Annotated in this window: 55 protein-coding genes and 3 pseudogenes (2 of these 58 cut by a window edge); 35 read left to right on the top strand and 23 right to left on the bottom strand. The window is 52.7% G+C overall.

The window, feature by feature from the left end:
* From AC3I0A_RS29675 to AC3I0A_RS29665, 3 genes are all read left to right on the top strand, one after another.
* Positions 1–965: the 3' portion of a heavy metal sensor histidine kinase gene (locus AC3I0A_RS29675; RefSeq protein ID WP_017341674.1), read on the top strand. Its footprint begins 433 nt before the window's first position; 965 of the gene's 1,398 nt are visible here — the last part of the coding sequence; the start codon falls outside the window, past its left edge; it ends in the stop codon at positions 963–965.
* A gap of 513 nt (positions 966–1,478) precedes the next feature.
* Positions 1,479–2,153: a heavy metal response regulator transcription factor gene (locus AC3I0A_RS29670; protein ID WP_017341673.1), complete on the top strand. Its 675-nt coding sequence runs from the start codon at positions 1,479–1,481 to the stop codon at positions 2,151–2,153.
* Positions 2,150–3,562: a heavy metal sensor histidine kinase gene (locus tag AC3I0A_RS29665; RefSeq protein ID WP_489378710.1), complete on the top strand. Its 1,413-nt coding sequence runs from the start codon at positions 2,150–2,152 to the stop codon at positions 3,560–3,562. Before AC3I0A_RS29670 ends, AC3I0A_RS29665 begins: the two co-directional genes overlap by 4 nt.
* A 41-nt stretch (positions 3,563–3,603) precedes the next feature.
* On the opposite strand, the gene AC3I0A_RS29660 is transcribed toward AC3I0A_RS29665, so the two are convergent.
* Complete coding sequence (locus AC3I0A_RS29660; RefSeq protein WP_031319196.1) at positions 3,604–3,903, bottom strand: DUF2790 domain-containing protein; 300 nt, start codon at positions 3,901–3,903, stop codon at positions 3,604–3,606.
* A 313-nt stretch (positions 3,904–4,216) separates the two neighbouring features.
* Positions 4,217–4,894 (bottom strand): heavy metal response regulator transcription factor, encoded by a 678-nt coding sequence (locus AC3I0A_RS29655; RefSeq protein WP_017341670.1) that lies wholly within the window; start codon positions 4,892–4,894, stop codon positions 4,217–4,219.
* Between the two features lie 774 nt (positions 4,895–5,668).
* Between AC3I0A_RS29655 and AC3I0A_RS29650 the strand changes: the two genes are divergently transcribed.
* Together AC3I0A_RS29650 and AC3I0A_RS29645 are read left to right on the top strand one after the other, a co-directional pair.
* Positions 5,669–5,977 (top strand): hypothetical protein, encoded by a 309-nt coding sequence (locus AC3I0A_RS29650; protein WP_130205470.1) that lies wholly within the window; start codon positions 5,669–5,671, stop codon positions 5,975–5,977.
* Positions 5,978–6,171: 194 nt separating this feature from the next.
* Positions 6,172–7,872 (top strand): phosphoethanolamine transferase, encoded by a 1,701-nt coding sequence (locus AC3I0A_RS29645; RefSeq protein WP_017341668.1) that lies wholly within the window; start codon positions 6,172–6,174, stop codon positions 7,870–7,872.
* Positions 7,873–8,119: 247 nt separating this feature from the next.
* On the opposite strand, the gene rloA3 is transcribed toward AC3I0A_RS29645, so the two are convergent.
* From rloA3 to AC3I0A_RS29625, 4 genes and pseudogenes are all read right to left on the bottom strand, one after another.
* Positions 8,120–8,635, bottom strand: a complete 516-nt coding sequence (gene rloA3, locus AC3I0A_RS29640) for a retropepsin-like aspartic peptidase RloA3 (RefSeq protein ID WP_031319194.1) — start codon at positions 8,633–8,635, stop codon at positions 8,120–8,122.
* A gap of 72 nt (positions 8,636–8,707) precedes the next feature.
* Positions 8,708–9,622, bottom strand: a complete 915-nt coding sequence (locus AC3I0A_RS29635) for a cation diffusion facilitator family transporter (protein WP_017341666.1) — start codon at positions 9,620–9,622, stop codon at positions 8,708–8,710.
* 181 nt (positions 9,623–9,803) lie between these two features.
* A complete protein-coding gene (locus AC3I0A_RS29630; protein ID WP_235992763.1) occupies positions 9,804–10,190 on the bottom strand; it encodes a TFIIB-type zinc ribbon-containing protein in 387 nt (128 codons plus the stop codon).
* Between the two features lie 90 nt (positions 10,191–10,280).
* Positions 10,281–12,041, bottom strand: a pseudogene (locus AC3I0A_RS29625) (heavy metal translocating P-type ATPase); the annotation flags it as partial.
* On the opposite strand from AC3I0A_RS29625, the gene AC3I0A_RS29620 reads away from it, so the two are divergent.
* The 5 genes and pseudogenes from AC3I0A_RS29620 to AC3I0A_RS29600 form a co-directional block, all read left to right on the top strand.
* Positions 12,025–12,222, top strand: a complete 198-nt coding sequence (locus AC3I0A_RS29620) for a hypothetical protein (RefSeq protein ID WP_223272654.1) — start codon at positions 12,025–12,027, stop codon at positions 12,220–12,222. The pseudogene AC3I0A_RS29625 and the gene AC3I0A_RS29620 overlap by 17 nt on opposite strands.
* 2 nt (positions 12,223–12,224) lie before the next feature.
* Complete coding sequence (locus AC3I0A_RS29615; protein ID WP_017341663.1) at positions 12,225–13,487, top strand: hypothetical protein; 1,263 nt, start codon at positions 12,225–12,227, stop codon at positions 13,485–13,487.
* Positions 13,488–13,804: 317 nt separating this feature from the next.
* Complete coding sequence (locus tag AC3I0A_RS29610; RefSeq protein ID WP_017341662.1) at positions 13,805–14,137, top strand: DUF2790 domain-containing protein; 333 nt, start codon at positions 13,805–13,807, stop codon at positions 14,135–14,137.
* A 216-nt stretch (positions 14,138–14,353) separates the two neighbouring features.
* Positions 14,354–15,679, top strand: a complete 1,326-nt coding sequence (locus tag AC3I0A_RS29605) for an OprD family porin (RefSeq protein ID WP_017341661.1) — start codon at positions 14,354–14,356, stop codon at positions 15,677–15,679.
* Between the two features lie 145 nt (positions 15,680–15,824).
* Positions 15,825–16,248: pseudogene (locus AC3I0A_RS29600) on the top strand (KUP/HAK/KT family potassium transporter); the annotation flags it as partial.
* A gap of 265 nt (positions 16,249–16,513) precedes the next feature.
* Here AC3I0A_RS29600 and AC3I0A_RS29595 read toward each other — a convergent pair.
* Both AC3I0A_RS29595 and AC3I0A_RS29590 read right to left on the bottom strand, forming a co-directional pair.
* A complete protein-coding gene (locus AC3I0A_RS29595; protein ID WP_031319193.1) occupies positions 16,514–17,155 on the bottom strand; it encodes a hypothetical protein in 642 nt (213 codons plus the stop codon).
* Positions 17,156–17,167: 12 nt separating this feature from the next.
* Positions 17,168–17,905 (bottom strand): HupE/UreJ family protein, encoded by a 738-nt coding sequence (locus AC3I0A_RS29590; protein ID WP_052909679.1) that lies wholly within the window; start codon positions 17,903–17,905, stop codon positions 17,168–17,170.
* Positions 17,906–18,418: 513 nt separating this feature from the next.
* Between AC3I0A_RS29590 and AC3I0A_RS29585 the strand changes: the two genes are divergently transcribed.
* From AC3I0A_RS29585 to AC3I0A_RS29570, 4 genes are read left to right on the top strand one after another with little or no spacing between them, the layout of a single operon-like run.
* On the top strand, positions 18,419–18,718 hold the full coding sequence (locus AC3I0A_RS29585; protein WP_017341657.1) for a metal-sensing transcriptional repressor: 300 nt from the start codon (positions 18,419–18,421) through the stop codon (positions 18,716–18,718).
* Positions 18,719–18,725: 7 nt separating this feature from the next.
* A complete protein-coding gene (locus tag AC3I0A_RS29580; protein ID WP_052909678.1) occupies positions 18,726–19,862 on the top strand; it encodes a nickel/cobalt efflux protein RcnA in 1,137 nt (378 codons plus the stop codon).
* A gap of 12 nt (positions 19,863–19,874) precedes the next feature.
* Positions 19,875–20,312, top strand: a complete 438-nt coding sequence (locus tag AC3I0A_RS29575; protein WP_017341655.1) for a YqaA family protein — start codon at positions 19,875–19,877, stop codon at positions 20,310–20,312.
* Positions 20,309–21,052, top strand: coding sequence for a TraX family protein (locus AC3I0A_RS29570; RefSeq protein ID WP_017341654.1), 744 nt, complete (start codon positions 20,309–20,311; stop codon positions 21,050–21,052). Before AC3I0A_RS29575 ends, AC3I0A_RS29570 begins: the two co-directional genes overlap by 4 nt.
* Before the next feature lie 41 nt (positions 21,053–21,093).
* On the opposite strand, the gene AC3I0A_RS29565 is transcribed toward AC3I0A_RS29570, so the two are convergent.
* Positions 21,094–22,404, bottom strand: coding sequence for an MFS transporter (locus AC3I0A_RS29565; RefSeq protein ID WP_017341653.1), 1,311 nt, complete (start codon positions 22,402–22,404; stop codon positions 21,094–21,096).
* Between the two features lie 359 nt (positions 22,405–22,763).
* On the opposite strand from AC3I0A_RS29565, the gene AC3I0A_RS29560 reads away from it, so the two are divergent.
* Genes AC3I0A_RS29560 through AC3I0A_RS29550 form a run of 3 tightly spaced genes read left to right on the top strand, consistent with a single transcriptional unit; the run spans position 22,764 to position 24,242 of the window.
* Complete coding sequence (locus tag AC3I0A_RS29560) at positions 22,764–23,039, top strand: metal/formaldehyde-sensitive transcriptional repressor (RefSeq protein WP_017341652.1); 276 nt, start codon at positions 22,764–22,766, stop codon at positions 23,037–23,039.
* A gap of 11 nt (positions 23,040–23,050) precedes the next feature.
* Positions 23,051–24,016, top strand: a complete 966-nt coding sequence (gene dmeF / locus AC3I0A_RS29555; protein WP_017341651.1) for a CDF family Co(II)/Ni(II) efflux transporter DmeF — start codon at positions 23,051–23,053, stop codon at positions 24,014–24,016.
* Positions 24,017–24,059: 43 nt separating this feature from the next.
* A complete protein-coding gene (locus AC3I0A_RS29550) occupies positions 24,060–24,242 on the top strand; it encodes a DUF1289 domain-containing protein (RefSeq protein WP_017341650.1) in 183 nt (60 codons plus the stop codon).
* Positions 24,243–24,562: 320 nt separating this feature from the next.
* Here AC3I0A_RS29550 and AC3I0A_RS29545 read toward each other — a convergent pair whose 3' ends face one another.
* From AC3I0A_RS29545 to AC3I0A_RS29525, 5 genes are all read right to left on the bottom strand, one after another.
* Positions 24,563–25,030: a DUF411 domain-containing protein gene (locus AC3I0A_RS29545; protein ID WP_017341649.1), complete on the bottom strand. Its 468-nt coding sequence runs from the start codon at positions 25,028–25,030 to the stop codon at positions 24,563–24,565.
* A gap of 162 nt (positions 25,031–25,192) precedes the next feature.
* Positions 25,193–26,257 carry a copper resistance protein B gene (locus AC3I0A_RS29540; RefSeq protein ID WP_017341648.1) on the bottom strand — a complete coding sequence of 355 codons (1,065 nt, stop codon included), beginning with the start codon at positions 26,255–26,257 and terminating at the stop codon, positions 25,193–25,195.
* The gene (locus AC3I0A_RS29535) at positions 26,229–26,474 is read right to left on the bottom strand and encodes a hypothetical protein (RefSeq protein ID WP_130205476.1); all 246 of its coding nucleotides are present in this window, start codon (positions 26,472–26,474) and stop codon (positions 26,229–26,231) included. Before AC3I0A_RS29535 ends, AC3I0A_RS29540 begins: the two co-directional genes overlap by 29 nt.
* Before the next feature lie 12 nt (positions 26,475–26,486).
* A complete protein-coding gene (locus tag AC3I0A_RS29530; RefSeq protein ID WP_017341646.1) occupies positions 26,487–28,415 on the bottom strand; it encodes a copper resistance system multicopper oxidase in 1,929 nt (642 codons plus the stop codon).
* A 178-nt stretch (positions 28,416–28,593) separates the two neighbouring features.
* Complete coding sequence (locus tag AC3I0A_RS29525; protein ID WP_017341645.1) at positions 28,594–28,800, bottom strand: co-regulatory protein PtrA N-terminal domain-containing protein; 207 nt, start codon at positions 28,798–28,800, stop codon at positions 28,594–28,596.
* 385 nt (positions 28,801–29,185) lie between these two features.
* Here AC3I0A_RS29525 and flgB point away from each other — a divergent pair, with 385 nt between their 5' ends.
* The gene (gene flgB, locus AC3I0A_RS29520) at positions 29,186–29,599 is read left to right on the top strand and encodes a flagellar basal body rod protein FlgB (RefSeq protein WP_017341644.1); all 414 of its coding nucleotides are present in this window, start codon (positions 29,186–29,188) and stop codon (positions 29,597–29,599) included.
* 30 nt (positions 29,600–29,629) lie between these two features.
* Here flgB and AC3I0A_RS29515 read toward each other — a convergent pair whose 3' ends face one another.
* The 5 genes from AC3I0A_RS29515 to AC3I0A_RS29495 form a co-directional block, all read right to left on the bottom strand.
* Positions 29,630–29,830 carry a heavy-metal-associated domain-containing protein gene (locus AC3I0A_RS29515; RefSeq protein WP_017341643.1) on the bottom strand — a complete coding sequence of 67 codons (201 nt, stop codon included), beginning with the start codon at positions 29,828–29,830 and terminating at the stop codon, positions 29,630–29,632.
* 111 nt (positions 29,831–29,941) lie between these two features.
* Positions 29,942–32,299, bottom strand: a complete 2,358-nt coding sequence (locus AC3I0A_RS29510; protein WP_080995098.1) for a heavy metal translocating P-type ATPase — start codon at positions 32,297–32,299, stop codon at positions 29,942–29,944.
* Between the two features lie 2 nt (positions 32,300–32,301).
* The gene (locus AC3I0A_RS29505) at positions 32,302–32,547 is read right to left on the bottom strand and encodes a DUF2933 domain-containing protein (protein WP_017341641.1); all 246 of its coding nucleotides are present in this window, start codon (positions 32,545–32,547) and stop codon (positions 32,302–32,304) included.
* Between the two features lie 95 nt (positions 32,548–32,642).
* Positions 32,643–33,179 (bottom strand): cupredoxin domain-containing protein, encoded by a 537-nt coding sequence (locus tag AC3I0A_RS29500; RefSeq protein WP_017341640.1) that lies wholly within the window; start codon positions 33,177–33,179, stop codon positions 32,643–32,645.
* 163 nt (positions 33,180–33,342) lie between these two features.
* Positions 33,343–33,696: a co-regulatory protein PtrA N-terminal domain-containing protein gene (locus AC3I0A_RS29495; protein ID WP_017341639.1), complete on the bottom strand. Its 354-nt coding sequence runs from the start codon at positions 33,694–33,696 to the stop codon at positions 33,343–33,345.
* Between the two features lie 206 nt (positions 33,697–33,902).
* Here AC3I0A_RS29495 and AC3I0A_RS29490 point away from each other — a divergent pair, with 206 nt between their 5' ends.
* The 12 genes and pseudogenes from AC3I0A_RS29490 to AC3I0A_RS29435 all read left to right on the top strand — a co-directional run bounded on the left by AC3I0A_RS29490 (position 33,903) and on the right by AC3I0A_RS29435 (position 47,245).
* Entirely contained in the window at positions 33,903–34,598 is a 696-nt protein-coding gene (locus AC3I0A_RS29490) for a heavy metal response regulator transcription factor (RefSeq protein WP_017341638.1), read from the top strand.
* Positions 34,595–35,983, top strand: coding sequence for a copper resistance membrane spanning protein CopS (copS, locus tag AC3I0A_RS29485; RefSeq protein WP_031319189.1), 1,389 nt, complete (start codon positions 34,595–34,597; stop codon positions 35,981–35,983). Before AC3I0A_RS29490 ends, copS begins: the two co-directional genes overlap by 4 nt.
* Positions 35,984–36,322: 339 nt before the next feature.
* Positions 36,323–36,706 carry a copper homeostasis periplasmic binding protein CopC gene (gene copC / locus AC3I0A_RS29480; RefSeq protein WP_017341635.1) on the top strand — a complete coding sequence of 128 codons (384 nt, stop codon included), beginning with the start codon at positions 36,323–36,325 and terminating at the stop codon, positions 36,704–36,706.
* A gap of 3 nt (positions 36,707–36,709) precedes the next feature.
* A complete protein-coding gene (copD, locus tag AC3I0A_RS29475; protein ID WP_130205478.1) occupies positions 36,710–37,648 on the top strand; it encodes a copper homeostasis membrane protein CopD in 939 nt (312 codons plus the stop codon).
* A gap of 74 nt (positions 37,649–37,722) precedes the next feature.
* Positions 37,723–38,064 carry a hypothetical protein gene (locus AC3I0A_RS29470; RefSeq protein ID WP_080995097.1) on the top strand — a complete coding sequence of 114 codons (342 nt, stop codon included), beginning with the start codon at positions 37,723–37,725 and terminating at the stop codon, positions 38,062–38,064.
* Positions 38,065–38,163: 99 nt separating this feature from the next.
* Positions 38,164–39,420 carry a TolC family protein gene (locus AC3I0A_RS29465; RefSeq protein WP_017341633.1) on the top strand — a complete coding sequence of 419 codons (1,257 nt, stop codon included), beginning with the start codon at positions 38,164–38,166 and terminating at the stop codon, positions 39,418–39,420.
* Positions 39,417–40,901, top strand: coding sequence for an efflux RND transporter periplasmic adaptor subunit (locus tag AC3I0A_RS29460; protein WP_017341632.1), 1,485 nt, complete (start codon positions 39,417–39,419; stop codon positions 40,899–40,901). The genes AC3I0A_RS29465 and AC3I0A_RS29460 overlap by 4 nt, the downstream gene beginning before the upstream one ends.
* Positions 40,898–44,041: an efflux RND transporter permease subunit gene (locus AC3I0A_RS29455; RefSeq protein WP_031319188.1), complete on the top strand. Its 3,144-nt coding sequence runs from the start codon at positions 40,898–40,900 to the stop codon at positions 44,039–44,041. The genes AC3I0A_RS29460 and AC3I0A_RS29455 overlap by 4 nt, the downstream gene beginning before the upstream one ends.
* A gap of 291 nt (positions 44,042–44,332) precedes the next feature.
* On the top strand, positions 44,333–45,499 hold the full coding sequence (locus AC3I0A_RS29450) for an SAVED domain-containing protein (protein ID WP_130205480.1): 1,167 nt from the start codon (positions 44,333–44,335) through the stop codon (positions 45,497–45,499).
* A pseudogene (locus AC3I0A_RS29445) lies at positions 45,500–46,285 on the top strand (nucleotidyltransferase domain-containing protein); the annotation flags it as partial.
* Between the two features lie 82 nt (positions 46,286–46,367).
* Positions 46,368–46,721, top strand: coding sequence for a hypothetical protein (locus AC3I0A_RS29440; protein ID WP_489378707.1), 354 nt, complete (start codon positions 46,368–46,370; stop codon positions 46,719–46,721).
* A 185-nt stretch (positions 46,722–46,906) separates the two neighbouring features.
* Positions 46,907–47,245: a hypothetical protein gene (locus tag AC3I0A_RS29435; protein ID WP_407005110.1), complete on the top strand. Its 339-nt coding sequence runs from the start codon at positions 46,907–46,909 to the stop codon at positions 47,243–47,245.
* A 166-nt stretch (positions 47,246–47,411) separates the two neighbouring features.
* Here the strand turns inward: AC3I0A_RS29435 and AC3I0A_RS29430 are convergent, their stop codons facing one another.
* Positions 47,412–47,792: a hypothetical protein gene (locus tag AC3I0A_RS29430; protein WP_489378705.1), complete on the bottom strand. Its 381-nt coding sequence runs from the start codon at positions 47,790–47,792 to the stop codon at positions 47,412–47,414.
* A 153-nt stretch (positions 47,793–47,945) separates the two neighbouring features.
* Here AC3I0A_RS29430 and AC3I0A_RS29425 point away from each other — a divergent pair, with 153 nt between their 5' ends.
* Positions 47,946–48,626, top strand: a complete 681-nt coding sequence (locus AC3I0A_RS29425; protein ID WP_407004648.1) for a GNAT family N-acetyltransferase — start codon at positions 47,946–47,948, stop codon at positions 48,624–48,626.
* A gap of 82 nt (positions 48,627–48,708) precedes the next feature.
* Here AC3I0A_RS29425 and dnaB read toward each other — a convergent pair whose 3' ends face one another.
* Complete coding sequence (gene dnaB, locus AC3I0A_RS29420; RefSeq protein WP_082239626.1) at positions 48,709–50,214, bottom strand: replicative DNA helicase; 1,506 nt, start codon at positions 50,212–50,214, stop codon at positions 48,709–48,711.
* A 283-nt stretch (positions 50,215–50,497) separates the two neighbouring features.
* Between dnaB and AC3I0A_RS29415 the strand changes: the two genes are divergently transcribed.
* The 3 genes from AC3I0A_RS29415 to AC3I0A_RS29405 all read left to right on the top strand — a co-directional run bounded on the left by AC3I0A_RS29415 (position 50,498) and on the right by AC3I0A_RS29405 (position 55,371).
* Complete coding sequence (locus tag AC3I0A_RS29415) at positions 50,498–51,598, top strand: IS5 family transposase (RefSeq protein WP_489378704.1); 1,101 nt, start codon at positions 50,498–50,500, stop codon at positions 51,596–51,598.
* A 241-nt stretch (positions 51,599–51,839) separates the two neighbouring features.
* A complete protein-coding gene (locus AC3I0A_RS29410; RefSeq protein ID WP_407004647.1) occupies positions 51,840–52,769 on the top strand; it encodes a S49 family peptidase in 930 nt (309 codons plus the stop codon).
* 898 nt (positions 52,770–53,667) lie between these two features.
* Complete coding sequence (locus AC3I0A_RS29405) at positions 53,668–55,371, top strand: DNA cytosine methyltransferase (RefSeq protein WP_489378702.1); 1,704 nt, start codon at positions 53,668–53,670, stop codon at positions 55,369–55,371.
* A gap of 135 nt (positions 55,372–55,506) precedes the next feature.
* On the opposite strand, the gene AC3I0A_RS29400 is transcribed toward AC3I0A_RS29405, so the two are convergent.
* Together AC3I0A_RS29400 and AC3I0A_RS29395 are read right to left on the bottom strand one after the other, a co-directional pair.
* Positions 55,507–55,743: a hypothetical protein gene (locus tag AC3I0A_RS29400; protein WP_050683325.1), complete on the bottom strand. Its 237-nt coding sequence runs from the start codon at positions 55,741–55,743 to the stop codon at positions 55,507–55,509.
* A 229-nt stretch (positions 55,744–55,972) separates the two neighbouring features.
* Positions 55,973–56,572 (bottom strand): hypothetical protein, encoded by a 600-nt coding sequence (locus AC3I0A_RS29395; RefSeq protein ID WP_050683326.1) that lies wholly within the window; start codon positions 56,570–56,572, stop codon positions 55,973–55,975.
* A 185-nt stretch (positions 56,573–56,757) separates the two neighbouring features.
* Here AC3I0A_RS29395 and AC3I0A_RS29390 point away from each other — a divergent pair, with 185 nt between their 5' ends.
* Positions 56,758–57,009, top strand: partial view of an Arc family DNA-binding protein gene (locus AC3I0A_RS29390; RefSeq protein ID WP_489378701.1) — the beginning only. The gene runs 261 nt beyond the window's last position; only the first 252 of its 513 coding nucleotides appear in the window; the start codon lies at positions 56,758–56,760; its stop codon lies beyond the right edge, outside the window.

Raw genomic sequence — 57,009 nt, 5'->3', positions numbered from 1 at the left:
AGTTCGTATCGGTCCTACTGTCTATTGATCGCTCGAATGATGAAACGCTATTGAGCGCCTACCTGAGTTCGACCATTGTAGCGGTTCCACTGTTGCTGATTCTGATTGGTTTCAGCGCCTGGGCTATTGTGCAACGAGGCTTATCCCCCCTCCGGGAATTCCGGAAAGTTGCAGCAATGGTGTCGGCCCAGGATTTAAGTCATCGACTCTCAGTTGTCAAGATGCCCCAAGAACTCAGTGAGCTTGCTCACGGTATAAACTTCATGCTGCACCGTCTTGACGGCGGAGTTCAACAACTATCGCAATTTTCTGATGACTTGGCGCATGAGCTGCGGTCACCGATTACGAACCTTATGGGGAAAGCTCAGGTAACACTTTCTCGAGAACGCCCGGCAAAAGAGTACAAGGCTGTTTTAGAGTCATGCACCGAGGAACTAGGACGAATCACCAGAATTGTTTCAGACATGCTTTTCTTGGCCCAAGTAAGTCATCCGGCTGCACTCGTGCCGTTTGAAAGCATTTTACTAGAGGATGAAGCGCTAAAAGTCATCGACCTTTTTTCTCTATCGGCTGAGGAAAAGAGCGTTGGTATAACTGTCAGCGGATGGGGCAAAGTTTTAGGTGATCGACTCATGATTCAACGGGCTATTTCCAATCTTTTATCAAATGCCATTCGTCACTGCCCAGCAGGGCAGTCCATTGCTATAGCGATTGAAACGCAAACTGAAAAAGTCTCACTATCAATAAGTAATCCTGGGGTAGGAATTGAGCACCAGCACTTGTTCCATATTTTCGATCGTTTCTATCGTGTAGATAACAGTCGCTCACGAGCTGAAGGTGGTACTGGATTAGGGTTGGCCATTGTCCGATCCATCATGAGTCTTCACCAAGGAACGGCAGAGGTCAAAAGTATGTCGGGTCATCCGACAGTCTTTCGACTTACATTTCCAAAATATAATGCGTAAAGTAAACTAATAGACCACAAATCGGGGAAGTGTTTTTAGTAAGACTTTAACTAAAATCAAAACAAATAGAAAACAACCTAAGAGTGCGACTCCGAAATCCTTAGAGCATAGATAGGGTGGGATATTTGCACATAACAAAGCGAGATCAACTCCCCTTGGTACATCCTGCCACTCCTCCCCAACGCGTGCGGCATTAAATTGACTGCCTGTACCGTAACACTTCGAAACGATTGCCTATAGATATCAGCCAAGCGGAGCTTGGCTTCAGACTGAAATAAATGTAAGAGAACCGCGCTTTAACACACCTGCGACATATGGTCGCAAATACTTTTATTGTAAAAGCTCTTCCTCCTGTTGACCCTGTAGCAGCTTCAGGCTTGATACTGGACACTTGAGCAATGCGCGGTTTTGAGATCTTTATGATCGAATAGTTCTACATCATTTCTTAGTCGGGCATTTAAGTAAACTTCGAAATTTCATTATTCAATTCATATTACATAGGGCGGCACTACCATGCGAATGCTTGTAGTTGAGGATGAGCTTAAAACTGCCGAATACCTGCATCAGGGTTTGACTGAAAGCGGCTATATAGTAGATCGGGCGGTGAATGGCACGGATGGACTTCACCTTGCGCGTCAACAAACCTACGACTTGGTAATACTTGACGTCGATCTACCACAACTTGATGGCTGGGGTGTACTTGAGCAACTGCGCCAAAGCAGTAACACCCGGGTCATGATGCTGACCGCTCGCGGGCGCCTGGCGGACAAGATCCGCGGCCTCGACCTGGGGGCTGATGACTATCTGGTCAAGCCATTCGAGTTTCCAGAACTGCTGGCCCGGGTACGAACCTTGATGCGTCGCAGCGAACACGTTCCCGTCCCGCAGGTCTTGAAGGTCGCTGACCTGGAACTCGACCAGGGCCGCCATCGGGCCTTCCGGGGCGAACAGCGCATCGACCTGACGACCAAGGAGTTTGCCTTGCTGCACCTGTTGATGCGTCAGTCGGGTGAGGTGCTTTCCCGTACCCAGATCATTTCATTGGTCTGGGACATGAACTTCGACTGCGACACCAATGTGGTCGAGGTTTCCATCCGCCGCCTGAGGGCCAAAATTGATGATCCTTTTGACAACAAGCTAATCCATACCCTGCGCGGCGTTGGCTACGTGCTGGAGGCCCGGGAATGAAGTCGGCAAGCCTGTCGACGCGGTTGGGTTTAGCGGTGAGTATCCTGGGCGCATTGTTGGTGTTATTTCTGGCGGTTCTTGCATTCATCGCGCTAACGCATGAGTTAGATAAACTGTCAAAAGACAGCCTGAGCGAGAAAATGCGGCAAATCGAGCACAGTCTTTCGCTGTATGAAAAACCTGTCGACATCAAAATCAAACCGCACGTATTGCTGGATCAGGTGATGGGGCATGACAACCTGAACCTTACCATTTATGACCTGAAGAATATGAGGACGCCGCTCTTAAAGTCCGGCTCTGGCTTGAAGGACCCCAGGGTGGAGTTGAAGGCGGCAGGGTCTGCCACCGTCAATGTGTCGTACTCCCCAAGCATCGATGATCAGGGCCGGCACTTCCTGACTGCGTCCAGACTTATCCGCTTACCGAACGGTACGAATATCGCCGTATTGCTGTCGATTGATTGCGTCAACAATGAAGCGCTGCTCAGCACATATCTAAGCTCGACGATCATAGCGTTGCCACTGCTGCTGCTTCTTATCGGCATCAGTGCCTGGGCAGTGGTAAAACGGGAGCTCGCGCCGCTGCAGGAGTTTCGCAAGGTGGCCGCCATGATCTCTGCTCAGGACCTCAGTCACCGACTCTCGGTGGTCAAGATGCCACAGGAGCTCAGTGAACTGGCCCGTGGCATCAACTTTATGCTGCACCGACTCGACAGCGATGTTCAGCAGTTGTCGCAGTTCTCCGATGACCTGGCCCACGAACTGCGATCGCCCATTGCCAACCTGATGGGCAAGGCCCAGGTGACGCTGTCCCGGGAGCGGCCTATTGAGGAGTACAAAGCAGTCTTGGAGTCCTCCACCGAAGAGCTTGGGCGCGTAACCCGGATTGTCTCGGACATGCTTTTCCTAGCGCAGGTCAGTAATCCCGCTGCGCTGGTCCCGTTTGAGACCATTGCGCTGGAGGATGAAGCCTCGAAGGTCATCGATCTGTTTTCCCTGTCGGCGGAAGAGAAACATGTCAGCTTGAGCGTTACGGGCAGTGGGTCGACCATTGGTGATCGGCTGATGATTCAGCGGGCAATTTCCAACCTGATGTCCAACGCAATACGCCATTGTCCAGCAGGCCAAGCCATCTCAATCACCATCGAAGTCCATGCCACAGAAGTCTCGCTACTTGTAGCCAACCCAGGCGCAGGTATTGAACCTCAACATCTGCCGCACTTATTCGATCGCTTTTATCGAGTCGACACCCATCATTCTCGCACTGAAGGCAGTACCGGGCTTGGTTTGGCCATTGTGAAATCGATCATGAGTCTGCATCAGGGAGTGGCAGAGGCTAAAAGCTCCCCCGGTAATATCACGACCTTCAAGCTCGGTTTTCCAAACATCCATGGACAAGCCAGCTGGTGACACCAACCATTGAAAAAACAGCCCTTATTCACGTCATCCGTTCATTCGTGCGTGTTACGACACACACCCATAATTTGGTATTCAATAGTGTGAAGCTTTCCAGCTGAGTCCTCATAGGTCATTCGAAAAGGTACAATGTTGCAAGAGCGAATTGGTGGGGTCGTACTCACCACTTTTGCGATATCAAGCTTCATTCCATCACGATATTTCTGAACTTCCGGAGCTGTCTTGCCTTTTTGGGCTGCGTAGGCTGCCTTTTTTTTCTGATTTGCTTCCATGGCGTTGTCGTTGCGATCACCACGGCTTTCAGCGAATGTTATCGAAGACAATGATAGCGTCAGCGCAACAGCACTTAATTTTAAGCGCTCATCGCAGAGTCTCTTTGAAGTGGTTACAAAGCTGTTAAACTTACGTAAGTTTAACGAGATAAACCTTTCTGACTCATTTTAGAAAAATTACTTATTTGTAATTTCCACCCGTTAGCCTCAAAAGCTTAGTGAGGTATCAAAATCAGCCAGGCGCAGTACCGTCCCACCCAGGAGCCATTGGGGAATCCTATAAAACTGACTATTAGAGCAAATATTTGTGCATTCTGAATTTAAATTGAATGTCGATTATTTCACACAATTTCAAAATTCGAAGGATTAAGAGGGCTCATTGATCACGCGTTTCGAGAACATATCCAGCACCACGCAAGGTATGGATTAGCTTCTTGTCAAAAGGGTCATCAATCTTAGCCCGAAGCCTTCTCATTGCTACTTCAACAACATTGGTGTCGCAATCAGCATTCAGCCCCCAGACAGAGGACATGATTTGCTTGCGTGACAGCGTCGTACCAGTCTGGCGCATCAAGAGGTGTAGCAAGGCGAACTCCTTGTTGGTCAGTTCAATCCGCTGCTTGGCGCGACAGGTACGGTGTCTGCCCAGATCGAGTTCCAGGTCGCCGACACACAGCACATCGGGCAATGCCGACAATTCAGTGCGACGCATCAGAGTACGTACTCGGGCCAACAGTTCTGGAAACTCAATTGGTTTGACCATGTAATCGTCGGCGCCTAGGTCGAACCCTTTGATTTTGTCCTCCAGACTACCTTTAACGGTAAGTATCATGATAGGCGCAATAATGACCTTGCGAATGCTTACAAGTAGACCCCAATCGTCACGTTGCGGTAGGTTCGCGTCGAGCACTACAAGATCATAAGCCTGTTGGGATACTAAGCGTAAGCCATCGATTCCGCTGGCGACGCAATCAACGACGAATCCGCTTTCAGTCAGCCCCTGATGTAAATAATGGGCGGTTTTCAGCTCGTCTTCTATTATCAAAATACGCATTTTTCATAAAATCTCGATACTAAATCATAAAACTTCCTTATACGCGCACAGATAACTTCACTCACCAACCCATTCCAACATATTTGCATTGATCGATTTTAGTCAGTAAGAATTTATCACGCATTATCGAGGCTCCGCTACGCAATCGACGTAAAACATACAAACCTCCACACTAAATAGATCTTAGACTAATTGTCCGCAGCAGATGGGCTTATAACAAATTTGTAATTCTTCAGTCATCCTTCTGATAACTGCTCAACAGTACATTGAGTGTGCAAAAAATCTACGCGTCATAGGATCCTGCGGACGGGGCGACTTCTGATCGAATCCAGACACCTGAAATCGATGCCCGCAGTTTTTTTAGACCATCAAATATTTATTAGTGAACAAAGAAACAATGCGCTTTGGGGGCGTAAATCTCGTTATGCGATCTCGCATTAGAAAAATGTTGTGGGCGGCAGGTCCACTGTCTCGTGTTTCGTCGTTGATGACGGCGTCGCGACAGGAAGCCCACGTCGAGGCTAGGACAAAACCCCAAACCGCATTACTCAATAACCCAAGCCCCGTAGATGTCCAGTGGGATATCCAAACTGTCCAAACGGGGCACCAACAGACTGATTTGATCCCTAATCCAGTACTAATGGATGCCAAAGCCTTCCGCGAAAATTCGAACACCACCAACGTAAAGCTCCGTCGGACGCCGAAAGTGTGCGTCATGCGTGCACAGCAAGGTCTGATTTCAGTTCAGAGTTCGCAATGTCTGGCGGAACGAGGATGACCAGCATCCGGAAGCGGTTGACCCTGGTGGACGCTTCAACACCGATTTTGTCCTTCGGCCGCAAACTAAAAAGTATTTCGTCGGCGGCCAGCCGCACCTATCAGTCTCGTGATCTGCACAACGTCACCAAGCTACGCCTGCGGTACGAAATCCGCCTCGCTGTAGACAAGCGCTCGACGGCCAACAGAGCAACAAAGTCTACGCGGCCCCGCACCCAGTATTTCGCTTCAGCACAACTACTGGTGTTCAAGGACGAATCGAGCAGATCTACAGCCACGTCGCTTACTTGGGGGGGCACCTCATGAAAAAGATTTTCATCAGTTTGGGGTGTCTGGCGGTTTGGCTAGTCGCAGATCGCCAACTAGCTGACGAGAACGTTCAGGGTCACTGGTGCATCCACGAGTTGCACCGCGCCATTGGCGATTTTTTCTTACCTAAAACGTAGTGACACTCCGGTGGCAGTTCGCGCCTGGATACGTCGAGATATTCCGGAGTACCCATGAATAACAAAGTACCAATTCGCAGTTGGGAAATCACCCTCGGTAGTAATCAGTTAATTCTTGCAGTTTCAACCTGGCTTCTATTGTTTAGTAACTGGCCATTTTGGCGAGCTGTCTGGCAAGGCGTGGGAGGCCTACAGGACGGAAACACCATATTCGTGCTTAGCCTGCCTTGGTTCGTGTTGATTTGGCTATACGTATTGCTCAGCGTGATGGCCTGGGGACGCTTGATAAAACCTGTGTTAGCTATCGTGCTGCTGGTTGCGGCAGCAACGAGTTACTTTATGAATAGCTATGGCATAGTAATTGATTACAGCATGCTAACGAATGTGATGCAGACGGACAGGTCCGAGGCCACGGACCTGCTGAACTGGGAACTACTGCTGTGGATGCTGGGCTTTGGTGTTATACCGGGGTTGATTATTACCCGAGTCCGTTTGATCCAACGATCGTGGTCCCGCGCACTTGCTCATCGATTGATGGGTGTGGCGGTAGCGCTCACCTGCTTGGCGGTCATCGTATTTACGCTTTATCAATCCTATGCATCGCTGATGCGTAACCATCGCGAACTCCGATTGATGTTGGTTCCGTCGAATGTGGTTTCGGCAATCCATGGGTATACGCGTCGCCAGCTAGCAGTTCCCACCGAATTAAAAACCATTGGTGCTGATGCCCGCCGTGAAGAAGCTACTGCTGGTGTACGCAAACCACGGCTAACGGTACTTATGGTGGGTGAAACCGCTAGGTCCGCTAACTTCTCCCTCAATGGCTATACCCGGGATACCAATCCGGAATTGGCCAGGCGTGGCGTCTTAAGTTTTACCAATGTCAGCTCATGTGGAACAGCTACGGCCGTTTCCTTACCCTGCATGTTCCTGGATGTGGGTAAAGAAGGCTACAAAGACGGTATGGCGCTGCGTAGAGAAGGACTATTAGACGTTTTGCAGCGGGCCGGAGTATCGGTCCTTTGGAGAGACAATAACTCGGGTTGCAAAGGCATTTGCGACCGAGTACCAAATGAAAAATTGAACAATCAAAAAACGCTGGGATTATGTAGAGCCGACGAGTGTTACGACGAAGTCTTATTGCAAGATTTACAAGCCTACTTGGATAAACAGCAGCGGGACTCAATCGTGGTGCTACACATGAAAGGCAGTCACGGCCCATCCTACTCGAAACGCTATCCACCAGCGTTCGAACGATTCGGGCCCGTTTGCAATAATAACCAACTCGAACGTTGTACGCGCGAAAGCATTGTCAGTGCCTATGATAACAGTCTCAGTTATACGGACTACGTACTTGGGCAAACGATCGACCTGCTAAAGCGTAACGCTGAACGTTTTGATACGGCGATGCTTTATGTCTCTGATCACGGTGAGTCCCTCGGCGAGAATGGGCTTTACTTGCATGGACTTCCTTATGCCATGGCTCCCAGCGAGCAGACTAGTATCCCCATGGTACTCTGGATCTCCAAAGATATGCAGTCGCGTCAAAACCTAGATCCTCAATGCCTGAAGGAACAACGCGGAGTATCACTGTCCCATGATAACTTATTCCATTCTATATTGGGGTTGATGGGTATTCAAACTACATCATATCGCCCCGAGCTTGATCTGTTCAGTACCTGTCAGTCCAAAGCGTCAACACCGTTAAAGCTCGCGCAGACATTTGAGCGTCAATCAATGAAAACACCGAAATAAGTGGAGCTGCGCGAGAAAGATCTAAAATGACCCTATAGTATGAGCATACTTTGATTAGAAGCCATGCAACTACTAATCGTTGCATGGCGCCACTTCTAACTCTTCCTAAAAATCAGCATCCGGGTGAGCTTTTTTTAAGACTATTTAGTCGGCCACATCAAGCATCAAAAAAGCTGCAAAATTCTGCCGAGCTATTTTCTCAATACATTCACCTTGCACGTATAGATAAAATGTATAACTCAGGTGTTTAATTACAGTTTGGTTCGTTAGTGAATGTGCGTGAAACATCGACCGCCCCCAAGACCCCCAAAGTTTTGCGACCAATCAATACGGGGTAGTTCATGTCGCCTCGATCCCTCAGTGAAAACTCTTCCTTATAAATTTTATCACCTATGCACATCGTCATCATGACTACTGGACGATGTTCAGCGCCACCGGCGCCTCGAACCTTTACATTTCTTTCGACGCGTCGCTCGAAGAGTGCGTTACTCACCTTCTTAGTTTTTGTGTCTTTTACTTTAACGTTGAAACGAACCCATTCCTCTCCATTTTTACGGAATCGTTCTAAGTCTTTCGCATCCATCGAGGATGTAAGAGCACCTGTATCTAACTTTACTTTCACAGCAATATTTTCTGGCAAAAGTATTCCTTCCTCAATCCACCCGTATACCCTTTCTGGATTAGCAGGTGTTGAAAAAGCTGGCTGCGCAACAAAAGCCAAAAACAAAGCCAGCCCAGAATAACTTAAAATATTTCTGACCATTTTAATCGACCCTTTTGATCTGTATCGCGACGTATAAACGTTCATCCAGCTTAAATAAATACCACGACTCAGTTAGTGGACCATACCCTCATGATCGTCAGCCAGTTGATCGTGAAAATCAGATCCTTCCATTTGGACGGTAGTATGGCTGATGTGGAACTTATCACTCATAAGGCTGGTTACTTCAGCCAAGATAGCTTGCTCGCTGCGGGAAGCCGAGTCAGCGACAAGATGGACGCTCATAACACTTTTACCACTGGTCAAAGCCCAGATATGCAAATCGTGGATATTCTTGACCCCCTCAATGCCATAAAGCGTTGCCTCTACCTTTTCAATATCGATGCCCTCTGGAACCCCTTGCAGCAATATGTTCATGCTTTCCTTGAGCAATGACCAAGTCCTGGGCAGCACCCAGAACCCGATGCCAGCCGCGACAAGTGAATCAACCCAAGTCCAGCCGGTGAAACGGATCAAAAGAGCTGCGATGATGACGCCAATAGACCCCACCATATCGCTCCAGACCTCTAAATAAGCGCCCTTCACATTGAGGCTTTCCCCACTGGCAGCACTCAGTAGGCGCATTGAAACAAGGTTGACGATGAGCCCGAACACCGCAATGACCAACATGCCAGTCGACTGGATTTCCGCCGGGACTTTAAGTCGCAGATACGCTTCATAAACGATGTATATAGCGACTAAAAACAGCAAGACCGCATTGAAGGTGGCTGCAAGTATTTCAAATCGTGCGTACCCGAAGGTCCGCTTCCTATCCGCAGAGCGCTTGGCTATATGAATAGCGACCAAGGATATCGCCAAAGCCGCAACGTCCGTCAGCATGTGGGCCGCGTCGGATAATAAGGCCAGGCTGCCGGTGACAAAAGCTCCAATGACCTCCGCGACCATAAAGCTTGTCGTCAGGGTGAGTGCGATCCACAGCAACTTTTCGTGACCGGCGCGTACTTGGCCGTGACTGTGTCCTGAACTCATAACCTTTTCCTCAAACGCCGCTTGCTGAAACTCCAACCACCCAGGTAGCACCCTTGCTACGAGTCGATTGCAGGATATAAAGACCAGCTAATACCCAAAACGGTTCCATCTCATGAAACACCCTATTTCAGAATTGGTGCTGGTTCGAGGTATATCCCGATCAAAGCGCGAAATCGCAGCCTTAATCGAACATCTCCTGCAAAAATGATTTTTTGCGGTACGACTGTTGCCCCTGATGCCCACTCTGGTTTTGATGCCCACTCTGGTTTTGATGTCCACCATGACTTTGATGGCCGCTCTGATGACTGCTCTGATGGCCACCTTCTCTCCAACCGCCACCGTGACTTCCTCGCTGATCTCCATGAGCTTGGCTATCTCCATGCTGGCTGTAACCGGGTTGTACTGCTGGAGGAGCATTCTGTACGGGTGGAATTGGGTTCTGTGGAAGAAACCTAACGGCCTCCTGTTGTTGGCTGCGCTCGATGATCTTGTCGAGTTCACCTCGGTCGAGCCAAACGCCACGGCATTGAGGGCAATAATCAATTTCGATGCTTTGGCGCTCAGTCATTACGAGGGCAGTATCTTTGCAGATCGGACATTGCATGATTTGATTTCCTTGTGTGGGCATGTAATTGAAGACGAAGTCGCAGCTTTCGTATCACCGACGCAGTAGCCGCAGTCCGTTGAATACGACCAGCAGGCTCGCTCCCATATCGGCGAAAACAGCCATCCACAACGTAGCGTGGCCGGACAATGCAAGCGCCAAAAATACAACTTTGATACCCAAGGCCAGTCCGATGTTTTGCTTCAAAACAGAGGCACATCGACGACTCAGGCTAATAAAATCAGCAATCTTGCGTGGGTCGTCATCCATGATGGCGACATCAGCCGTTTCAAGGGCTGTGGCAGTCCCTGCGGCCCCCATCGCAAAACCAATGTCGGCTTGCGCCAATGCTGGAGCATCGTTCACACCATCGCCCACCATGCCAACAGTACCAAAGCGGCGTTTGAGTTCCGCGACGGCGACTTGTTTATCCTCCGGCATCAAGTTTCCGCGTGCATCCTGTATACCGAGCTGCGCGGCGATGGACTTGGCCGTTGCAGGATTGTCGCCCGTGAGCATCACCGGTACGACATTCAATGCTTTCAGAGCAGTTACGGCTGCAATGCTTTCAGGTCTTACTGTGTCCGCCACAGCAAAAATCGCCACCGGACCTCTGGCGGCGCAAAGCACGATTACTGTTTTTCCTGCGTTTTCGAGCAACGACAATCGGGCTTCAAGCGCAGGCGAACACAGACCTAACTCCTCAACCAAGCGGTGGTTGCCCAAGTGCCATAATTGACCATCAATAACGCCTTTGACACCACGACCGTTGAGTACACCGAAGTCCTCAACCGAAAAGGGAGCGACGTCTGGTTGCTGTAATTTCCAGCCGTTGACCAACGCCTTTGCCACTGGGTGCGTGCTGTGGTCGTCGAGACTCGCAGCGATCTTCAAAGCCATTTCGATGGGTAGATCACCAAACGGCTCGGTATCAGTCAGTACCGGCTTGCCTTGGGTCAAAGTTCCGGTTTTGTCGAGTGCCACAACTTTAAGAAGTCGCCCGCTTTCGAGGTATGCACCGCCCTTAATCAAAATGCCATGTTTGGCAGCCGCGGCAAGTCCACTGACAACGGTAATTGGCGTTGAAACTACCAAAGCACACGGGCAGGCGATGACTAGGAGGACCAGCGCCTGATAGAGCCAATCGCCCCAGGTACCAGCGAACAGAACGGGGCCTAACGCAGCAACCAACAGGGCAAGAACCACTACAGCCGGGGTGTAATAACGTGCAAACTGATCTACAAACCGTTGAGTAGGGGCTCGTTGAGCTTGCGCGTCTTGTATGGCCGCAGCGATACGAGCAAGAGTGCTTTCTCCTGCTACGGCCGTCACAGTCGCTTCAACCACTCCGTCGGTAACGATACTGCCTGCGTAAAGCGGGTCACCGACCTGCTTATCAACTGGAAGGCTTTCGCCAGTAATTGGGGCCTGATCAAGCGCAGCGCGACCAGACTCGACGCTGGCATCCAACGGTACTCGCGAACCTGTACGAACCCGAATACGACTACCGAGTAACACACTCGCCACGGGCTGATCTTTCCAGGCACCGTCAATCATTACTTCGGCGGTTTCCGGCGCCAACGCAGTTAGCGACTTGATCGCGTTACGCGCTCGCTCCAAAGAAAGTGCTTCGATAGCTTCAGCAATAGCGAAGAGGAAAACCACCATCGCAGCTTCAGGCCACTTACCAATGACGAGAGCACCAACGACAGCCAGCGACATCAGAAAATAAATGTTCAGAGTAAAGTTCTTAATCGCAATCCAACCCTTTTTTAGGGTAGGCAAGCCAGCGCTAAGAATGGAAAGAGCGGCAACAAAGACCCGTATCAAGGGGGACGCGGCTAACTGGTCGTTGCAATTCGAGCGTGGAGCGTTAGGTAAGGATCCGGCCGCAGACGTTTATTATGATGAGGGACGGAAAAATTTGACACTGTCCAATCTGACTGCCGAACTGGTTGGTGTGATCGAGAAAGAACTGCTGGCCAGGGTCGGCTAAGAATGTTTTCTAATGTGGTAGCTCTCTACCGCGCCATTGGAGCGCCCCCCATTGAGGACGGAGTCATCCGCTATGAGGGGATGCCAACGCCCGACATTATCGGTACGTTGCGAATGTGCGATGGCCTGCCCGCAGCCTATGGCAAGTTCGAGCATTGCTCTGAAGAAGCAGACTCTCTCGATATTGAGTTTCGCTTGCCATCGAACGAGTCTGGCCGTTTCTACGCGAACCTAGGCGAGTTTGTCGCTCGCAATGGCTCATTGGGCAAGGGCCAATTTCCGAGCAACGTGTACATTGTTGAGCTCTGTTGGGCAGATAGTGATGACACCGAACCTCCGACGATTAAGGCGCTCAGGCGCGTATGTCGGTTGATCGAGCTGCTTGCACTGCTAGCGATCGGTGTCGACAAAGACAGCAGCCAAGATGGTTTTAATCTTTTCTTTGCCTTGCCTCCTGATGGGGCTAAGCCGCCGAGAACATTTCTGTTGCCTACTCAGGTTGACGCCAAGGTACTTGACTATGAGCTCAATCACCTGAGCTTGTTGGAAGAAATACTCAATCGAAAAAACGAAAATAAGGCACACCTCTCCGAACGAAAATTAATGATTCGGATGGCGGTGGCTAGCGTCATAGAGAAGTTTGAGAGCGAGCCCAATCTGTTCTTGGTGATCGTGCGGGAGTGGCGGGAGGTCCTCGCCACATACCGCGCGAATCTGCAAACCTACGTCTATAGCTTCTCGTTTGAGCGGGCCCGGCGCGAGGTGGCCCAAGCTGAAATCGACTATGGCACCAAGCTTAGCGGGGTGCTGGGCGACATCGCCGGCAAGATGCTCGCCCTGCCGATATCGCTAGCGGGTTTGGTCGTGCTGGAGAAAACAACCTCAAGATTCGAAGGTTTTATCCTTGTCCTTGGGTTGGCAGTGGTTTCTGTGGTTCTGCTTGCAATCCTTCACAACCAAATGCTGCAAACGGAGCGCCTCCTACACAGCTTCAATGTCATTTTCGATGATTTCAAGGACAAGATAAAAACATATCCCCCTAAACTTCAGGGGCTGCTCAGGATCACCATCGATCAAGTCGACAAGCAAGGCCGAACCCTCACCAGGACCTTTCGGTTGCTGAAGGGGTTGTCCCTGCTTCCAATCGTCGGTGCTTTGCTGCTAGCCGCGATAAAATACTGGGACGATTTCTTATGGCTGTTAAAGGCTATCCTAGCGATGGTGTTTTCGGTACTCAACGTAGCCCCTAATATTCTCAGCCCATGAGGCTTTTTTAACACGTTCTTCGTCTCATCTTACTGCGCTCAAACGACTCATCCATCTGGAGCAGTCCAAGCAGCTGTCAATGATATAGAGGAGATGTATCTTTAATAAAAATCTTGGGTGCTTCATGAGGAGCTCGAGTTGGTCCCTAATGCCTTATCTGACGTATTCAGCCTACTCCGCCAATAAGTTAAATTTCTAATAGTCGAGCTCACGTGTACTGTGGAACACCTTACGCATATGTAATATTCGCGGCAGCTTTCTGAAAGGCATCACTGGTTATCCTCTAGTCAGAAGTAAGTGAACACTAGGAGAAAATCATGAAATCACTAAAAGTTTTTTTTGCCGTTTCCATCTTGACGATGTCTTCTTTGGCCATGGCTGAAGGAGGTGGTGACCGTGTTTATGGTCGAATGATGCAAGAGAACCAGAAGGCGATGGAGCAGTACGCCTTAGAAAACGGAAAGACGACACCTGAAGTCGTCCATTATGAATATGGAATGAACCTCGATGTCCAGAAGGTAATCAGTACCACTCAAGCCAATAAAAGCTGTGGCGTAGCCCCTTCGCGCATGACCTATGAAGATTCGGCGGGCAAGCTTAACACCCTGGAATACAAGGTTATGGGTACTAACTGCCCTCACGGAAGCTAGTTAGCGTTGGCCATAACTGCGCCAAGTTGTTCGGTATGTTTTGAGCCTGCTTACTGTTCGCTGACATAGAAGTAATTTTCAGGTCACGCTGGAGTTATCTATTGTATGAAATTATGTCTGCCGGCACGTAGGAGAAATCCTCACGTGCTGGTGGCTTTTTATAACTATAAAAAATTTCATAAAGAAACTCTGCCAAGCTAAAGCCTGGAGTGTTAAATGAACAATAAAAGCATTTATGGTCTTTCTCTCATTGCCCTTAGCATGAGCATGGCGCAAGTTGCAGTGGCTGTTGAGCAAAGACCTGAAGGATTCATTGAGGGGAGCACCTTTAGTATTCTCAATCGGAATCTCTATCTCAATCGTGATTATCGAAAGGGCCAGTCAAGCCCCACGGGAAATGGGTACTCAGCCGAATGGGCTCATGGCATCATTGGCCGGTTCGAATCAGGCTTTACTCAAGGTACCGTAGGCTTCGGCATTGACGCGTTTGCAATGGAAGGCCTCAAGCTCGATTCAGGTGATGGTCGCTCGGGAGCTCGTAGCTCAGTCGATGTCTTGCCGCACAATAGCAAAGGCCAACCTGAAGACTCCTACTCAAAAGTAGGCGGGGCCGCAAAAGTGCGTTTCCTGGATACAGTCGTCAAGGTAGGGGACGTATTTCCATCGACGCCTGTCGTGGCCTATGGCGATTCTCGACTCCTCCCTGAGAGTTTTCGTGGTGCAACGTTTACCAATACCAGCATCAAAGACCTGACCCTTCAGGGTGGTCGACTGCATGCGATGAGCCAACCCAATTCCAGTGGCATGCGTGACGGCTTTTCGACTTTCTACGCTGGTGCGGTAGATGCTCCGTGGATCGCTTATCTAGGGGGCGATTACACAGTCAATGAGCACGTAGGTGTGAGTCTTTACACCAGCCAATTCAAGGATGTGTGGAACCAGTATTACGCAGGCACCACATTGAGCTATCCGCTCTCAGACAGCGTATCGCTAATCGGTGGCTTTAATTACTACCGAGCGGTTGATGAGGGTAAAAAACTTCTGGGAAGCTTCGATAACAACATCTGGAGCGGCAAGACCGGGGTCAAATTCGGAGCGCACACCGTGACCGTTGGGTACCAGCGCAATAATGGTAACGACGACTTTGACTACCTTCGCCAATCCGACTCAATTTTCTTGGATAACTCTATTCAGTACAGCGATTTCAACTCACCGAAAGAGGAATCCTTGCAGCTGCGCTACGATCTAGATATGCAGGCTTTCGGCATCCCCGGTCTCAGCTTCATGACCCGCTACGCTAAGGGTTGGGATGCGGACTATTCCAACGCGAACAGCGTGTACATGCGTCGTGGAGCGGATGGCGCCCCACTGCAGGATCAAAAGCGTTGGGAACGAGACATCGAGGCTAAGTACGTCATCCAGTCAGGTTCTCTGAAGGACATGTCTCTACGTGTTCGCCAGGCAACGACACGAGCCACGGATTTCGAATCTGATTTGGACGAGGTCCGACTGATTGTCGAATACCCGCTGCAACTCCTTTAACGGGCGCTAGCCATCGGCATTAGGCCCCATTACCAGATACACCCCCGTCTCTTTGTTTCTCCTTTGGTTTTGGAGACGGCTTAGGCGCCCGAGTGGCGCCTTTTTTTGTGTATTGATATAACTGTTGGTATGTTCCGGCCATTATTCCAGATCTGATGCTGCCCCTCATGGGCTCTCGCACAATCAATTGCAGAAACAGGTTCTGCACGAGCAGGTGGTGTTGCTAACTGTGGCGTCTGAGGACGGCCGCGCGTGCCAGATGATCGGCGGTTTGAGGTCTAGGCTTAAGGTAAAGGATTTGCCGGGTTAGCCTGCACTTTGGCTTTATCGAGGAGCGTGACGTAGCCGCAGCCTTGAGTCTCTGACACATGAAAGAGCTGGATTTCTGCACGATGCATTCCACCTACTTCTTTAGCCGCGTGACGGTTATCCCGATCAAGCGTATGGGGATGGCTCGTTGGCGAGAAAGCTTGTTCACTTTTTTACTGAAGAACGTCAACAGCAACCTCAAATACTTTAATTTGCCGCTGAACCGACTGATCGAACTGGGTACGCAGGTTGCGATATAGAAACAAACAAGGCCGCAAATGCGGCCTTGTTTTATTCAGGGTGTTACTCGTGTGAGTGTCCGTGCTCAGCGCTCTCGGATGTTGTTCCTTTCTCACCGCCACCGCATGCGGTCATCAGGCCAAGAAAGCAGATCAGGAGCATCGAACGAATCAGCGTTGCTGGGGTTTTCATGGAATGACTTTTCAAAAAATGGATGAGATAAATGGTCTTTATCTAGGCTGAGCGCTGCATTTTCGGCAATAGAACAGCCATCGCGGCTTCGGATTACTGTTTGATGCTCAAGTAATCGCCGGCCGTTCTCAGTGAGATGGTCACGTCGCTGTTGCTGCGATTACGCCAAAACCAACCATGGGTGCCGTCAAAAATAGCGATGAATTCACCTTTATCACTTTTGACCTGCTTGCCCTTGTTGTAGCTGTGGAAGTAACCCTTTTCACCGTTGTAGGGCTCGCCATGGGTGTCGTAGTTCACAGGCCCACCAACCGTTGTCCATTCATAGTTGACGGTTCTGTTTTTCAGCACTTCCAGCTTGATTTCTTTCCCTTCACCAGGCTTCAGCGTGATGGTTAGTTGATCTTTTTTCAGGGCTAGATTGGACTTCGCCACAGGTTGAACCGCAGATTGCACTTCGGGTTTAACTGCTGCAATTTGCGGAGCCGGCTCCGGAGCCGATGCTTGCGGCGGATCTGCGTCCGCTAAAGCCTCTTGGGCAAGGATGATCTTCAATTCGCCCATCTGGGTAAGGCCCAGTGTTCGGCCTACACCTGTCGGATCAATGGCGTATTCCGAGGGCATTACGACTGTTACCAGAAGTCCCGCAGCAACCAATATTGCAAGAACAGTCGAACGTAGCAGTTTGCGAGTGCTGGGCAATTCATTAACAGTGGGAAGCGGAGTATTGAACATGGTCAGAATTCCTTACGCGGAGACAAACAGGCCGGTGATCTGGTAACCCATCAGCAGGAAACCGGCACTCATCATGGCAACGTTGGCGGTATAGGCGTGACGCCAGAAACTGCCGGTGCGCCGCCAATACCCCATCAAAATGAGAATCGCGCTAAGGGCCAGCAATTGGCCGATCTCGACGCCGACGTTGAAGGCGATCAAGTTCGGAATCAGGCCATCAGGCGAGATTTCGTACTCCTGGATCTTAGTGGCCAGCCCGAATCCATGGAGCAGGCCGAAGATCAGCGTGGCCACCTTGGTGTTGGGTTGGAAACCGAACCAGCGCTGGAATGCATCCAGGTTATCAAGCGCCTTGTACACCACCGAGAAGCCGATGATGGCGTCGATGATGTACGAGCTGATGCTGACCTCTGTAAGTACGCCAAGCAGCAGCGTGACCGAGTGCCCTACAGCGAACAGCGTGACGTAGAGCCCCACGTCTTTCAGGCGATAGAGGAAGAAGATCACCCCGAACAGAAACAGCAGGTGGTCGTAGCCCGTCATCATGTGCTTGGCGCCCATGTAGATGAAGGGCAGCAACATGACGCCGGAACTTTCTTGGATGAAGCCCTTGTCACCTTCCGCGACGGCGTGAGCCATCGCCTCGGGCATCCCGACGAAAAGTGTAGCGACAAGTAAAAACAACAGCAGTAGCGGGCGGTGCGATGGCGCAGTGAATGCGACAACGCCGCTCATCGAGTGCGAATGCATAGATCAATCCTACGTTGCAGGGATCAAAGGCCGCAGAGCGGCCATGGTCAGGATGCGAACGGGGGACGGGGTGGACGCTCGATCAAGAAAATCGGCGGACGAGGAACGGAATATCGGCGCGCATCAACTCGTATAGACAGCTTCGGCTGTGCAGCCAAACTTAACGCGGACGTGAGCTGAGGTGTTTCGTGCTGATGGTCAGGGGTCAACGGTGAGTGGTAGTGATCCGAGTAGCTCGCACGCGACATCTCTGCCTGCTGCTCATGGGAGTGATGGGCGTCTTGTGCAATCTCCCAGGCTGGCTGTTTCGATGTCACCGACAACGTATAGGTATGCCCTGCCCAAGCCACAAACATGGCGAGAGCAAGTGCGATTACCACCGTCATTGTCAGTGTTCTGCTGAACATAGTGTTCGGGTTTCAACTCGTTTTGTGGGGCTTTGATGCGTTTGACCGCATCCCCCTAGGGGGGATAGGATGCCAGCGTAATTCATTGAGGCCTGAGGCTCAAGTCATGAGTGAGCAAGAACACGAACACAGCCATGCGCATACCCACCAAAGTCATGAAGCAATCATCAAGCGGCTCAAGCGGGCGGACGGCCATTTACGCGGCATCATCACGATGATCGAAGAGGGTCGTGAGTGCGTGGACATTGCTCAGCAGTTACATGCTGTTGAAAAAGCGGTGTGCCAAGCCAAGCGCACGCTCATTCAGGATCACATCGATCACTGCCTGGAAGACACTGTTTCGGCGTTGGGCAATGGCGAGCGTGCACCGCTAGAAGCTTTCAAACAAATCACCAAGTACCTCTAGGTCTGACATGCCCAACTTCGCTGAACTCTTGCAACAGGGTGGCTCTCACGCCTGGCTATACTTTCCGAGTGCCATTCTGCTCGGAGCCTTGCACGGCCTGGAACCTGGCCACTCAAAAACCATGATGGCGGCCTTTATCGTGGCCATTCGTGGCTCGGTAAAACAGGCTGTATTGTTGGGCCTGGCCGCGACGCTGTCGCATACCGCTGTAGTGTGGTTGGTCGCCATTGGCGGCATGTATCTGGGCAAAGGCTTGGACGCTCAAACCACGGAGCCGTATTTCCAACTCGCGTCTGCTGCCCTGATCATTGTGATTGCGCTGTGGATGCTGTGGCGTACCTGGCGTGGCGAGCAGATGTTCAAGTTCGAGCAAGGTGATGATCACCACCACGACGAGCATGACCATGGTCATCATGATGAGACCCACCGAATTGATACTGGCCATGGCCGTGTTGAGCTGTCGATCTTCGAAGAAGGCGTGCCACCGCACTGGCGCCTGAAGACATTGACCGGACACGCCTGGGCAGCCTCAGATGTTCGCCTGATGACTACTCGTCTGGACGGCAGCACTCAATCGTTCTCTTTCGTCGAGCGCGAAGACTTCCTGGAGTCGGCACTCGATATCCCTGAACCGCATGAATTCAGTGCCCGCTTGAGCTTGGGCCATGCCGGTCATTCCCATGATTATGACCTGGAATACCTAGAGCATGATCACGGGCACGCGCATTCCGAACTGGAAGGCCTGGAGTTGTCGATTGATGGCTATCAGGATGCGCATGAGCGCGCCCATGCCAACGATATCCGCAAGCGCTTTACCAACCGTGAGGTCACCACGGGACAGATCATCATGTTCGGGTTGACGGGGGGGCTCATTCCTTGCCCTGCGGCCATCACCGTTTTGCTGCTCTGCCTTCAGGTCAAAGAAGTCGCCTTGGGTGGCGTGCTCGTCCTGTGCTTCAGCATTGGTCTGGCGCTCACATTGGTAACCGTCGGTGCAGCCGCCGCTATTGGCGCCAAGCAGGCCTCCAATCGCTGGCCTTGGATGGGCACCGTTGCGCGTCGTGCACCGTACCTGTCCAGCGTGTTGATCATCGGTGTTGGTCTGTACGTCGGCTTTCATGGCTGGATCGGCCTGAACGCATGAGGCGATGTCCGAGTGTTTGAACTCACCAGCTACGTTGGTCTGTTCCTGGCGGCATTCGGTGCCGCAACGTTACTGCCCATGCAGTCTGAAGCCGTGTTGGTCGGGATGTTGCTTTCCGACCAATACGTTGCTTCAACGCTTTTGGCGGTCGCAACTTTCGGCAACGTTCTTGGCTCTGTACTTAACTGGGTACTGGGCCGTTCTGTTGAACGATTCCGTCATAAGGGCTGGTTCCCAGTGAGCGAGAGCAAGTTAGAAAAAGCCCAGCAGTCCTATCTGCGCTACGGGCGCTGTTCACTGTTGCTGAGCTGGGTGCCCATCATTGGCGATCCGCTGACGGTAGTCGCCGGAGTCCTGCGCGAACCACTCTGGAGTTTCCTTCTGATCGTCACCCTGGCCAAGGGCGTGCGTTATCTCGTGCTGACCGCCGTCACACTGGGGTGGGCATGACGACGGCTCATACTACCCCGCTCCCCCCACTCAAGAGCCGAAGCAGTAGCCTGGATCTGATCAAGTGGCTGGCGATGCTCACAATGGTCATCGACCACTTACGATTGGTGTGGCCGGAAATGAGCAACCTGTTCATTCCGGGGAGACTTTCCTTTCCGCTGTTCTGTGTCGCCATTGCGGCCAACGTAGCGCGCTCCAAACCGGGCGAATTGCTGACGGTGGCGAATGGTCGATACCTTGCGCTGATGCTGTTGTTTGCCGCCATTTCAGAAGTGCCTTATCGCTACATCAGCACCTCGGGATCATTCAATGTGTTGGTTACCCTGGCATTGGGGCTGGTGATTGCCTGGGGGTGGCAACATCGCACTCTGTTAAGCAGCGCTATGGCGTTGATGGCCGCCGCAGTTGCCTACGGGCTGGATGATCCTCTGATGTACGGCTTCTACGGTGCACTTGTTCCAGCGGCTGGCTTAGTAGCAATAAAGAACCCCGGCGTTCTTTGGTTGCTGCCAGCGGCTCTATGCCTGTTGAGCAATACCCGCAGTAGCATCGTAACCAGGGCGTTGGACTTGGAAATCTATTCAATGCTGGCTTTGAGCACCGCATTCGCGGCCCCGTTGATCGGACTTTGGCTTCTGCGTCAGACCTTCTCCTTCAAGATCTGGCCGGTTGGGCAATGGGGCTACTGGTTCTATCCGGGGCACCTTGCCGCTCTGCAAGCCCTACGGCTCCTAGTCTGAATGTCCGACAACTAGCCTTAGCAAATCTTAGGAACTTACAATCATTTGTTGGGCCATCGGCGATGTTGATCATCGATCACGTATGGATGTTCGTGATCCGCACCTTCCTGGCCGTCGACGTGCGTGTGATCGCCCGGCAGATTCTCATGGGTGTGCTTGATAGAGTCTTGGTCATGAGCTGGACGCCAGATCACGATGCTGACCACCAGCGCACTACCTGCCACGACAGCGAGCCCAACAAACGACGCAGTGAGGCTGATGTTCGCACCCAACCATCCCGCCAATGGGTAGGTAATCAACCAGCAAGCATGGGATAGCGCAAATTGGGCGGCAAACAACGCTGGGCGATCTTCGGCATGTGCCGAGCGACGCAACAGTCGACCGCTCGGGGTTTGAGCCAAGGAGTAGCCCACCCCAAGCACCACCCACAGCGGTAGCAGGAAGTTATAGGTGGTTAGGTTGATGCCAACTGCTAAGCCTGCGAGCAATACTCCTCCACCAAACAACATGGCCGTTCGGTCTTTGATATTTTTCAACAGTCGAGGCAAGACCAGGGCCGCCACCATGGAACCGCCACCAAACGCGGCCAGCGCCAATGCCGTAGAACTCTGCGGCAGAGCGAAGCGCGACTGCACCAGCACCACCGTATTGACGATGACCATAGCACTGGCGGCCGCAACCGTAAGATTGAGAGCCAACAGCCCTCGCAAGCGAGGTGTGGCCAGAAATATGCGCATGCCACGGGTGGTTCGTTCGTAGATGCTGCGTCGTGGTATCTGCTTCGCCTTAGGCAGCAGCACTGTGGCGACTAGGGCCGCTGAGGCAAGGAACCCAATGACCGTGCCGGCGAACAGGCTATGGAAGCTGATCACCGTCAACAGTGCAGCGGCAAGCATCGGGCTCGCGACACTTTCAAGATCATAGGCCAGACGTGATAGCGACAAGGCACGGGTGTAGTCGTCTTCATCCACCAGTATGTCTGGAATGGTCGCCTGGAACGTCGGAGTGAACGCTGCCGAAGCGGACTGAAGGACGAAAATCAGCACGTAGATTTGCCAGACTTCCGTCACAAACGGAAGAGCCAGTGCGACCAGTGCTCGCACCAGATCCAGAGAGACCAGCATTGCCCGACGGGGTAAACGCTCTGCAAAAGCGGCTGCGATTGGCGCAACGCCAATGTAGGCCGTCATTTTGATCGCCAACGCCGTACCGAGCACAGCGCCCGCATTGGCACCTGCAAGGTCGAACGCTAATAGGCCTAATGCAACAGTGGCAAGACCCGTCCCAATGAGCGCAATCACTTGAGCCAAGAAGAGGTGACGGTAGGTACGGTTGGCTAGGATTTTCAGCATGAAATATCTCAAATAGCGAAGTGCGTAACCATGTGGTTACCGAACTTTCCACGAAGAGACGCAATCAGCTGGTTTCGTCTCTGTTGATTGCTGCATCCTCCCAGGGGGGATGTGGTTCGATCCTAAACCATTGACCTAGGCAGCTCAAGAGATAGGCGCTACGCCATCTATCGAATTATTGAAGTGCCGGGCCGCCCATACGGCTTGTATTGGTACTGCGCGGCGAGGCGACGTGCTGAATGTTTCGAATGCAGCATTCAAATGCTGCAACGCTGCTGGTCGGATGGATTCCCTCCCTGGGTTGTATGGCCAATTGGAACGTGTGATTATATTGTTCTAATAGGTAGGGGGGGTATGGTATGAGTCACATGAGATCAAGCAAAGACAATCTTCTTAAGCGCGTAAAGCGAATCGCTGGGCAAGTCCAGGCGATTGAGCGAGCACTCGACTCTGATGATGACTGCTCGAAAACTCTGCTTTTGGTCGCTTCTACCCGTGGCGCTATCAATGGGCTGATGGATGAAATTATCGAAGACCACGCTCGTGAACACGTCGCGAATCCGACACTCAGCAACGACGAAAGAGCGAAAGGTGTCGACGAGCTGCTCGAAGCCATTCGCCGCTATTCCAAATAGGATTTGCCCAGATGAGTAATTCGTACGCCGAGTATTCCCACGACCATATGTTCCTTGGGAAATCACATGAAGAAAACGCCAAGCGAACCTTGTGGGTGGTGGCCCTGACCGTCGTAATGATGGTTGCTGAAATCACCGCAGGTTATCTCACTGGCTCAATGGCGTTGCTTGCTGATGGTTTTCACATGGCAACGCATGCAGGAGCACTGGGCATAGCCGCAGCTGCTTACGCTTACGCGAAAAGACATGCCTCAAGTGCTCGCTACAGTTTTGGAACTGGCAAGGTGGGAGACTTGGGTGGCTTCGCTTCTGCTCTGATTTTGGGACTGGTTTCCTTGGGAATTGCTGGAGAGTCGCTGTTTCGTCTCTTTCAACCGACTCAAGTGCAATTCGGGACAGCGACTCTAATCGCAATTGTCGGACTAGCAGTGAATGTGGTGAGCGCGCTTTTGCTGTCTGGCGGTCATGATCATCACCATGGGCATGACCACGGCCACGATGAGTCTCACCATGCGCATGGTCACGACAATAATTTGCGCTCTGCATACGTTCACGTCATTGCAGATGCACTGACTTCGGTTCTGGCCATCGCAGCCCTTCTTGCTGGTCGATACCTTGGTTGGGTATGGCTCGACCCTGCAATGGGGATTGTGGGTGCCGTTGTGATTGCACGCTGGGCTTGGTCGTTGATGAGGGTGACTTCGGGTGTATTGCTCGACCAGACAGATGATCATGTCGCTGAAGAGATTCGTGAACTGGTTGAGCGACCGGGAGATGCTTCGATCATTGATCTTCATGTCTGGCAGGTGGGGCCGCAAGCCCGCGCCGCGATTGTGAGTGTTCTGGGCAGCCCAGCAGTCAATGCAGAAAACATACGAGAGCGGCTTGCGACGGTTCATGAGATCACTCATCTGACAGTTGAGTTCCGCACGAAGTTGGGTGCTGACTCACCTGATCAGATCGCTGTTCTGGCTTAGCAATGAACCCGCAGCACGCATAAGTTCGACGAGGAATTGAACAATGGCCAAGGACATCGAAAATCCCTGTATTTCTGTTTGCCAGCTGAACAGCGAACTGTGCGTTAGCTGCGGTCGCACCAAGGAAGACATCAGAAAATGGAAACGAATGAAGCGTCCAGAAAAAATGGCCGCTGTACAACGCGCGACCCTGCGTCTGAAGAGCCTTCAAAAAAAGAACTCTTAAGCCACCGTCATTTACGTTTTCTACTGTTTCAGCCGAGACAGATGTCCTGATTCAGGAAGGCAAGCTGAGGGGGGCAACGCCATCTCCGAACTTAACACTATCGCGATCAGCTGCGCAGTGCTTGTCAGCATGCTGAGGATAGGGTCATCTCAAATTGTTATTGAGGACTGCGGTTCGGGGTTGTCTGATTAGGCACAAGCATGCCTTTACGACGGCTGTTGATCGTCTTTAGCCATGGCTTGAGAATGAAATCGAAGGAGCATGTCCCGCTGCATGGTCATGAACGCTGACCATGCTGTGACGGGAGGGATGGGGTGGGATTAGTTTTGAGGGTACTCAGCAATGACCTGATCTGTGCCAGCTTTGGTCAGGCCGATTATCTGGTAGGCCTCATGCACTCCGTCGACTTCCATTCCTGGAGAACCAGGTGGCATGCCGGGAGCAGCGATCCCGAGAAGGTCGTCGCGTTTACTCATCGCAATTATTTGCTCAGCTGGCACGTGGCCTTCAACAAACTTCCCGTTGATCATCGCGGTGTGACAAGACGAGAGTCGTGGAGCGACACCCAGATCTTGTTTGAGAGCACTCATGTTGGTTTCTTCATGATCGATGACGGTGAAGCCATTGGCCTCAAGATGCTGAATCCATTTTTTGCAACATCCGCAGTTTGCATCACGATGCACATCGATGGTGAGGGCCTGCGCCGCTTGAGCCGTTGAGCCAATGAACAGCGCGGCGAATGTTGCGATACGCAGAGATCGACTTGAAAGTCGGAAGCTACCTGTCATGAATATTTCCTTTTCCCTTGGAGACGGCGAGATGTTCTACGAAGCAATAGAACCCCACTCAAGCGTTCATGCCGCTGCAAAGGTTACATTGAAGGATCTACTCTAGAGTCGGGGAGCTAACTCCCCGATCATTAGAATTCGTAGGGCTAGTGATCAAATCGCTTAGAACCACATCCGAATACCAGCTACAAATCGGGCCTCGTTTGTTTTTTCCCCATCATCGCTGGCCAGGTCAGCCGTCTTACCGTATGAGCGATTCCAGCTAACACCAATGTAGGGGGCGAATTGACGAGTAATTTCGTAGCGCAACCGCAGGCCTAGTTCGGTGTTGGCCAATCCAGATCCTATGCCGCGCTGAGGATCATTTTTTCCGTACAAGTTTACTTCGGCGGTCGGCTGCAAGATCAGGCGATTGGTCAACAGGATGTCGTAATCGCCTTCAAATCGAGCAGCGGTTTGACCGTTCTCACCAATATAAGCAGTCGCTTCAGCTTCAAAGTTATAGAGGGCCATGCCCTGAATACCGAGCGCTCCCCAGGTTTGAGGTGACCCGGGTTTGAAATCTTGTCGAATACCGGTGACGACATCCCACCATGGACCGATGGCGTGTCCCCACAGAGCCTGAAGTTCAGCGTTTTCGGTTACGCCATTTGTACGTTCGCCTTCCGAACGCAACCAGAGGCGGTCGACGTCACCGCCGATCCACCCTTTTGCATCCCAAGCCAGCGCACTGCCGTTGTCAGCGTCTTGGTACTCAAATTTATCCAGGAGGATGAACGAGTTAATTTTTTTATCGTGCACACCATGGCCTGGTACGTCTGGAAAAGCGGCGGCCCGGTCAGCGTCGGTAAGTACGGGGATCGGGGTTCGGCTTGTGGTAGTCGCCCCTCCATCCATGCTTTCCATACCGTCCATTTGCCCGTTATCCATGCTCATCTTGCTGTGATCCATCGCCCCCATCTTGCTATGGTCCATGGCTCCCATTGAGCCGTGGTCCATCTTGGAGTGATCCATCGCGGCATCTTTCGCTTTGGCTGGTTTGGATTTTTGTGCAATTGATGGCTTTGCGTCCGCACTTGATGGCATCGCCATCGACGGATCCATCTCTTCAGCGGCTTGAGCCATAAAAAAGAATGCTGGACCGGTGGAGACTGCAAGTGCCATCAGCGTTGGGCGTAAAAACTTACTGGTCATGATCTCAATCTGCCTTTTTGGTTTTTTGGTCATGATCCATCGACTCATGGCTCATCTTGCTATGGTCCATTGACCCGTGATCTAGCTTCGAATCGTTTGCCGCTGCTGGCTTGTCCGTTGCTGTAGCAGGAACAGTGGTTGAATGATCGCTGCCATTTTCCTCTGCCAGCACCGTGGACGAGAGTCCACTCAGCAGGACAGCGGCAAAGAGGCAATCCACGAGGGAATTACGATTTAGGTATGTGCTCACAGATCGTCTCCTTTACTCATCAACCCGTACTTCACGGAACATGCCCATTTCCATATGGAAAAGCAGGTGGCAGTGATATGCCCAGCGGCCTAAGGCATCAGCGGTGACTCGATAGCTGCGTTTGGTACCTGGTGGCATATCAATCGTGTGCTTGCGCACCATGAACTTGCCGTTCTCATCCTCGAGGTCACTCCACATGCCGTGAAGGTGGATGGGGTGGGTCATCATGGTGTCGTTCACCAAGGTGATGCGCAGACGCTCGCCATACTTCAGGCGCAGTGGTTCGGCGTCAGAGAATTTGATGCCGTTGAACGACCACGAAAACTTCTCCATGTGACCGGTCAGGTGAAGCTCGATGGTGCGATTTGGCTCGCGGCCGTCAGGATCTTGGAAAGTGCTTTTCAAGTCGGAGTAAGTGAGCACTCGACGACCATTGTTCCGCAAGCCTATGCCAGGATCGTTCAGCTTTGGCGTTGGACTCATGGCTTGCATGTCAACCAAGGGATTGTTGGTTTCAGAGGCTGGGTGAGTCTGCATTCCTCCACCCATACCTCCCATGCCAGCCATCCCTGACATATCACCACTGCCCATTCCTGCCATCTTGCTGTGGTCCATGCCAGCCATGTTGGACATGTCGCCTTTGTCCATGCCAGCCATCTTGCTGTGATCCATACCAGCCATGTTAGTCATGTCACCGCTGTCCATGCCGGTCATCCCGGTCATGTCACCTTGGTTCATCCCTGCCATCTTGCTGTGGTCCATGCCGGCCATGTCGCCGCCGCCCATTCCACCCGAGCTGCCATGGTCCATACCAGCCATACCGCCCATCCCCATGTCATCCATAGTTACTATAGGACGTGGGTCAATTGCAGGTATCGGTGCCTTTAGGCCGTCACGCACTGCAAGTGTTCCGCTAGCGTAACCTGTGCGATCCATAGACTGAGCGAAGATGGTGTACGCCTCATCAGTAGCAGTCTCCACAATAACGTCATATGTTTCAGCTACCGCAATACGAAACTCGTCGACGCTCACCGGCTTGACATGTTGACCGTCTGCGGCAACCACGGTCATCTTCAACCCAGGAATGCGGACGTCGAAATAGCTCATGGCCGAGCCGTTGATAAAGCGCAGACGGAGTTTCTCGCCCGGTTTGAAAATACCAGTCCAGTTACCGTTGGGTGCCTGGCCATTCATGAGATAGGTATAGGTATCCGCGCTGACATCGCCGAGGTCAGTAGGACTCATGTTCATCTCAGCCCACATCTTTCGATCTGCTACCGTCGAAGACCAACCTTTGCTGCTGACATCGTCTATGAAGTCTCCGACGGTGCGCTTGTGATGGTTGTAATAGCCCGATTGTTTCTTGAGTTTCGCCATAACGTGGCTGGGATCTTCGTCGGTCCAGTCAGTCAACATCACCACGTAGTCGCGATCGTATTGAAACGGTTCAGGTTCTTTCGAATCGATGACGATTGGACCGTAAACGCCTGCCTGCTCCTGCAAACCCGAGTGGCTGTGATACCAGTAGGTTCCGTTCTGATGAAGCTTGAATTTGTATTCGTACATGCCATCGGGTGCGATGCCATGGAAGCTCAAGCCAGGCACACCGTCCATGTTGGCGGGTAAGATGATCCCGTGCCAATGGATTGATGTGTCTTGGTCTAGACGGTTTTTTACACGCAGAGTGACGGTCTCACCCTCACGCCAACGCAGCAACGGTCCGGGCAATGATCCGTTGATGGTCATAGCTGTGCGAGGCGAGCCTGTGATGTTTACAGGGCTTTCACCAATAAACAGATCAAATTCGTTACCGGAGAGTACGCTCGGCATACCAGGACTTGTCACCGCCCATACAGGAGTGCGCCAAAGGCCAAGGCCGCCGAGAATGCCACCAGCGGCCAAGCCTTTCACGAATGTCCGCCTAGAGGTTTTGGAGTGCATGCCGTTATGTCCAATCAGTCAAAAGGGAAGCCGCGCGAAACAACAAATGAATTGTCTGGATGAGACTCACTCACCGTTACAAAAGACGAACTCAAACGGTAAGCGAGCTCAGAAATTGCCACATTTAAACCACCACAGTGATTACATTTCTGTCAGCTTGTGAGCGTAGCTCAAATATTTAGCAATTTTTGTGGTCCATCGCCCTGGCTTTGCTTTCCGCGACAGGAGGCTGGGAATTTTTCGTTTGGGCTACTTGGTACGATTCCATCGAGTTACTCCTGGCCGCTTCCATACGTTCGAAAGTGCGGTCACCTCCGCCTTCAGCCATAGCAAAAGAAGATACGGTCAGAGCAGCGATGACGAACAAGGTTTTGATAGGGTTCATTTGGGTTTCCTCTGATAGATGGTAGCCCCTGAATCCACAACAAAGTTGTTGATGCTCAGGGAAGAGCTTAAGGCTCAATAGGACTATAAGACTGATTCCCTGTCAGGCAGCTTAGGCCAATATTACAGTTGTGTCAGGTTCCGATATTTCTCTTGAGCTGCGATGTACTTAATCCGTATGGTCTATCCATTGTCGGAATTCGCTGAAATCAAGCTCCTAAAATTTAGCCGTTCGGTGTTCTGTGCTTTCGGTCACTTTCACAGGGCTTGACGTTTTTTGAATTTGCACCGGAGTTATAAGCCGACTCAGACGCGCCACATTCAACACATAAGTGTTTGATATAGGTGAAAATGGGAAATAGTAGCGTGACGGAAGGTGGCCGCTTGTGAGCATTAATTTTGAAAAAGCGCTTGGCTCCGCAGAAAGAGCGTTAGTTTATCGCAGCCAAAGAGCTGAGGTACTTAGCAATAATATCGCTAACGCTGATACTCCTAACTTTAAGGCTAGAGATTTGGAGTTTTCTGCTGTGCTCGCCAGCCAGACAAAACGAGGCTTGGATTCTCCGTTCTCTTTGAAAACAACAAACCTAAAACATATTGCCGCAAACGAATTAGCAAGTGATGGTCAAGGTGATGGTTTGCTTTACAGCACGCCTTACCAACCGTCACTTGATCAAAATACTGTGGATGCACAGCTTGAAGTGGCAAAGTTTACTGATAACGAAATTCATTTTGAAAGCGCTTTTAATAGATTAAACGGAGCATTTAAGGGGCTGCTTAAAGCTCTGCGAGGTGATTAGTAAAATTTACCCAACAATGAAATCAGCGCCTTAAGCGCTGATTTGCGATGGGAAACCGAGTGATTCGACAGCTTTACGAACTTGCTCTGGGTTTTCGCTACTTTCAACTTTTACCTTACCTGCCGCGCGATCCACGGAAACTTTAGCCTCGCTGTCCAACGACTGAATCGCTTTAGTGATTTTGCTGACGCAGCTACCGCAACCAATGCCTGATACGTTTAAGACGAACATGGTTATTCCTCTTGTGCTGAGCGGTCTCTTTTCACCGCGATTACAGCATCAACGTTGACACCGCGGTAAGGTCAAGAGTTATGTTTTGTGGGGTGCGAGCAACGGTTGCGCTCAAGCTATATGGGTATTCCTCAGTCTCAAAGCATTGAAAACTACTGACGCAGAACTGACGCTCATGGCTAACGCAGCGATCATTGGCGACAGAAGGTGCCCCGTCAGCGGATAGAGTAGGCCTGCGGCCAAGGGAATACCCATTGAGTTGTAAAGGAAGGCGAAACCCAAGTTTTGCCGCATGTTTTTTACTGTCGCAACCGAAAGTGCCCGTGCCCGTAAAATCCCCATCAGGTCGCCTTTTACCAGCGTGAGCTGAGCGCTATTCATCGCGACATCAGTCCCTGTACCCATGGCAATGCCCACATCTGCACGCGCCAAGGCCGGTGCGTCGTTGATACCGTCGCCGGCCATGGCAACCTTTCGACCGTATCGCTGGAGGTCCGCCACCAGGCGCTCTTTGTCCTGAGGTTTGACTTCTCCATGAACCTCTTCAATACCCATCTCCTTGGCGACAGCACGTGCGGTGGTGAGCCCGTCTCCGGTGGCCATGATGATTTTTACGTTATCAGCTTTAAGCTTGGTGACTGCTTCTTTGGAGGTCGGTTTTATCGGATCTGAGACCGCCAGTAATCCTGCCAGAACCCCGTCAACTGCTAGATAGATTATGCTGATGCCTTCAAGGCGCAACAACTCTGCACGGTACTGTAAGACCTTGGTGCTTACACCGGCAGCGTCCATCAGCGCTGTGTTGCCCAGCTGTACTTTCTTGCCATCAACAAGGCCACTGACTCCAATCCCAGACCCGGACTCAAACGATTCAGGCTTGGTGAGCGCGATATTTTCAGTTCGGGCGTGATCGACGATGGCGTGCGCCAAAGGATGTTCGCTGCCTTGATCAAGGCTAGCGGCCAGTTGAAGAACATCGTGTGGGTTAAAATCTGGTGTGGCCTCCACACTGTGAAATTCCGGCCGTCCCTCTGTCAGGGTCCCCGTTTTATCGACAATCAGCGTGTCGATCTTGCAAAGGTTTTCAATAGCACTGGCGTCCCTGAACAGCACTCCCATACTGGCCGCTTTACCGGTCGAAACCATGATCGACATGGGCGTTGCAAGACCAAGTGCACAGGGGCAAGCGATGATAAGTACGGCGACAGCATTGATCAGGCCGAAGACCCAGCTGGGTTCCGGGCCGAATAGTCCCCAACCTAAGAATGTCAGCAACGCAATCGCGATAACCCCCATCACAAAGTAGCCGGCGATCGAGTCGGCCATTCTTTGCATTGGCGCTTTGGAGCGTTGGGCTAGAGCGACCATTTGCACTATCTGAGACAGCATGGTGTCGGCGCCGACCTTTTGCGCCTCCATCACCAAGCTCCCGTGAGTATTAAGCGTGGCGCCGATCAAACTATCCCCTGGCCTTTTCATTACCGGCACAGGTTCACCAGTGAGCATGGACTCATCCACCGCACTTTCTCCCTCGAGCACAGAGCCATCAACTGGCACCTTTTCACCAGGTCTGACCCGCAAATGGTCGCCCAAGTGAACATGGGTAAGAGGAATGTCTTCCTCCTGACCATCGGCGTTGATCTTGCGTGCAGTTTTGGGAGATAGGCCTAGAAGGGACTTAATGGCGGCGGAGGTTTGTGACCGTGCTTTTAGCTCAAGAATCTGCCCAAGCAAGGTGAGCGAGATGATGACTGCAGCGGCTTCGAAGTAAACGCCGATGCGTCCATCTTGCATGAAGGTGGTGGGAAAACTTTGGGGAAAGAGGGTTGCTGCGACGCTGTAAAGATAAGCTGCGGAAGTACCCAAACCTATCAGAGTCCACATATTTGGACTGCGATTTCTAACAGATGCTATGCCCCTTACAAAAAAGGGCCACCCTGCCCATAAGGTGACCGGTGTCGCAAGAGCAAACTCGATCCAGTTTTGAACCGAGCCATGGAAGAGTTGTAATGAATGGCCCGCCATGGCTAGAACGGTCACTATCACGGTTAAAGGCAGAGACCACCAAAAGCGGCGCGCGAAATCACGGAGCTCGGTTTTGTCATCGTCATCTAGCGCCGGAATGACAGGTTCTAATGTCATGCCACATTTTGGGCAATTGCCGGGCCCTGGCTGTTTTATTTCCGGGTGCATCGGGCAGGTAAATTCAGTGGCTACTTGGACCGCGGGCTCTGTAGCCGCGATGCTGGGTTCAGTGCTGGGATGAATACCACTGTAGTGCTCTGGAGCTGCCCGAAATTTCTCTTGGCATTTTTGGCTGCAAAACTGATAAATCTGTCCCTGATAAGACTCGCCAAATTTACTTGGAGGCGTAATCGTCATGCCGCACACCGGGTCACGTAGATCAGCGTCAGGGGGCGAGGCAGCGTGGGTAGGACCGTGATCGTGGTGGCTCGGTTTATTGGGCATAGCTATTTCTCTTCCTTGTTGGCTTGCGCCTGATTGCCATGGTCATGTACGCCATGTCCATGCCCAAAAAAATGCATCAATGGACAGATCAACAGAATGAGATAGGGCAAATATGGATAAACGTGGCTGAAATGCTCCCGCACCACGTAGAAGGCGCCGATCACAATGAACATAATCAGTACAACGCCTGTTTTGCGCGTCCAAAATGGGGTGGTGATGCTTCCAGCCGGATGCTGATGGTTATTCATGATCTAGACCCCAGTGTGTGAGCGAGTTGCTCTGATGTCTGCCTCAGAGCGTAGCCAACTCTTGAGGAGACGCGGGTTTAGCGGTCAGTTCAGGCTCAGTTCAGGTCAAATTGACCGACCATCCCAGACTGGTAATGACCTGGCACGTTACAGGCAAATTGAAGTCCAGTTGTATTGTTGAAGGTCCAGATCAATTCCTTTGTTGCTCCTGGCTCGATCAGCATGCTGTTCGGGTCGTTGTGTTCCATTCCAACCATCTTCATCCCTCCCATGCTGTGACCCATGCTGCCCGTCATTTTCCCTGACCCGGTGGGTGTAAGCGTTCCATTCTGGAACATGCTCGCCATTTCTTTTTGGTGCGCGGCATGAGCGGCGGCTTGGCCGATATTGAATTCGTGCAGCAGTGCGCCCTTATTACGAAGGACAAAACGAATAGTCTCACCAGGCTTCACATCGATGTTTTTAGGCATGAAGAAAATATCACCCATCTCCACATCTACCGTACGGGTCACCGCAGAGGCGACGCCAGGCTGGCCGATGTCCTCTTTGCCATGACCTACGTCTGCCATGGCCGTCGCACCGAAGAATAAGGTGATCGCCGCAATAACTGGGGTAACGAGCTTAGCTTTCATGATGACCTCAAGAGCAAATGGAAAACACTAGCTATGCTAAAAGGATAGAGCTGCCAGCTAACTGACGTGAACACTACATTTCTGTCAGTTTCCAAGAGTAGTGCGGCGCGCATATGACGCCGTACCAACCGAGCGGATCAAACAGCCCATCGGAGGTACCCGGTTACTGATGGTTCTCAGAAAGCATCAGTTTGTGTTCGCGCTGCATTTGGTTCAAAACGTCATCAACCATAGCGTCGTGCTTTTCCATCCAGGAAAGATGTTCCTGAGGCGACATTGATGCTTTTGGGTGATCCTGATGGAGTTGGTTCATGATCTCGCCCAGCAGTTTCATATGCTCGGCCATGTGTACATGGCGCTCTCCCTCTGGGGCTTTTTCAGCTTGCACCAAGGTCGCTTCTGCTTTGTCGCGTAGGCTTTCCATACGCTCCGCAATCCGATCTGCGCCACCTTCAGCCAAAGCAGACGCTGAGATGAGTATCGAACCCACAAAGATAAGGATTTTTAGATGATTCATGAGGAAGCTCCTTTTTGATCTGTTTTCCGGCTCCCCCAAGGTTTCATGCGGAGGCGTCGGTCGAGTACTAGGGAGTACTCATGCTCGAACCCTAGACAGCACTCGCTGACATCTACCTGAAGCCAATATTACTTTTCTGTCAGTTGCTGGTTGGCAGAAGCATTTCCTTGCAGACTCATCATCACAATCATTCGAGAGCCACCCCCATGAGACTTCTGGTTGCGGAAGACGAACCCAAAATAGGCATTTATTTGCAGCAAGGTCTTGCTGAGGCAGGGTTCAATGTTGATCGCTTTACCAATGGTAAGGAGGCGCTTCAACACGCGTTGAGCGAGGCTTATGACCTGCTGATTCTCGATGTGATGATGCCTGGGCTGGACGGATGGGAAGTACTTCAGAAGGTGCGGGCATCCGGAAAAAATGTCCCCGTGCTTTTTCTCACGGCGCGAGACCGCGTCGAGGATCGCGTCAAAGGACTTGAGCTGGGGGCAGACGATTACCTCATAAAACCCTTCGCTTTTTCTGAATTGCTTGCCCGCGTCAGAACGCTGCTGCGAAGAGGGAGTACAGCCCCCTCCCAAACTCATATGAAATTGGCTGATCTTGAGGTTGACCTGCTCAAGCGCAGGGTTGTCCGTGGAGGCAAACGTATAGATCTCACGGCCAAAGAGTTTGCGTTACTCGAATTGCTGCTCCGTCGTCGAGGTGAGGTGCTGCCTAAGTCGCTTATCGCTTCCCAGGTGTGGGACATGAACTTCGACAGCGATACGAACGTCATCGAGGTCGCCGTAAGGCGGCTCAGAGCAAAGATTGATGATGATTTTGAGGTCAAGCTTATCCACACCTCCCGAGGCATGGGCTACATGCTAGATGCGCCGGATTCTGGGACGGGGCTGGAATGAAGCGAATGTCTCTGACTACCCGCATGAGCCTGATGTTCATGCTAGCTGTAACGGCGGTGCTCACCGTCGCTGGACTCAGTTTTAACAGCCTTAGCCGGCATCATTTCAAAATGCTAGATCAGCAGGCGCTAAACGAGAAGCTACACTCGACCCAAAGAATTTTGACGGGATTGAGTAGCATTGACCAGTTCAGTGATGTTAAGCCTGAGTTGGAGGCGCTGCTGGGTGCTCACCGAGATTTGACAGCCCTGATCTTCGATGGTCACGGCAAGACCCTTTTTGCTGATCCAGGTCCAATCGATATTCCTGAAGACTTTCGCACGACCTCAAACAACAACGTTTGGGAGTGGCGTGATGATGAGCAAACGTTCCGGGGAATAACGGCGCAGGCGATTGTGACGGGACAAGAAAAACCGCTGACCGTTATGTTGATCTTTGACGTTACGCAACATATGGCGTTCTTTGAGACGCTTGAACGCTGGTTTTTGATAGGGTTGTTTATAAGCGCGCTGGTCAGTGCGGCGCTGGGCTGGATGGTCGCGAGCAGTGGACTAAGACCTATTCGCCAGGTTACTCAAGTCGCTGCGTCAATGTCTGCTAAATCGCTCAAAGAACGGATTCCTTTAGCGGCCGTTCCTAAAGAGCTTCAGCAGATGGTGCTTTCTTTTAATGCAATGTTATCTAGACTTGACGATGCATTTGTTCGCTTATCAAACTTCTCTGCGGACATTGCTCACGAACTACGAACACCAGTCAGCAATTTGATGACACACACCGAAGTGGTGCTTTCTCGAAAAAGGAATATTGAGGATTACGAAGACAACTTGTATTCGAATCTTGATGACCTGAAGCGTATGGGGCGGATGATCGATGACATGCTTTTTCTAGCGAAATCAGATAATGGTCTGATTACTCATGAAAACAAACCGATAGACTTGGTAGCGCTAGTAGAGAAATTACTCGAGTACTACCGCTTGTTGGCTGATGAGCAAGGCATCGACCTTAAGGTGACAGGGAGAGGCAGCGTCCGAGGTGACGTTCTTATGCTCGACAGGGCTATCTCTAATCTGCTCTCGAATGCCCTCCGGTACACCCCCGCAGGGAAATGTATCAGTGTCGATATAAGACAGGAAGGGACGTCAATCTCTATCTCCGTGGAAAACCCTGGAGAACCTATCGCTCCTGAGCACCTTGAAAAACTGTTTGATCGATTTTATCGAGTGGACCCCGCTCGTAGAGAAGGAAACCCAAGTAATGCGGGGCTAGGCTTATCAATCACTCGATCAATCATAGAGTCACACGACGGCAAGATATGGTGCACGTCGTCAGCTGGAAAAACAGCTTTTCATATACAACTCCCTTGTGCGAGTGCAGAAAATGCCTAATCAACAACCCCATATACACCCGAGCAGCTATGTGGTCTTGCGAACGGTTTTCACGGTGTGAACGTCGCAAAACGGAAGCCCATTTTAACCATCTTTTCAAGAAATTCAGCGTCCCAAAGCAGGTCCAAGCTGACTGAAATGTAATCGAATAGTTTGCGTTCGTGTGGCATCGTGTACTTGCGCTGTGACGTTGGAATTCTTGTGATTATTCCTGTCCAGGTCGCCCTAGAACACGGAATCTGCTAGGTAGCTCGCCAGTGTTTTTAATAAGCGTAAAAGTAATAACTAGATACTCATCAAAAACCTAGAACCAACAGCTTTTGCTGTGAGGAGTCTTGCATGTCATTCCTTAAAACCACCACCGTAGCTGTAGCACTGACAGCGGGTTTGCTTTTGAGTGCAGTTGCTCAGGCACATCCAAAGCTGCTTTCTTCTACTCCAGCAGAAGGGTCGGATGTTGCTGCTCCTGCGAAAATTGAACTGCAATTTTCTGAGAATCTAACGACTCAGTTTTCCGGTGCTAAGCTGATCATGACCGATATGCCCGGCATGCCTAACTCCCCAATGGGCGTTAAAGCAGCTGTTGCAGGCGGGGGAGATCCTAAGACGATGGTAATTACGCCTGCATCGCCATTGACCACAGGTACTTATAAAGTTGAGTGGCGTGCCGTCTCGTCTGACACTCATCCCATCACCGGCAATTTTTCTTTCAAAGTGAAATGATTCATGAGCGACTCAATAAATATAGCTGTTCGCTTTGCTCTATATTTTGATCTGATGCTGTTATTTGGACTGGCAATATTTGGTCTTTATAGCCTGAGGGGAAAAGAGAGAGTATCGGGAGCGGTTTTAAATTTTGAGTCGCTTCTTTACAGTACATCTGTTTTAGGTGTGGCTCTGTCTCTAGCAGCCATGTTGTTGCTTGCGAAAGCTATGAGTGGTGTGTCGGGCTTCATGGAGCTACATCACCATATTTTTCAAATGGTTCTCATGGGGACGGACGTCGGTTTGACCTGGATGGTCCGGATAGTGGCGTTGCTGACGGCTGTTGTCGGCGTTGCTCTGAGTAAGCGCTTTCCGACACTCAGTCTTTGGATTGTCACTGTATGTGGCGCCATTGCGCTAGCGACGCTGGCATGGACAGGGCATGGTGCGATGGACGAAGGGAGCCGTCGTTACTGGCATTTTACTAGCGACATCTTCCATCTCTTGGCCGCAGGCGGTTGGTTGGGTGCGTTGGCAGCATTTGCACTGCTGCTGCGTTTAAAATCGCTGAAAGGTGATCAGGAAGTACGAGTTCTTGCTCGGGTACTGACAGGGTTTGAATCGGCCGGCGCGGTGATTGTAGTGATCATCAGTATAACGGGCGTGGTGAATTATCTATTTATCGTAGGACCGAGCCTCGATGAGGTGATGCTCAGCACTTATGGCCAGTTGCTATTTTTGAAAGTCCTGCTATTTGCAGGGATGATCGTATTAGCCACGCTTAACCGTTTTCATCTAAGCCCCTTATTGGAGCGATCAGTTCGCAATGGCGAATACGCTGTCGCGGTGAATGCCTTGCGCCGTAGCATGAAACTTGAGTTTTCAATGGCGGTCATCATTATCTGTCTTGTCGCATGGTTAGGTACTTTAAGCCCTGTCATGGAAATGAGCGCAGCATAGACGTTGGTAACAGCCAATACAGGAGTCTTAAGGGTGAATTGTAAGAGCCATTTGCACCGTCTACACTTTAGCCCATGAAACGCTATGTGCGGTTTTGCCTGATTTTCCTAATTAGCTTGGCGCTTCCCCTTAGCGGGATGGCGGGTGTTCAGGCATCGACTGAACCATGCCCGATGAAAACCATGGGTATAGCGATGATGGATGGTATGGGTCAAGACTGCTGCCACGACATGAAAAGTACCGCTGAGCATGGCAAACCTTGTAAGTCGGGCCAGGAATGCAAAACGGGCGGCATGCTGCAAGTCTCGATCATCAAGCCTCCTATTACCTTGTCCAGTCCAATCGTTCTGCCCTTCTCCAGCCATTTCCCACTCGTACAAACCCCTTCTGGGTTATGGCGACCTCCCCGTACTTGATTCCTGTACCACACTGAGCCTCATTCCGCGTTAGCGGGATGGCATATCTGCGCGCATGTCTTATGAAGCGCGCGGTGGATCATCACAGGAATCGTGAACATGAACTCCAACTGCTTTTGCACAGGTTGGTCCCTCGTGGCCGGCCTGGCGGCAAGCGTACTGGCATTGCCGAGCCTTGCTGGTGCATTGACACTCGATGAAGCGCTGCGGCTGGCCGAAAACAATGCACCGTCGTTGACCGCACAAGACGCCAAAATTCAAGCAGCCACCAGTGCGGCCATTCCCGCCGGCGAACTACCCGATCCCAAGCTACTGCTGGGCGTGCAGAACTACCCCATTGGTGGTGCCGACAGATGGAGCATCGACCAGGACTTCATGACCATGCAAGTGGTCGGGATCAGACAGGAGATGCCCAACAGCGATAAGCGCAAAGCACGTATCGAGGTCGCGGATGCGGCTGTTGATCGAGCGTCCGCTGAGCGTCGAGTGGCGCGTCTGAACGTCCGACAGTCCACGGCATTGGCCTGGATCAGTAGCTACTCGGTTGAGCGTAAAGATGCGATGTTCCAGGACTTCTACAAAGAAAACCGTCTTCTGACCGATACCGTCAGATCTCAGATTGCGGGTGGCCGCGCCCAACCCGCCGATGCGGTGACACCTAAACAGGAAGCTGCCCAACTGGCGGAGCAGCAGGATGATTTAGTTCGCCAACGTGCACAGGCCCGGGCGGCCCTCAAGCGCTGGATTGGCCCTGCTGCCAATGACAAACCGGCGGGCAGCTTGCCTGATTGGCCCATTGAAACCTCTGGATACTCCCATAAGCTGCAACATCACCCTGAATTGGCGGCGTATGTGCCGATGACCCGTGAAGCACAAGCCAAGATCCGTGAAGCTGAGGCGGAAAAGCAATCTGACTGGAGCTGGGAATTCGACTATCAGCATCGAGGCAAACAATTCGGTGACATGGTTAGCGTCCAGTTTTCATGGGATCTCCCGCTGTTTCCTGACTCTCGGCAAAACCCCAAAATTGCGGCAAAGCACGCCGAACTCAACCAGCTTGAGGCTGAGCGGGAAGCTCTGTCGCGCGAGCATACCCAGCAACTGGAGGATGAGTTGGCCGACTACGAGCGACTCAATCGTGCAGTCAACCGTAATCAGGAAAGCTTGTTGCCGCTGGCTAAAGAAAAGGTTGAACTCACCATGGCTAGCTACCGTTCCGGCAAAGGTGATTTGAACTCGGTTGTGGCCGCCCGACGCGAACTCATCGAAGCCCGTCTCAAGCAGATTGACGTTGAAGAGCAACGTGCTCTCACCAGCGCTCGCCTGTATTTCTCTTACGGGGAGCCCGCTCAATGAATTTCAAAGTATGGAAAGGGACTTTAGTTGTCGGCATCTCGATCGCCTTGGGTGTTGCCGGAGGTTACTGGTTAGCCCAACCGCGAATGAGCGAAGTAGCTAGTGTCGAGCCGGATCAGGAAGCCAAAGCCTCTGCCGATCGAAAGGTTCTGTATTGGTATGACCCCATGTACCCACAACAGAAATTCGATAAACCGGGTAAGTCACCCTTCATGGACATGCAGATGATCCCCCAATACGCAGATACCAAGGGGGACAGCGGCGGCATTCGAATTGATCCAAGCCTGACTCAGAACCTTGGTGTGCGACTGGCTCGTGTCAGTCGAGGGGTATTTGCCTCGACACTGAACGTGGTAGGTGTTCTGGCCTTCAACGAACGGGACGTTGCAGTCATTCAGGCCCGTACGGCGGGCTTTGTCGAGCGCGTGTACGGCCATGCATCTGGTGATGTGCTGAAAGTGAATGCCGCCTTGGCAGATATCTTGGTGCCGGATTGGGCAGCTGCTCAAGAGGAATTTCTCGCCCTCAAGCGTAGTGGCGATGCTGACTTGCTGACAGCGGCCCGCCAGCGATTGAGGCTCACCGGAATGCCAACTAAGTTAATTGCTCAAGTTGAGCGCAGTGGCAAAGTTCAACCGAACCTGACTCTGACCAGCCCTATTGGTGGTGTGCTTCAAGAGCTGAGTGTGCGTGAAGGTATGACGGTGGCCGCAGGCGAGACGCTGGCGCGTGTTAATGGTTTGAGCAGTGTCTGGCTGGCCGTGGCAGTACCAGAGTCGGAGGCTGGGTCAATCGTCGTAGGGCAAGCAGCCGAAGCGCGTTTGTCCGCGCTCCCTGGAGTTGTGCTCAAGGGCGTCGTCAGTGCGATTCTTCCGGAAACCAGTTCGGACAGTCGCACACTTCGCGTTCGAGTTGAGTTACCCAATCCGGATGGCCGACTCAGGCCAGGTTTGACCGCGCAGGTAAGTCTCAATCGTTCGACGGAGCAAAGTGTTTTGTGGGTGCCGAGCGAGGCCGTCATTCGTACAGGTCGACGTACGTTGGTCATGCTCTCTGAAGACGCTGGTCGATATCGCCCGGTGGAGGTGCAGTTAGGCCAAGATAACGATGGCAAAACGCTGATATTGAACGGCTTGGAAGAGGGGCAAAAAGTGGTGACTTCTGGCCAGTTCCTTCTCGACTCGGAGGCCAGTCTCAAGGGCGTTGTCGCAAGCTCACTGGACGTTTCGCCATCTACTGTAACCGCAGGCGCTTTGCATGAGGCCGATGGTCAGATCGTTGAGATCAACGACAAAGAAGTCACGCTCGCCCACGGTCCCTTCAGAACATTGGGTATGTCAGGCATGACGATGACTTTCCCTCTCGCCGCTCCAGCTCTGATGAAGGATCTTAAAACGGGCGACAAGGTTCGGATCGCTGTCAGCCAGACGGAAGATGGTCTGCGCGTTGAGCGTCTGGAACGCTCTGGGAGCCAGCCATGATCGCGGCCCTTATTCGCTGGTCGGTGGCTAACCGCTTTCTTGTGTTGCTAGCGACGCTGTTTGTCACGGCATGGGGGATCTGGGCGGTTCAAAGTACGCCCATTGACGCATTGCCAGACCTGTCGGATGTTCAGGTAATTATCCGTACACCTTATCCAGGCCAAGCCCCACAGATCGTAGAGAACCAGGTCACCTATCCATTGGCAACCACTATGCTCTCTGTGCCTGGTGCCAAGACTGTGCGCGGTTATTCCTTCTTTGGCGACAGTTTCGTTTACGTACTATTCGAAGACGGAACTGACTTGTACTGGGCCCGCTCGCGCGTATTGGAATATCTGAGCCAGATACAAAGCCGGCTTCCGGCCAGTGCCAAGCCCGCATTAGGACCTGATGCCACTGGGGTTGGCTGGATTTTCCAGTACGCCCTGGTAGACCGAAGCGGCGGGCATGATTTGGCGCAGTTACGTGCCTTGCAGGACTGGTTCCTCAAATTCGAGCTTAAGACCCTACCGAACGTTGCGGAAGTGGCCACGGTGGGTGGCATGGTAAAGCAGTACCAGGTGCAGCTTGATCCGGTGAAGTTGGCCAGCTTGGGTATCACGCAGTCTGAAGTGACCGAGGCGATCGGCAAGGCCAATCAGGAAACTGGTGGGGCGGTGCTGGAGATGGCGGAGACCGAGTTTATTGTGCGGGCTTCCGGCTACTTGAAGACCCTCAATGATTTTCGTGCTATCCCACTCAAACTGGGCACGGGTGGTGTGCCGGTCACTCTGGGCGATGTTGCCACGATTCAGATGGGGCCTGAGATGCGTCGAGGCATCACCGAACTCGATGGCGAAGGTGAGACCGTCGGCGGCGTGGTAATTCTGCGCAGCGGTAAGAATGCTCGAGAAACCATTGCGGCGGTCAAGACCAAACTCGACGAGCTGAAAAGCAGTCTGCCAGCGGGGGTAGAAATCGTCACTACCTACGACCGCAGCAAGTTGATTGATCGTGCCGTGGAAAACCTCAGCCACAAGCTGATCGAAGAGTTCATCGTCGTCGCGTTGGTCTGCGGAATCTTTCTCTGGCACCTGCGTTCATCTCTGGTGGCAATCATCTCCCTGCCGGTTGGGGTGCTGATCGCCTTCATCGTGATGCGCTATCAGGGTATCAACGCCAACATCATGTCCCTTGGCGGGATTGCCATCGCCATCGGCGCCATGGTCGACGCTGCCGTGGTGATGATTGAAAACGCCCACAAGAAGGTCGAGGCTTGGCACGTGGCCAATCCTGGGGAGGAACTGAAAGGTGAACGTCATTGGCACGTGATGACTGAAGCGGCTGCCGAGGTAGGACCTGCATTGTTCTTCTGTCTGCTGATCATCACCCTGTCGTTTATTCCGGTGTTCACGCTGGAGGCTCAGGAAGGACGTCTATTCGGTCCCTTGGCGTTCACCAAAACCTATGCTATGGCCGCAGCGGCTGGACTGTCGGTAACTCTAGTTCCGGTGTTGATGGGGTATTGGATTCGCGGACGAATTCCTAATGAGCAACAGAATCCGCTAAATCGCTGGTTGATCCGGATCTACGAGCCCGCTCTGGACGCCGTATTACGTCGACCTAAAGTAACGCTGCTGGTTGCGTTGCTAGTCTTTGTCAGCGCGTTGTGGCCGATCTCTCGTCTGGGTGGTGAGTTTCTTCCCCCGCTGGACGAAGGGGACCTGCTCTATATGCCATCAGCTCTGCCTGGATTATCGGCGCAGAAGGCCGCGCAACTGCTTCAGCAGACTGACCGTCTGATAAAGACAGTTCCAGAGGTCGAACACGTTTTCGGAAAAGCCGGCCGCGCTGAAACCGCGACTGACCCGGCACCGTTGGAAATGTTCGAGACCACCATTCAATTCAAACCACGCGAACAGTGGCGCCCAGGCATGACCCAGGAAAAGCTCGTTGAGGAGCTAGAACAAGTGGTGCGTGTCCCAGGATTAACCAACATCTGGATACCGCCTATTCGTAACCGTATCGACATGCTGGCCACCGGCATAAAAAGCCCGATTGGCGTGAAGGTTGCCGGTACCAACCTGACGGAGATCGATGCCGTCACCCAAGCCATCGAGCGTGTTGCCAAGGACGTCTCAGGTGTCAGTTCAGCGTTAGCCGAACGACTGACCGGTGGCCGCTATATTGATGTGGATATCGATCGCAAAGCTGCGGCACGCTATGGGTTAAATATTGCCGATGTGCAATCGATCGTGGCCGGCGCAATCGGCGGTGAAAACGTCGGGGAGACGATTGAAGGGTTGGCTCGTTTCCCAATTAACGTACGTTACCCTCGTGAGTGGCGGGATTCGCTCGGCGCTTTGGAGCAGTTGCCGATCTACACCCCGCTAGGCAGCCAGATCACCCTTGGCACCGTGGCGAAGATCAAGGTCAACGACGGGCCGCCAATGCTCAAGAGTGAGAACGCACGGCCTTCAGGCTGGGTGTACATCGATGTGCGTGGCCGGGACATTGCCTCCGTAGTCGCCGATCTACGCCGGGTCGTCAGTGAGCAGGTCAAGTTGCAGCCCGGCATGAGCCTGAGCTACTCAGGTCAGTTCGAGTTTCTCGAAAGGGCCAACGCACGACTCAAACTGGTGGTGCCTGCCACGCTGTTGATCATCTTCGTGTTGCTCTACCTGACATTTGCACGACTTGATGAGGCTTTGCTGATTATGGCCACGCTGCCATTCGCTCTCACGGGCGGGGCATGGTTTCTCTATCTGTTGGGATTCAACCTGTCGGTTGCCACCGGGGTCGGCTTTATCGCCTTGGCCGGTGTTTCTGCCGAATTTGGCGTGATCATGCTGCTCTACCTGAAAAATGCATGGACCGAGCGTCAAGACCTCGGTGACAACACAGAACGCGGGTTGATGGCCGCGATTTGTGAAGGCGCTGTCCAGCGCGTTCGACCTAAGGCTATGACCGTGGCAGTGGTTATCGCTGGTTTGTTACCTATACTTTTGGGAGGCGGTACCGGTAGCGAGGTTATGAGCCGCATTGCCGCCCCGATGATTGGCGGTATGGTTACGGCACCCTTGCTATCACTGTTTGTGATCCCGGCGACCTATCACCTCTTGCGTCGTCGACACTTGTCCGCTGAGCCTGGCAAGCACTGACGCGTAAAAACGCATACGAAAGGGGCTGCGCTTGCAGCCTCGTTTGAGCTGCACAGCTCGTTTTCATCAGTCCTACATACGCTGTTGTCAGTGCCATTACCCACCAGCACTTGCCAGAAAACGAACGCCGCCACTACTGCCTTTCGATGAGCCAAAAAAGCATCCTGCTCAAAGGCGACTCAGCATTCGTCACCCTCAGATCTCTCTTGAAATCGGGACGAATGACCCTAATATGATCTTATCTTGCCATCATCGTTTTCAATCATGGATGTTTTTCGGGGGTCGGTCGAAATGGCAGAACAAGAAGACGCTAAGCCCGCAAGCGGGCGCTTCAACACAAATGATGAGACGAAGCGGATCGTATGGACCCAGACCGCTGGTCATTGTGAACTGTGCGGCACGGATCTGACGTTCGATTATCGTGCCGGCAAGCCAATGAAATGGGGAGAAGTGGCGCATATCCTGCCCGCCAGTCCCAAAGGCCCTCGGGGACGCGCGGATCATGATGCTGAGGCGCACACAAACAATACCGCTAATCTGATGCTCCTGTGCCCAGGTTGTCATGACAAAATTGATCGTGACGCAGATGGGTATCCTGAAAATGATTTGAGTGGTTTACACCAAGCGTACTTGGAACGCATCCGACTCGCCGCAACGACCCCCGATGGTGGCAGAGCCATTCCTCTCATCGTCCAGAGTCAGCATTTTCAGACGATCAACGATATCCCCTTTCGCGATCTGTTGACTGCGATGTCCGCCGAGGGATTAACCGCCTTCGATCAAGGCATCAAAATCGCCTTCGCTGCACCCGGACCACGTGGCAGGGACACTACCTATTGGCAGAACGTCAAAGACAGCGTCCAGTATGAGCTGGAGCAGCAACTCAAGCGTCGCGGCGGCACTTATGGCGATTCGCCCGCGCTAGCAGTAGTCGGCTTGGCCGACATTCCGGCCTTGATGATGTTGGGCCAGAGTATCGGCGACCGTTCCAAACGCCTGATCTTCTCTTTTCACCGCGAGCATCTTTTGCGCTGGCCCGATCAGTCTGCTGAGCCGCCTAGTTTTCTGTTTACGCCTCCACCCAACGGCGATGGCCCACTGGCGTTGGTGCTCTCCATTTCTGCGCAAGTTCCAGTTCGCGACGTGATCGACGCTCTACCCGGTGCACGTATTGCAGAGCTGTCGATCCCAGAACCAAGCTACGCGATGGTACAGAACCGTCGGGTGATTCATGCCTTTCGCGACGCACTTCAAATACGACTGAGCCAGCTTGAGGCTCTGACTCCTGACCCTATCCACGTCTTCGCCGCCATTCCTGCGGCATTGGCCATCGAGTTTGGCGCGTTGCTCACAACACAGCATCAACATACATACCTGATCTTCGATCGGGACAAAGAAAACCAAGATCGGTTTACGCAAACACTGCAATTGGGCTTGGTGGCCCAGGAGGCTAGGTAAATGCTTTTGAGCAACGAACAGACCAAGCGCAGCAGTTGGGAATATTTTCTGCTTCGCGCCGCGCGGGAAATCTCGCTGTCGGAAGCGCAGTACGAAAAAATCAATGACCGCTACTCCCAACTGGAAAAAATCCTCTCGGCTTCCGACAACCCGCTGCTCGCTGAGGCCCATATTTTCGTTCAAGGCTCGATGCGGCTGAAAACGACCATCAAGCCAATCCCCGGCGCGCCTGCGGATCTGGACACCATTGATGCGGACGCGATTATTTGGCTCCCTCACGCTCAGGGCGCTGGTGCAAAGGAAGTACTAGAAGCGATTGAGCAGCGTTTTCGGGAAGGCTCCCGCGTTCAAGAAGAAGTTAAGCAATTACGTCGTGGCATCCGGATCGTTTATGCCGACGAAAATCCAGGTTTCCACATCGATGTCACGCCTGCCCGCGCGATCAACGGAAATGGCGAAGCAAACGGCGAGGGTAAGCTGGAGGTTCCGGATCGGGTCACAGGGTGGAAAGCAAGCAGCCCTATCCCTTACTCGAACTGGTTGCAGGTTGCTTCTGCCCAAGAAATCTCTCTGGAAAGCTTGGTAGTTGCCAAGAGCCAGCGGATGCTTGATGCCGCGACACAAGATCCTTTGCCGCATTATCAGGATTACATCGATCAAGATCCCCTGCGTGCGACCATTAAGCTACTCAAGCGTCATCGCGATGAATGGGCCATCAAGACAAGGAGCGCTGATACTCGCCCAATATCTGCGGTCATCACCACCCTGGCCACGCACGCATACCTATGCACGGGATTTCCTCCTTGCAGCTCAAATAATCGAGCAGCAAGCCATCAATGGAAAGACTGATCTTTTCTCGGTAGCCGCTATGAATGCGGGGCTTGCGTCTGAGCAGTACCTAAAGTCCTTTTTGGTCGAGCAGGACCCTGTTTCACAATCATTTTTGAAACTCATCGCAGGGCTTCCGAAGAATAAGCATGACCTCTTTGGACTTTACCAAAAAATTTCTCCTGACCTACGCAACCAGCTACATGACGTGTCCGAGCAGCTTAGCCCAGGATTCCCGTTGGTTGAGCGGATCAAACAGTGTTCGCAGCTTTTTACGCATACGCGCTACGGGTACGAAGCCGGCTCCCTGACAGTACTGCGGTCGGAAGTATTTGAGCTTGCACCTCATCTGGATAAGGTTCTCACCGAAATGACTAAAACTGTCGCTGCTTGAGCTAGCCAAAGATCGAGGAAAATCGCGAAGACAGCCGATGAAGGTTGGAGGGAAGCTGGTCGGAAGCACTAGCGGGAACCCACCGCAACCAAGTAGGAAAAACCCGCTGCCAACCTCCCCCGTTAATTCGGGGTTTGGCAGTACCAGGGCGCGGATTTCGCGTCCGCGAAAATGCAGGTAGGCCCATGATCCTGAAGATTGATCCATCCGCTGTACAACCGTTCAAATTCAACCCGTTGGAAGCGGGCCGCGCTGAACCTGATTTTATTGTTCAGCTGCTGGAACAGTTCGCCGGTACGAAGCTCAGTGCCGAAAAAAAGACCTCGATCCTCACCGTTATTTCAGAGCTGCCAGAAGGCGCAGGCATGCGCCATCTGTATGAAGCAATCAAGGTGCAGGAGGCCGCAAGCCTTGGCGTCACAGTGGAGCAGTACGAGGCTCTGTCGCCGGTTCTTGAAGCGCTCCAACGGATGCTTGCACCGGGCGATCACGGCGCCCTCTTTGAACAACCTGCTGACGTGTAGGAAAAGTCGCTCATCTGCACCACAAGCCCCTGCCTTACAAGCTGGGGCCGAGTCGGTAAGAGGGGGCCACATTCGCGGCCCATCAAGAAAAATGCAGGCAGAACATTGGCTCTGATTGATCAGCAGCAGGAGCATGTGGCCAAGGTCTACGGCTTAGCAAAACGCTTCAAAATTTCGTATTGCTTGGCGCCTTGACAATAGAGCATGGCGAGGTTTCAACGTAGATGGAGCCGGTTAATCCGCTTGTAGTTTCTCTTTTCAGGATCAAGTTGACACGATTAACGGAAAATTTCTGCTGAAGATTCTTCGATTCACTACGCCAGATCACCTCTTTAGGTCCAAACGACGCAGGAGATGTAAAGTTAAGCCCTGATCCACTCTTATTGCTTTGCAGGGAGGCCGTTCCGCTTGGTTGATCGACAATAACCAATAAGTCATCAGCTCTTTTATCAAGAGATGGGCAGGACAAATATGTGACACCACTGGCAGCAAAAGATGCCTGACAGGAAACACCAATAACCAGCGCTATCAAAACCTTATGCATCACGATCGCTCCATTGTGAATGGCAGCAATCTAACATCAGATCGTGATCGCGACATAGGCGCTCCATATACTGAAAAAGTTCGGGGGAACAGCGCGCACCCACAAGCCCGCCAAGTGCGGGCTTTGCCAGTCACTCCGGACGCATAGGAAAAATTCATGTCTATCATTACCGCTGACCTAACCGAAGGTGACATTAATCAAGCGATCAAGCTGGCTCGCGCCAACTACGTCGAGCTGATTAACAAATTCGTGAAGCCTCACGGCCCCACTAGCAGCCTGTGCATTGCGCAAGTTGAGGCAGAGGTGCGGGAGTATCTATTAGACGCGCTGACAGGCTGTTACGGGGGATTTGTTGAAGCTGTGCTCGCAAGAGACCAGAAGAGGGGCGCTCTAATTGGGTTCACGATTGTGCTGCGCGGCAACAACCCAGAGGATTGTGGCATAAGTTACACCGTGGTCAGCGCAACTCACAGGCGGCAAGGAATCCTTCGTGAAATGCTGAAAGGGGTCCAGGCGCGATACAGCCACATCGGGCTGTCTTGCAACGTGGATAAGGTTCCTTACTACGAAGCGTTAGGGTTTCATATCACCGGCTCCGACTGCGCCCAGGTTGCTATGTGCTGTGGTATCGACAAGCCCGAGGCCATGATGGGAGCGCTGGATTTTAGTTTGAATTCAAAAATCGCTGAGGCCATGGCCACCTTCGAGCGTTTCCACGGCGCGAAGGCTAAAGGGATCTTTTGCAAGATGGGGGAGATACAGGAACGTCGGTTCGAATATGTCGACGGGTATGTCATCAAGCGCCTATCCGGCATTACACATGCTGATGCGTTATAGGAAATGGCCCTACCCCACCAGCCTAATGCGGGCTAAGCCCGTGGGAGCGCCGCCGTAGTGATCAAGAAATGCAGTTTAGACGCTATTTCTTGGGCTTATGCTTGCGACGTGACGCCTTGAAGTTCTCGACGGTAGCGACTTCGGGGACATGAACTCGACCAACCCGGGGAGATATTCTCGGCGGTTTTCGTCCCATCTCAAGTTCACTGAACTCGTGAGTTCCTGCCTTCAAATTTTCGAATCGACTGTATTTTCCGACAAAGGCCAGCCTGCAAAACCCAGTGGCGCCTTCACGTTGTTTGCCAATGATGATCTCGGCAGTGCCCTTGTACTTCGAGTCGGGGTTATACACCTCATCGCGGTAGACGAACATGATCACATCCGCATCCTGCTCGATGGCCCCCGACTCGCGTAGGTCTGAGTTGAGGGGGCGCTTGTCGGGCCGCGACTCGAGGCTTCGGTTAAGTTGTGACAGTGCAACCACCGGACATCCGAACTCTTTGGCCAGAGCCTTCAGGGATCGTGAGATTTCAGAAATTTCGTTGGTCCGGTTTTTCCCACTTGAACCAGGAACCCTCATCAGCTGCAGGTAGTCGACCATGATCAGGCCGATCTCGCCATGCGCTCTGAAAATTCGCCGTGTCTCGGCCCTCATCTCAGACGGGGTTACCCCGGAGGAGTCGTCGATGAAGAAGCGGTTCGGCTGGTTGAGAAGGTCGGCCGCCTTAACCAGCTTCGGCCAATCCGTATCCTGCAGTTGACCGTTGTTAACCTTGGTCAGGTCAATTCCGCCAACCGAAGCAATCATCCGGTTGATCAAGGAGATACCGGGCATCTCCAAGGAGTAGACAATCACCACCTTGTCGGTCTTGAGCACTGCATTCTCAACGATGTTCATCGCGAAAGTGGTTTTGCCCATCGAGGGGCGTCCCGCCACAATGACCAGGTCAGCGGGTTGCAGAGAATCGACAATTTTGTCCAGGTCATCGAACCCAGTGCGCAACCCAGCTACTTGGCCTTTTGAGCGTGATTCAATCTTTTCCCGGCTTTTGACCAGGAGCTCGTTGACCCCAACGGGGCCGCCCTCTTTGGGTTGCTTTCCGGCGACCAGAAGAATCTTCCGCTCGGCCTCTTCAATGAGGTCTGACGCCGACCTCCCCTCCGGATGTAGAGCGTGAGCTTGAATGTCCTCGCATGTGGCGATTATTTCCCGCAGCTTTGCTCGCTCCCTGATGACTCTCGCATAGGTTTTTGCATTCGCGCTGGACCACGTGCTCTTGGCCAGCGCATTGACGTAGTCGAGGTCAGGTGAGCTCTCAACCAACCCTTCCAGCACCAACTGGTCTCGCACCGTAACCACGTCGAATGGATGCCCACGTTCGGCCAGCAAACTGATGACGCGAAAAATATGACGGTGATCGCTGAAGTAGAAATCACCTTCCGACACAACGTCCGAAAGTTGTTCCCACACCAAGTTCTCAAGCAGCAGGCCGCCCAGAACGGCTTGTTCCGCTTCCAGAGAATATGGGGCCTGCCGCAGCGCTTCGCTCAGCGAATCAACCGGCAGTGTGGTGGGAGGATTATTCAAGGGCACCTGCAAAGGTCTGGAGGCAGGATACCCGGCCTCAGTTCTTAACTTCGGATTACCACCGAAAGCTGCTCGCGATTTTGCCACAGTTGAGCGAACCGCAAGCATTCGACGATTGCCGACCACTGAACCGCGGACAGCCGGACACTGAGCCTCGCAAAGTTCTCGAGCATCATTTCCGGAATTGGGTCAGCGTTTAGCAGGCCGTTGAAAAAGGCCGGACCGAATTGGGTTCTGGCAAACTACCCGCCATGTTCTTCAATGTCAGCGGAAGACCGAGCCGATGCGTGGACCCGATCTCAAGCAAAACGACCTGTTCAGTTACACGACGCTGGAACAGCGAATTCCCAAGGATCACCCGCTGCGCCCACTGCGTGAGCTGGTCGATGCTGTTCTGGCCTCGATGGACCGCGATTTCGACGCGCTGTACTCCACGCTGGGACGGGCTTCGATTGCACCGGAACGGTTGTTGCGCGCCTCCTTGCTGCAGGTGATCTACACCGTGCGTTCCGAGCGGCAACTGGTCGAGCAGATCGATTTTAATCTGCTTTTTCGCTGGTTCGTCGGCCTGTCGATGGACGAACGGGTGTGGGATCACTCAACGTTCAGTCAGAACCGAGACCGCCTGTTTAACCAGGATATTGCGCGCCTGTTCTTTCAACGTATCAAGTCGTTGGCCGAGTGGTCGCAGTACGCCAGTGATGAGCACTTCAGCGTGGATGGCACGCTGATCGATGCCTGGGCTTCGCATAAATCCTTCGTCAAGAAGGCCAGCGGCGAGAAGCCGGACGATGAGCCACCAGAAGGTGGCACACGCAATAACTACCTCGACTTCAAGGGCGAAAAACGCGGCAACGCAACTCACCACTCCACCACCGATCCCCAGGCCCGGCTGGCTCGCAAGAGCCCGGCCGATGGCAGTCGCCTGGCCCATATGGCCCACACCCTGATGGAAAACCGTAATGGGTTGATCGTGGATGTGGAATGCACCGAGTTCAATGGACATGCCGAAGTGGGTGCAGCCTTGAAGATGCTTGAGCGCACAGCCAAACCTGGCAGCACCGTTGGTGCCGATAAAAGCTACGACCAGAAATTTTTTGTGCAGATGGCGCGTGATTTGAAGGTGACACCGCATGTCTCGAGAAAGGCCGTCAAGAGCGCGATCGATGGTCGTACGACACGTCATCCGGGCTATGGCGTCAGCTTGAGAATACGAAAAAGAATCGAAGAAGGGTTTGGCTGGTTAAAGACCGTGGGTGGCCTACGCAAGACCAAATTGATCGGTCGCGAAAAGCTCAGCGCCCAGTTGCTGCTGGGCTTTTCGGTGTACAACCTGATCCGCTTGGGGAGCTTGTCAGGCTGGTGGCGTGGATCGCATGTTTAGGCGAGGTGCGCCCAGAAATCGCCCACAGGCGAATATTTGCGCTGGAATCGGCAAAAAAACCGCTGATTGAGGCGGGATAAAGGGCGACGCCAAGCTTGAACGGCTGAAAAACTTCAAACTTGACGGGTTGGGGGAGATAGGGCTGAATTTTTCAACGGCCTGTTAGGGGCCAATCGGGGCCTTATCCGAAGCTCCCTGGGGCATCCTCACCCCAATTTTCAGAACTCGACCGAGGAAATTTATGACTCAACCTATTGAGGTGCTCGACAAGTTGGTACGCGAGATGGTCCGCGAGCAAAGGAGCCGGCGCCGTTTCAAGTACGTGATGTGGATTGGCACCCTGGCTGTCGTCTCGACCACACTGGCGGTCGAGCACTTCACATCCGACGGAGCTGACGCCAAAGAAATTACGGCACGAATCGATGTCAGCGGTCCCATCGCCGAGGGCGAAGCCGCCAGCGCTGAGGCTCTGAAGAAAAGCATTGGCCAGGCCTTCGCCGATGCGCGCACTAAAGCCGTCGTGCTGAAGATCAACAGTCCAGGTGGAAGCCCGGTGCAGGCGGGCTATGTGTATGACGAGATCAAGCGCCAGCGCGGCTTGCACACCAATATCAAAGTCTTTGCAGTGATAACGGACCTCGGGGCTTCAGGCGCGTACTACATCGCCAGCGCTGCCGACGAGATCTACGCGGACAAGGCCAGCCTGGTCGGCTCCATCGGCGTCACCGCTGCAAGCTTTGGCTACGTCGGTGTGATGGAAAAATTGGGGGTCGAACGCCGGGCCTACACCGCTGGCGAGCACAAAGCCTTTTTGGACCCATTTCAACCCAGGAACGCTGACGAAACCGCCTTCTGGGGCGAGGTCCTGAGAACAACCCACAATCAATTTATCGAGGCGGTCAAAGCCGGCCGCGGCGACAGGCTGAAGTCAGCGGACCACCCGGAACTTTTTTCGGGCCTCATCTGGTCGGGCCAGCAGGCACAGCAGCTTGGTCTTATCGATAAGTTGGGTGATGTGGACTATGTGGCGCGTGAGGTCGTAGGCGCAAGCAAGGTTGTCGATTTCTCGACTAAGGACAACCCGTTCGACCGATTCGCCAAGCGGATCGGTACATCTGCGGCTCAGGAACTCTCGATGTCCCTCGGTTTCTCCGGGCAAAGCCTTCGCTGACGGCCACTGACCCGGCCCTATGCCGGGTCACCAGCACCAAGCGAGTCAAGGCAAAAGGATGAATTAATGAAAATGGTGATGATGCTAGTGGTTGTCGCTGCAGTGGTAGCCGCCCTCTCCTCCGGTCTATGGGGTGGACAAGGTTGGTTAGTTTGAAAGCCACTTAGGAAAATGGAAGAAAGCCCGCAGCACACAGGGCCGTTCACTGGGCCTTGTGCTGCGGGCTTTTTTGCTGCAGTAATTTGAAAACGTCGCATTTATTTCAATAAACGAGGCAAAGAGACCTTACGCGTTACCAACGCCCTCTCGCCGGCGTCTGCGAAGAAACAGCATCGCCTCCGGGAGGAGCGGGAGGAGCAGCAAAGTCCCCAACCCTACGAACAGAGCAACCTCCGTGGGCTTACCACCGGCGACCCGCGACTTTGCATAAGCGAGTGGGTACTTGCCCTGTTCCAACTCCACAGCCAACCCCGTTTCACTTACAACTTCCCAGGTGAGGCGCAGAGTGCCTTGTAACGCTCCTCGGAATTTGCAGCGCGCATTCTCCACTGGAAGATTGAGTGCTTGGCAAACCTCCGGCGGCATGCCAATGAGGGTTCCATCCTCGACCACCATCGCAGCGGAATAGACTCGCGGGAAAGCCCAAAACGCCACGACCCAAACCCAAACGAGAAATCCCAAAAACCTGATGCTGCCCACAGATCACTCCTCATAAAGATCATGCGGATATTCTCGCACCCGACGAAGAAAACGAAACTTCTGATTTGCTCCTGGTGCATGGTCCAATCGGCACTACGCGCAGAAGAGCCATTGAAGTTGCAGTTTTGGGAACGCATGGAAGATCTGGATCAGAAACGGGCGTCGCGCCCTCCTCTGACCTGGCAGCGGTGTTTACAGCATGAGTTCTTTCCCCAAAAAATTCCCAACCATCGATTTTTCAACTCAGTACGGACTGGCACTCGACGACTCTGACAATTGGATCATTGTCGACCTATTCGCTGGTGGTGGTGGCGCTTCGACCGGCTTGGAAATGGGTTTGAACAGGCCAGTGAACATTTGCGTAAACCACAATCCGACCGCCATTTCCATGCATGCGGCGAATCACCCACATGCAGAGCACTACCAAACTGATGTGTGGGGCGTCGATCCAGTGAAGGCTTGCCGCGGCCGCAGGGTGGGATTCCTGCATGGGAGTCCTGATTGTACTCACCACTCCCAGGCGGCCGGTGGTCAGTCGCGCAAGAAGGAAATCCGCGACCTCGGTTGGGTAATCATCAAATGGGCCGGCAAGGTCCGACCGATTACGATCAGTATGGAAAATGTTCGCCAGATGCAGCTTTGGAGCCCACTGGTTGCAAAGCGCTGCGCTAAAACCGGTCGAGTCATCAAACTGGATGGCACCGTTGCCGATCTAGGCGAGCACGTCCCACGTCACAAACAGTTTCTGGTACCGGATAAAGGCAAGCTCACCGGCAATGCGCTTCACCGTCGTAAGCAGCGTCGTAAGTACCAACGTCACGGCAGCCCGGTGAATCGCACTTGGGATCATTTCGTCGCAAGCCTGCGACGCTTGGGATACCAAGTCGAATGGCGCATTTCGCGCGCCTGCGACGATGGTGCGCCTACCACTCGCGAACGCCTATTCCTGATGGCCCGATGTGACGGACATCCAATTGTATGGCCGGAGGCGTCACACGCGGCCGAGCCGAAAAAGGGCCAACTGCCGTACCGCACCGCTGCTGAGTGTATCGACTGGACCGATCTTGGTCCGAGCATCTGGGCGCGAAGCCGGCCATTGGTTAAAACCACGAATGTTCGGATCGCCACTGGCATCGAGAAGTTTGTCCTGAACGGACGACCCTTTATTGTCCCGGTCACTCACCAGGGTGCCGTGCGCCTTCACAGCATTGACGAACCAATGCGGACCGTTACCGGCGCCAACCGTGGTGAACTGATGTTGGGCTCGCCGTTGTTGACGCCATTTATCTCCGAGCACGCCAATGCCACCCACCAGCGAAATATGCCGGCGGACAGTCCATTGCGAACCATTTGTGCGCAGGTCAAAGGTGGTCATTTCTCGCTCGTGGCGCCCATTATTGTCCAGGCCAACGGCGGCAAGAATACGACCCCCGCGCATAGCGCCTTAGCGCCATTTAGCACCATCACCAGCGCGGGCAGTCAACAGCAGCTGGCAACCGCATCACTGATGCAGCCTGCTTCTGACCTCGGTCTGCAAATTACCGCCGAACAAATGGCCGGCGCTCTGCGAGTCGCGGATTTTATGGTGGAGCATGGAAAGGCTTCAAACCTCCCACTTCAGCCAACCATTGCAGATAAGCTGGCGCTGGTAACCGTTGATGTTAATGGCATCAAGTACCTGATGATCGACATCTGCTTGCGCATGCTCAAACCACGTGAGCTGTATCGTGCGCAGGGATTTCCCGAGAGCTATATCATCGATCGAGGGCACGACGGCCGGGAGTTGAATAAGACTCAGCAAAGCCATCTTGTCGGGAACTCTGTTAGCCCATTGCAAATGGCAAGACTGGCTCGTGCGAATGATCCATGGAAGGCTCGACAGCGAGAAGCCATCGCTGCCTGAAGCAGCCAGCCTTCTGGAGGGTTGTGGGGTCCCGTTGTAAGGTCCTCCCCCTCCAAGAATTCAACGTGCCAGTCTTCCCAGCGGGAAGCGTTTTCCCTTCCGTGAACAGATGCTCATCGCGGTTGCAGGCCTACCTTAAAATCTGTGCCCACTCGCCTGGAACTTGAGTTTGTCAATCCGTGACGAAACAGCATAGTGCGCGCCCGCAGCTATCATGAGCAGGCCAAAATTCACCGCCCACATGACCGTTGGTGATCCTTCTTGTTGAGACACATACATCCCTGAAACAACAAGGAGTACCAGTTCAATTACGAGCAACACCAGCTTAATGCGGTTGAGGCGCTGAAGTCGCTTATCAAGCAAGGTTTGCATGCCGAACTACCTATGAGTGTTTTGACCAATCGCTCTCAGACCCTGATATCCACTTGTGAGCGGGAGACAGGCAAAGCGTGACTACTTGCCCCTTAATTCTCCTTCAGGGCCATACTGGGAAAGGCCGGTATTTGCCCCCGGCAACGGCCCAGACGGGACTGTGACAGTCACCAGCCAGATACCAGGATGCCTCTCCCTCGGTAATCGACAGAAAACGCCGCTCGAGCCCTTAGAGCACCCAGTGCTCTTCAATCGCCCACAAGGGTTTATCCTTCTGCAAAGATTTGAACGCCTTTATGTAAGCCTCATAGGTGGTTTGCGTGAAGACTACCCAGGAACTCCCCAAAGCTTGGGCATCGAGAAGATCTTTCTGAAACTCCGCGTATTGAACCTGGCCAGCAACGCTTTCGCTGAACGCGCTCAACCCCTTGAGCAGTACACTGTCAATTGGGGGATGCAGACGCTCAACGCGTTCGTCATCGTGGTAGCCACCGCAGACCAGTTTGGACTTCAGGTAGACGTTCACAAGCTTCTGCGCTCGGCCATAAGTGCACCGAAACTTCAAGTGCTCTCCGGTTTTGTGATGCACATAGGTCGCCGGTCGCGCCGCACGTACGGCTTCGATTCGCTCATGTATGAACGCGTCAATTCCCTCCGCACTTGGGAGATCCGTTGGCGTGTTGATGTCCCGCATACCGGCTGCCTCAAGCATCGTCTGCGCGTACTTAACGGAGTACCCTCCTCCGTCACCCCCACTACGCGAATAGGCACGCCCAGCGGCCCATACGGCGAATCGGTGGGCATGATCTGCAATTGAGTAAGTGGACATTCGTGGCTCCTCCAGTGCCCGGGATAGGCAAGGTTACCCTTTCGGCCCTTTCAAAGGGGGCAGACTGCACGTCATTGACGGCACCTTCTCGCTACTATTGCCCCATCACGCAACTTGAAAGACGTGGTCTGCGCCGCCGTCCGCTCGCATGACCTTCGACGAACCTTACCGCAGGGACGCCCCCAATGACCGCTCTCTCCATGGCTACCACGGCCCATACAGCAACCCATCCGCCACGGTCTTGCCGGCGGGTGCAAGACTCACGTAAAGCGGATAAATTTGTCCTAACCACCCACTCGACCATCATTGACGCCCTGGATGAAATCGCGAGAAGCCACAGCCGGAGCATCAACTCAGAAATAATCATGGCGGTAGCTGAGGCATTGGACGGAAGCCAAAGGACTGCATTCGAACGTCAGCTTTACGTGAACCATCTT

The sequence above is a fragment of the Pseudomonas sp. KH_024_B2 genome (genome assembly GCF_057839965.1).
The sequence above is the reverse complement of the archived record's forward strand: the minus strand, read 5'-3'. Positions and strand labels throughout refer to the sequence as shown.

Bases quoted from the DNA above. Each gene is read 5' to 3' on its own strand.
- AC3I0A_RS29590 (WP_052909679.1), bottom strand. From the start codon at position 17,905: ATGCATTCGCACTCGATGAGCGGCGTTGTCGCATTCACTGCGCCATCG.
- AC3I0A_RS29615 (WP_017341663.1), top strand. From the start codon at position 12,225: ATGTTTTCTAATGTGGTAGCTCTCTACCGCGCCATTGGAGCGCCCCCC.
- AC3I0A_RS29550 (WP_017341650.1), top strand. From the start codon at position 24,060: ATGGCCAAGGACATCGAAAATCCCTGTATTTCTGTTTGCCAGCTGAAC.
- AC3I0A_RS29570 (WP_017341654.1), top strand. From the start codon at position 20,309: ATGACGACGGCTCATACTACCCCGCTCCCCCCACTCAAGAGCCGAAGC.
- AC3I0A_RS29425 (WP_407004648.1), top strand. From the start codon at position 47,946: ATGTCTATCATTACCGCTGACCTAACCGAAGGTGACATTAATCAAGCG.
- AC3I0A_RS29400 (WP_050683325.1), bottom strand. From the start codon at position 55,743: ATGCAAACCTTGCTTGATAAGCGACTTCAGCGCCTCAACCGCATTAAG.
- rloA3 (WP_031319194.1), bottom strand. From the start codon at position 8,635: ATGGTCAGAAATATTTTAAGTTATTCTGGGCTGGCTTTGTTTTTGGCT.
- AC3I0A_RS29455 (WP_031319188.1), top strand. From the start codon at position 40,898: ATGATCGCGGCCCTTATTCGCTGGTCGGTGGCTAACCGCTTTCTTGTG.
- copC (WP_017341635.1), top strand. From the start codon at position 36,323: ATGTCATTCCTTAAAACCACCACCGTAGCTGTAGCACTGACAGCGGGT.
- AC3I0A_RS29585 (WP_017341657.1), top strand. From the start codon at position 18,419: ATGAGTGAGCAAGAACACGAACACAGCCATGCGCATACCCACCAAAGT.
- AC3I0A_RS29470 (WP_080995097.1), top strand. From the start codon at position 37,723: ATGAAACGCTATGTGCGGTTTTGCCTGATTTTCCTAATTAGCTTGGCG.
- AC3I0A_RS29635 (WP_017341666.1), bottom strand. From the start codon at position 9,622: ATGAGTTCAGGACACAGTCACGGCCAAGTACGCGCCGGTCACGAAAAG.
- AC3I0A_RS29530 (WP_017341646.1), bottom strand. From the start codon at position 28,415: ATGCACTCCAAAACCTCTAGGCGGACATTCGTGAAAGGCTTGGCCGCT.
- AC3I0A_RS29645 (WP_017341668.1), top strand. From the start codon at position 6,172: ATGAATAACAAAGTACCAATTCGCAGTTGGGAAATCACCCTCGGTAGT.
- AC3I0A_RS29415 (WP_489378704.1), top strand. From the start codon at position 50,498: ATGCGTGGACCCGATCTCAAGCAAAACGACCTGTTCAGTTACACGACG.
- AC3I0A_RS29545 (WP_017341649.1), bottom strand. From the start codon at position 25,030: ATGACAGGTAGCTTCCGACTTTCAAGTCGATCTCTGCGTATCGCAACA.
- AC3I0A_RS29665 (WP_489378710.1), top strand. From the start codon at position 2,150: ATGAAGTCGGCAAGCCTGTCGACGCGGTTGGGTTTAGCGGTGAGTATC.
- AC3I0A_RS29630 (WP_235992763.1), bottom strand. From the start codon at position 10,190: ATGACTGAGCGCCAAAGCATCGAAATTGATTATTGCCCTCAATGCCGT.
- AC3I0A_RS29460 (WP_017341632.1), top strand. From the start codon at position 39,417: ATGAATTTCAAAGTATGGAAAGGGACTTTAGTTGTCGGCATCTCGATC.
- AC3I0A_RS29435 (WP_407005110.1), top strand. From the start codon at position 46,907: ATGATCCTGAAGATTGATCCATCCGCTGTACAACCGTTCAAATTCAAC.
- AC3I0A_RS29605 (WP_017341661.1), top strand. From the start codon at position 14,354: ATGAACAATAAAAGCATTTATGGTCTTTCTCTCATTGCCCTTAGCATG.
- copD (WP_130205478.1), top strand. From the start codon at position 36,710: ATGAGCGACTCAATAAATATAGCTGTTCGCTTTGCTCTATATTTTGAT.
- AC3I0A_RS29650 (WP_130205470.1), top strand. From the start codon at position 5,669: ATGACCAGCATCCGGAAGCGGTTGACCCTGGTGGACGCTTCAACACCG.
- AC3I0A_RS29510 (WP_080995098.1), bottom strand. From the start codon at position 32,299: ATGCCCAATAAACCGAGCCACCACGATCACGGTCCTACCCACGCTGCC.
- AC3I0A_RS29515 (WP_017341643.1), bottom strand. From the start codon at position 29,830: ATGTTCGTCTTAAACGTATCAGGCATTGGTTGCGGTAGCTGCGTCAGC.
- AC3I0A_RS29610 (WP_017341662.1), top strand. From the start codon at position 13,805: ATGAAATCACTAAAAGTTTTTTTTGCCGTTTCCATCTTGACGATGTCT.
- AC3I0A_RS29655 (WP_017341670.1), bottom strand. From the start codon at position 4,894: ATGCGTATTTTGATAATAGAAGACGAGCTGAAAACCGCCCATTATTTA.
- AC3I0A_RS29540 (WP_017341648.1), bottom strand. From the start codon at position 26,257: ATGACCAAAAAACCAAAAAGGCAGATTGAGATCATGACCAGTAAGTTT.
- AC3I0A_RS29490 (WP_017341638.1), top strand. From the start codon at position 33,903: ATGAGACTTCTGGTTGCGGAAGACGAACCCAAAATAGGCATTTATTTG.
- AC3I0A_RS29595 (WP_031319193.1), bottom strand. From the start codon at position 17,155: ATGTTCAATACTCCGCTTCCCACTGTTAATGAATTGCCCAGCACTCGC.
- AC3I0A_RS29525 (WP_017341645.1), bottom strand. From the start codon at position 28,800: ATGAACCCTATCAAAACCTTGTTCGTCATCGCTGCTCTGACCGTATCT.
- AC3I0A_RS29440 (WP_489378707.1), top strand. From the start codon at position 46,368: ATGAATGCGGGGCTTGCGTCTGAGCAGTACCTAAAGTCCTTTTTGGTC.
- AC3I0A_RS29395 (WP_050683326.1), bottom strand. From the start codon at position 56,572: ATGTCCACTTACTCAATTGCAGATCATGCCCACCGATTCGCCGTATGG.
- AC3I0A_RS29405 (WP_489378702.1), top strand. From the start codon at position 53,668: ATGAGTTCTTTCCCCAAAAAATTCCCAACCATCGATTTTTCAACTCAG.
- AC3I0A_RS29565 (WP_017341653.1), bottom strand. From the start codon at position 22,404: ATGCTGAAAATCCTAGCCAACCGTACCTACCGTCACCTCTTCTTGGCT.
- copS (WP_031319189.1), top strand. From the start codon at position 34,595: ATGAAGCGAATGTCTCTGACTACCCGCATGAGCCTGATGTTCATGCTA.
- AC3I0A_RS29580 (WP_052909678.1), top strand. From the start codon at position 18,726: ATGCCCAACTTCGCTGAACTCTTGCAACAGGGTGGCTCTCACGCCTGG.
- AC3I0A_RS29670 (WP_017341673.1), top strand. From the start codon at position 1,479: ATGCGAATGCTTGTAGTTGAGGATGAGCTTAAAACTGCCGAATACCTG.
- AC3I0A_RS29620 (WP_223272654.1), top strand. From the start codon at position 12,025: ATGGAAAGAGCGGCAACAAAGACCCGTATCAAGGGGGACGCGGCTAAC.
- AC3I0A_RS29505 (WP_017341641.1), bottom strand. From the start codon at position 32,547: ATGAATAACCATCAGCATCCGGCTGGAAGCATCACCACCCCATTTTGG.
- AC3I0A_RS29410 (WP_407004647.1), top strand. From the start codon at position 51,840: ATGACTCAACCTATTGAGGTGCTCGACAAGTTGGTACGCGAGATGGTC.
- AC3I0A_RS29500 (WP_017341640.1), bottom strand. From the start codon at position 33,179: ATGAAAGCTAAGCTCGTTACCCCAGTTATTGCGGCGATCACCTTATTC.
- AC3I0A_RS29450 (WP_130205480.1), top strand. From the start codon at position 44,333: ATGGCAGAACAAGAAGACGCTAAGCCCGCAAGCGGGCGCTTCAACACA.
- AC3I0A_RS29495 (WP_017341639.1), bottom strand. From the start codon at position 33,696: ATGAATCATCTAAAAATCCTTATCTTTGTGGGTTCGATACTCATCTCA.
- dmeF (WP_017341651.1), top strand. From the start codon at position 23,051: ATGAGTAATTCGTACGCCGAGTATTCCCACGACCATATGTTCCTTGGG.
- AC3I0A_RS29465 (WP_017341633.1), top strand. From the start codon at position 38,164: ATGAACTCCAACTGCTTTTGCACAGGTTGGTCCCTCGTGGCCGGCCTG.
- AC3I0A_RS29560 (WP_017341652.1), top strand. From the start codon at position 22,764: ATGAGTCACATGAGATCAAGCAAAGACAATCTTCTTAAGCGCGTAAAG.